The sequence below is a fragment of the Bradyrhizobium sp. genome (assembly GCF_049519115.1).
In the GTDB taxonomy this organism is placed as follows: Bacteria; Pseudomonadota; Alphaproteobacteria; order Rhizobiales; family Xanthobacteraceae; genus Bradyrhizobium.
The window spans coordinates 1-53,531 of sequence record NZ_JBEKRB010000043.1 but is presented as its reverse complement, the minus strand read 5'-3'; the positions used below and the strand labels follow the sequence as shown (position 1 = coordinate 53,531).

Annotated in this window: 41 protein-coding genes, 2 tRNA genes and 1 pseudogene; 23 read left to right on the top strand and 21 right to left on the bottom strand. The window is 60.5% G+C overall.

What is annotated here, in order from left to right; translation table 11 throughout:
* Window positions 1-118 precede the first annotated feature (118 nt).
* The 4 genes from ABSE61_RS26975 to ABSE61_RS26960 form a co-directional block, all read right to left on the bottom strand.
* Entirely contained in the window at window positions 119-1,387 is a 1,269-nt protein-coding gene (locus ABSE61_RS26975; RefSeq protein WP_423874199.1) for an O-antigen ligase family protein, read from the bottom strand.
* Window positions 1,388-1,445: 58 nt separating this feature from the next.
* Window positions 1,446-2,993 (bottom strand): undecaprenyl-phosphate glucose phosphotransferase, encoded by a 1,548-nt coding sequence (locus ABSE61_RS26970; RefSeq protein WP_423874197.1) that lies wholly within the window; start codon window positions 2,991-2,993, stop codon window positions 1,446-1,448.
* Between the two features lie 116 nt (window positions 2,994-3,109).
* On the bottom strand, window positions 3,110-4,246 hold the full coding sequence (locus ABSE61_RS26965; protein WP_423874196.1) for a glycosyltransferase family 4 protein: 1,137 nt from the start codon (window positions 4,244-4,246) through the stop codon (window positions 3,110-3,112).
* A 3-nt stretch (window positions 4,247-4,249) separates the two neighbouring features.
* Window positions 4,250-4,906, bottom strand: a complete 657-nt coding sequence (locus ABSE61_RS26960) for a polysaccharide biosynthesis/export family protein (RefSeq protein WP_423874195.1) — start codon at window positions 4,904-4,906, stop codon at window positions 4,250-4,252.
* Window positions 4,907-5,089: 183 nt separating this feature from the next.
* Here ABSE61_RS26960 and ABSE61_RS26955 point away from each other — a divergent pair, with 183 nt between their 5' ends.
* Window positions 5,090-7,339, top strand: a complete 2,250-nt coding sequence (locus ABSE61_RS26955; protein ID WP_423874194.1) for a GumC family protein — start codon at window positions 5,090-5,092, stop codon at window positions 7,337-7,339.
* A gap of 26 nt (window positions 7,340-7,365) precedes the next feature.
* Here the strand turns inward: ABSE61_RS26955 and ABSE61_RS26950 are convergent, their stop codons facing one another.
* Entirely contained in the window at window positions 7,366-8,556 is a 1,191-nt protein-coding gene (locus tag ABSE61_RS26950) for a GNAT family N-acetyltransferase (protein ID WP_423874193.1), read from the bottom strand.
* 93 nt (window positions 8,557-8,649) lie between these two features.
* Between ABSE61_RS26950 and ABSE61_RS26945 the strand changes: the two genes are divergently transcribed.
* Complete coding sequence (locus tag ABSE61_RS26945) at window positions 8,650-9,714, top strand: polysaccharide deacetylase family protein (RefSeq protein ID WP_423874192.1); 1,065 nt, start codon at window positions 8,650-8,652, stop codon at window positions 9,712-9,714.
* A gap of 18 nt (window positions 9,715-9,732) precedes the next feature.
* Here ABSE61_RS26945 and ABSE61_RS26940 read toward each other — a convergent pair whose 3' ends face one another.
* Window positions 9,733-9,942 (bottom strand): DUF2842 domain-containing protein, encoded by a 210-nt coding sequence (locus tag ABSE61_RS26940; RefSeq protein WP_423874191.1) that lies wholly within the window; start codon window positions 9,940-9,942, stop codon window positions 9,733-9,735.
* A gap of 94 nt (window positions 9,943-10,036) precedes the next feature.
* Here ABSE61_RS26940 and ABSE61_RS26935 point away from each other — a divergent pair, with 94 nt between their 5' ends.
* Window positions 10,037-11,128, top strand: a complete 1,092-nt coding sequence (locus ABSE61_RS26935) for a COX15/CtaA family protein (RefSeq protein ID WP_423874190.1) — start codon at window positions 10,037-10,039, stop codon at window positions 11,126-11,128.
* 120 nt (window positions 11,129-11,248) lie between these two features.
* Here the strand turns inward: ABSE61_RS26935 and ABSE61_RS26930 are convergent, their stop codons facing one another.
* The 4 genes from ABSE61_RS26930 to ABSE61_RS26915 all read right to left on the bottom strand — a co-directional run bounded on the left by ABSE61_RS26930 (window position 11,249) and on the right by ABSE61_RS26915 (window position 14,568).
* Window positions 11,249-11,590, bottom strand: a complete 342-nt coding sequence (locus tag ABSE61_RS26930; RefSeq protein WP_423874189.1) for a hypothetical protein — start codon at window positions 11,588-11,590, stop codon at window positions 11,249-11,251.
* Between the two features lie 73 nt (window positions 11,591-11,663).
* Entirely contained in the window at window positions 11,664-12,947 is a 1,284-nt protein-coding gene (locus tag ABSE61_RS26925; protein WP_423874188.1) for an O-acetylhomoserine aminocarboxypropyltransferase, read from the bottom strand.
* Window positions 12,948-13,162: 215 nt separating this feature from the next.
* The gene (locus ABSE61_RS26920; protein WP_423874187.1) at window positions 13,163-13,747 is read right to left on the bottom strand and encodes a CoA-binding protein; all 585 of its coding nucleotides are present in this window, start codon (window positions 13,745-13,747) and stop codon (window positions 13,163-13,165) included.
* Window positions 13,744-14,568, bottom strand: coding sequence for an enoyl-CoA hydratase (locus ABSE61_RS26915; protein ID WP_423874186.1), 825 nt, complete (start codon window positions 14,566-14,568; stop codon window positions 13,744-13,746). Before ABSE61_RS26915 ends, ABSE61_RS26920 begins: the two co-directional genes overlap by 4 nt.
* Before the next feature lie 80 nt (window positions 14,569-14,648).
* On the opposite strand from ABSE61_RS26915, the gene ABSE61_RS26910 reads away from it, so the two are divergent.
* The 6 genes and pseudogenes from ABSE61_RS26910 to ABSE61_RS26885 all read left to right on the top strand — a co-directional run bounded on the left by ABSE61_RS26910 (window position 14,649) and on the right by ABSE61_RS26885 (window position 18,463).
* A complete protein-coding gene (locus ABSE61_RS26910) occupies window positions 14,649-15,086 on the top strand; it encodes a PaaI family thioesterase (protein WP_423874185.1) in 438 nt (145 codons plus the stop codon).
* Between the two features lie 150 nt (window positions 15,087-15,236).
* A complete protein-coding gene (gene rplM, locus ABSE61_RS26905) occupies window positions 15,237-15,701 on the top strand; it encodes a 50S ribosomal protein L13 (RefSeq protein ID WP_423874184.1) in 465 nt (154 codons plus the stop codon).
* A gap of 1 nt (window position 15,702) precedes the next feature.
* The gene (gene rpsI / locus ABSE61_RS26900) at window positions 15,703-16,179 is read left to right on the top strand and encodes a 30S ribosomal protein S9 (RefSeq protein ID WP_423874183.1); all 477 of its coding nucleotides are present in this window, start codon (window positions 15,703-15,705) and stop codon (window positions 16,177-16,179) included.
* Between the two features lie 232 nt (window positions 16,180-16,411).
* Window positions 16,412-17,629 carry a GGDEF domain-containing protein gene (locus ABSE61_RS26895; protein WP_423874182.1) on the top strand — a complete coding sequence of 406 codons (1,218 nt, stop codon included), beginning with the start codon at window positions 16,412-16,414 and terminating at the stop codon, window positions 17,627-17,629.
* A 55-nt stretch (window positions 17,630-17,684) separates the two neighbouring features.
* Window positions 17,685-17,912: pseudogene (locus ABSE61_RS26890) on the top strand (hypothetical protein); the annotation flags it as partial.
* A 257-nt stretch (window positions 17,913-18,169) separates the two neighbouring features.
* A complete protein-coding gene (locus ABSE61_RS26885) occupies window positions 18,170-18,463 on the top strand; it encodes an antibiotic biosynthesis monooxygenase family protein (RefSeq protein ID WP_423874181.1) in 294 nt (97 codons plus the stop codon).
* Between the two features lie 2 nt (window positions 18,464-18,465).
* Here the strand turns inward: ABSE61_RS26885 and ABSE61_RS26880 are convergent, their stop codons facing one another.
* A complete protein-coding gene (locus ABSE61_RS26880) occupies window positions 18,466-19,593 on the bottom strand; it encodes an AI-2E family transporter (protein ID WP_423874180.1) in 1,128 nt (375 codons plus the stop codon).
* 227 nt (window positions 19,594-19,820) lie between these two features.
* Here ABSE61_RS26880 and ABSE61_RS26875 point away from each other — a divergent pair, with 227 nt between their 5' ends.
* Window positions 19,821-20,594 carry a gamma-glutamyl-gamma-aminobutyrate hydrolase family protein gene (locus tag ABSE61_RS26875; RefSeq protein WP_423874179.1) on the top strand — a complete coding sequence of 258 codons (774 nt, stop codon included), beginning with the start codon at window positions 19,821-19,823 and terminating at the stop codon, window positions 20,592-20,594.
* 252 nt (window positions 20,595-20,846) lie between these two features.
* Here the strand turns inward: ABSE61_RS26875 and ABSE61_RS26870 are convergent, their stop codons facing one another.
* Together ABSE61_RS26870 and ABSE61_RS26865 are read right to left on the bottom strand one after the other, a co-directional pair.
* Window positions 20,847-22,676 (bottom strand): 2-dehydropantoate 2-reductase, encoded by a 1,830-nt coding sequence (locus ABSE61_RS26870; protein ID WP_423874178.1) that lies wholly within the window; start codon window positions 22,674-22,676, stop codon window positions 20,847-20,849.
* 718 nt (window positions 22,677-23,394) lie between these two features.
* Complete coding sequence (locus tag ABSE61_RS26865) at window positions 23,395-24,372, bottom strand: Bug family tripartite tricarboxylate transporter substrate binding protein (RefSeq protein WP_423874177.1); 978 nt, start codon at window positions 24,370-24,372, stop codon at window positions 23,395-23,397.
* A gap of 405 nt (window positions 24,373-24,777) precedes the next feature.
* Here ABSE61_RS26865 and ABSE61_RS26860 point away from each other — a divergent pair, with 405 nt between their 5' ends.
* Complete coding sequence (locus ABSE61_RS26860; protein WP_423874176.1) at window positions 24,778-25,215, top strand: NIPSNAP family protein; 438 nt, start codon at window positions 24,778-24,780, stop codon at window positions 25,213-25,215.
* Between the two features lie 214 nt (window positions 25,216-25,429).
* Window positions 25,430-26,497: an extracellular solute-binding protein gene (locus tag ABSE61_RS26855; RefSeq protein WP_423874175.1), complete on the top strand. Its 1,068-nt coding sequence runs from the start codon at window positions 25,430-25,432 to the stop codon at window positions 26,495-26,497.
* A gap of 41 nt (window positions 26,498-26,538) precedes the next feature.
* Here the strand turns inward: ABSE61_RS26855 and ABSE61_RS26850 are convergent, their stop codons facing one another.
* Genes ABSE61_RS26850 through ABSE61_RS26840 form a run of 3 tightly spaced genes read right to left on the bottom strand, consistent with a single transcriptional unit; the run spans window position 26,539 to window position 27,771 of the window.
* A complete protein-coding gene (locus ABSE61_RS26850) occupies window positions 26,539-26,727 on the bottom strand; it encodes a hypothetical protein (protein WP_423874174.1) in 189 nt (62 codons plus the stop codon).
* The gene (locus ABSE61_RS26845) at window positions 26,724-27,524 is read right to left on the bottom strand and encodes an acyltransferase family protein (RefSeq protein ID WP_423874173.1); all 801 of its coding nucleotides are present in this window, start codon (window positions 27,522-27,524) and stop codon (window positions 26,724-26,726) included. The genes ABSE61_RS26850 and ABSE61_RS26845 overlap by 4 nt, the downstream gene beginning before the upstream one ends.
* A gap of 10 nt (window positions 27,525-27,534) precedes the next feature.
* The gene (locus tag ABSE61_RS26840) at window positions 27,535-27,771 is read right to left on the bottom strand and encodes an acyltransferase family protein (protein WP_423874198.1); all 237 of its coding nucleotides are present in this window, start codon (window positions 27,769-27,771) and stop codon (window positions 27,535-27,537) included.
* 340 nt (window positions 27,772-28,111) lie between these two features.
* Here ABSE61_RS26840 and ABSE61_RS26835 point away from each other — a divergent pair, with 340 nt between their 5' ends.
* The 3 genes from ABSE61_RS26835 to ABSE61_RS26825 all read left to right on the top strand — a co-directional run bounded on the left by ABSE61_RS26835 (window position 28,112) and on the right by ABSE61_RS26825 (window position 35,935).
* Window positions 28,112-30,550 (top strand): hybrid sensor histidine kinase/response regulator, encoded by a 2,439-nt coding sequence (locus tag ABSE61_RS26835; protein ID WP_423874172.1) that lies wholly within the window; start codon window positions 28,112-28,114, stop codon window positions 30,548-30,550.
* Window positions 30,551-30,803: 253 nt separating this feature from the next.
* Window positions 30,804-35,045 carry a response regulator gene (locus ABSE61_RS26830; protein ID WP_423874171.1) on the top strand — a complete coding sequence of 1,414 codons (4,242 nt, stop codon included), beginning with the start codon at window positions 30,804-30,806 and terminating at the stop codon, window positions 35,043-35,045.
* 527 nt (window positions 35,046-35,572) lie between these two features.
* Complete coding sequence (locus ABSE61_RS26825; RefSeq protein WP_423874170.1) at window positions 35,573-35,935, top strand: hypothetical protein; 363 nt, start codon at window positions 35,573-35,575, stop codon at window positions 35,933-35,935.
* A gap of 243 nt (window positions 35,936-36,178) precedes the next feature.
* Here ABSE61_RS26825 and glnA read toward each other — a convergent pair whose 3' ends face one another.
* Complete coding sequence (glnA, locus tag ABSE61_RS26820) at window positions 36,179-37,588, bottom strand: type I glutamate--ammonia ligase (RefSeq protein WP_423874169.1); 1,410 nt, start codon at window positions 37,586-37,588, stop codon at window positions 36,179-36,181.
* 190 nt (window positions 37,589-37,778) lie between these two features.
* Window positions 37,779-38,117 carry a P-II family nitrogen regulator gene (locus tag ABSE61_RS26815; RefSeq protein WP_072824146.1) on the bottom strand — a complete coding sequence of 113 codons (339 nt, stop codon included), beginning with the start codon at window positions 38,115-38,117 and terminating at the stop codon, window positions 37,779-37,781.
* Between the two features lie 350 nt (window positions 38,118-38,467).
* Here ABSE61_RS26815 and ABSE61_RS26810 point away from each other — a divergent pair, with 350 nt between their 5' ends.
* A complete protein-coding gene (locus ABSE61_RS26810; RefSeq protein WP_423874168.1) occupies window positions 38,468-39,967 on the top strand; it encodes an NAD(P)H-hydrate dehydratase in 1,500 nt (499 codons plus the stop codon).
* 11 nt (window positions 39,968-39,978) lie between these two features.
* Here ABSE61_RS26810 and ABSE61_RS26805 read toward each other — a convergent pair whose 3' ends face one another.
* A complete protein-coding gene (locus tag ABSE61_RS26805; RefSeq protein ID WP_423874167.1) occupies window positions 39,979-41,277 on the bottom strand; it encodes a multicopper oxidase family protein in 1,299 nt (432 codons plus the stop codon).
* Between the two features lie 294 nt (window positions 41,278-41,571).
* On the opposite strand from ABSE61_RS26805, the gene ABSE61_RS26800 reads away from it, so the two are divergent.
* From ABSE61_RS26800 to ABSE61_RS26770, 7 genes are all read left to right on the top strand, one after another.
* A tRNA-Leu gene (locus ABSE61_RS26800) sits at window positions 41,572-41,656 on the top strand.
* 255 nt (window positions 41,657-41,911) lie between these two features.
* Window positions 41,912-43,609, top strand: coding sequence for a methyl-accepting chemotaxis protein (locus ABSE61_RS26795; protein WP_423874166.1), 1,698 nt, complete (start codon window positions 41,912-41,914; stop codon window positions 43,607-43,609).
* A gap of 453 nt (window positions 43,610-44,062) precedes the next feature.
* The gene (gene tig, locus ABSE61_RS26790; protein ID WP_423874165.1) at window positions 44,063-45,424 is read left to right on the top strand and encodes a trigger factor; all 1,362 of its coding nucleotides are present in this window, start codon (window positions 44,063-44,065) and stop codon (window positions 45,422-45,424) included.
* A gap of 387 nt (window positions 45,425-45,811) precedes the next feature.
* Entirely contained in the window at window positions 45,812-46,447 is a 636-nt protein-coding gene (locus ABSE61_RS26785; RefSeq protein WP_423874164.1) for an ATP-dependent Clp protease proteolytic subunit, read from the top strand.
* 480 nt (window positions 46,448-46,927) lie between these two features.
* Window positions 46,928-48,202, top strand: a complete 1,275-nt coding sequence (gene clpX / locus ABSE61_RS26780) for an ATP-dependent Clp protease ATP-binding subunit ClpX (RefSeq protein ID WP_079603455.1) — start codon at window positions 46,928-46,930, stop codon at window positions 48,200-48,202.
* A 398-nt stretch (window positions 48,203-48,600) separates the two neighbouring features.
* Window positions 48,601-51,033, top strand: coding sequence for an endopeptidase La (lon, locus tag ABSE61_RS26775; RefSeq protein WP_423874163.1), 2,433 nt, complete (start codon window positions 48,601-48,603; stop codon window positions 51,031-51,033).
* A 253-nt stretch (window positions 51,034-51,286) separates the two neighbouring features.
* Window positions 51,287-51,361, top strand: a tRNA-Val gene (locus tag ABSE61_RS26770).
* A gap of 478 nt (window positions 51,362-51,839) precedes the next feature.
* Here ABSE61_RS26770 and ABSE61_RS26765 read toward each other — a convergent pair.
* Together ABSE61_RS26765 and ABSE61_RS26760 are read right to left on the bottom strand one after the other, a co-directional pair.
* Complete coding sequence (locus ABSE61_RS26765) at window positions 51,840-52,271, bottom strand: site-specific integrase (RefSeq protein WP_423874162.1); 432 nt, start codon at window positions 52,269-52,271, stop codon at window positions 51,840-51,842.
* A complete protein-coding gene (locus ABSE61_RS26760; protein WP_423874161.1) occupies window positions 52,271-52,948 on the bottom strand; it encodes a hypothetical protein in 678 nt (225 codons plus the stop codon). The genes ABSE61_RS26765 and ABSE61_RS26760 overlap by 1 nt, the downstream gene beginning before the upstream one ends.
* Window positions 52,949-53,531 lie beyond the last annotated feature (583 nt).

Below are 53,531 nucleotides of genomic sequence, written 5' to 3'. Positions count from 1 at the left end.
GGCCTCATTCGCCGTCAACCCGGCGTCGCCCGAAGCATCCAACTCCTCGTTGATCCCAAGCACATCCCCATCCTAGATTGGCTCGAAATCGACCAGTCATAATCATTGTGCCGAGGTACTAGGGCGCGTCGACAGGCGCGGCGCTGACGGTGGAATTGGGCTGCGTCTTGTAAGCCTGCGCCGCGGCGAATAAGCCCCACATCGTGCCCAGCATCATCCAGAAGTGACGCCAATGGTCGGTGTCGATGATAAAGGCTTCACCGACGGTTCCGAGAAACGCCGCGAAGACCGCCAGATAGGCGCGTTGCCACGGCACAGGTTTCAGCAGATGCCGAAACCCCAGGACCACCGTCACCGCGATCAAGGTCGGATAGCAAAGGCCGGCCAGCCAGCCGCCCGACATGAAGGCATTCAGATAAGAGTTGTGGGTGTCTTCGGGGAAGTAATTATGGAATTGCAGCGGGCCGATGCCGAACGGCAGGTCCAGCGCCATGTCGGCGCCGAGAATATGCCGGCCGAACCGGCCAAAGCGGCCTTCGTCGTAGCTTTGGTCGAAGCTCGCGCGCTGCCGGAACATGTCGGCGGTGGAATCAAACGAAAGCAGCACGGCAATCAGCAGCACCACCAGGACGATCGCCACGACTGAAGTCATCACGATCCGCGAACGCTGCGCTGGTGTCCGACTGGTCAAGATCATCATCGCCAGCATGAAGGCTGCGGTGATTGCAAGCCCGCCCCAGGCGGCGCGCGAAAAGGCAAGCAGGATCGCGAGCGCCATGATGCCGAACGCAATTCCGTTGCGGCATGCTTTTGCAAAATGATCGGAGACGACGCTTTGCAAGGCAAACAAGGCCGGCAGGATCAGGAAAGCGCCCAGCACGTTCGGATCCTTGAAGGTGCCGCGTGCGCGCCCGTAAAGTGTCAGCAGGTCGTACCCGCCGGGAACCAGATTGAGATAGCCCGCGACGGCCGATGCGGCGGCAACCACCGCGCCCACGACCAGTCCGCTCCGAAGCATGTCGAGGCGCGCGGGCGTGTCCTCCGACATGACCATGGCGAAGAACATCACGGTCACCGCCATGTACCAGGACGTGGCGATCCAGTTGGCGACCTCGGACTTGTCGTAGAACGGGATGGCGCCGATGCTGTAACCGATATTGATCAGGACGAGCAGCAAAAGGAGCGGCATCAGCACGAGCCGCATTCGCAAGCCCGTGGCGCAGAACAGCACGGCTGCGCCGAGCGTCATGATCTCGTAGGGGCTCGGTTCGATGAATACAATGGCGCCGCTTGCCGCGACAAGCCACACCAGCAGGCGCTGGACGGCCAAAAGGCGTGGCGATCCCGTTATTGCCGCAGTCGGCCCGGCGATCCCCGTGTACGCCATCGACATTTCAAATACTCAAACTCACGCGACAAACACCTGACTACGCCGAGGTGCGGTATCAATAGGCGTTTTCGTTTTTCGTCATCAGCGCCAAAGGCGTCCTGAGGAGAATGTAGATGTCGAAAAGCACCGACCAGTTCTCGATGTAATAGAGATCGAACTCGACGCGCTTCTGGATCTTTTCTTCATTGTCGATTTCGCCGCGCCAGCCGTTGATCTGCGCCCAGCCGGTGATGCCGGGCTTGACCCGGTGGCGCGCGAAATAGCCGTCGACGGCCTCGTCGAACAACTGGTTCTGCAACTTGCCCTGCACGGCGTGCGGACGGGGCCCGACCAGCGAAAGATTGCTTTTGAAGACCACATTGAAAAGCTGCGGCAACTCGTCGAGGCTGGTCTTGCGAATGAAGCGGCCGACCCGGGTGACGCGGCAGTCGTTCTTGGTCACGACCTTGGCGGCCAAGGGATCCGCCTGATCGTGATACAGCGAGCGAAACTTGAAGACGTCGATGCGCTCGTTGTTGAACCCGAAGCGCTTCTGGCGAAACAGCACCGGCCCCGGGCTGTCGAGTTTGACGGCGAGTGCAACCAGCGCCATCGCGGGAGCGGCAAGGCACAGCACGATGGCGCCGACGAGGTGGTCGAATATCCACTTCATCACCAGATCCCAGTCGGTGATCGGCGCTTCGAACACGTCAAGCGTCGGCACCTTGCCGAGATAGGAATAGGAGCGGGGACGGAAGCGGAGCTTGTTGGTATGCGCCGACAGACGGATGTCGACCGGCAACACCCATAGCTTCTTCAGCATTTCGAGAATGCGGATTTCGGCCGAAATAGGAAGCGCGAACAGCACGAGGTCGATGCGGGTGCGCCGGGCGAATTCAACGATATCGTCGACCTTGCCGAGCTTGGACTTGCCGGCACAGTTCTCCAGTGCGCGATTGTCGTTGCGGTCGTCGAACACGCCGAGGATGTCGATATCGGAATCGGTCTGCTCGTCCAAAGCCTGGATCAGCTTCTCGCCGCTCTCGTCGGAGCCGACCACGATGGTGCGCCGATCGAGCCGGCCCTGGCGGGCCCAATACCGGACCAGCGTGCGCAGCGCGAGGCGTGAGGCGATCAAGGTGGCAAGACCGATGAAGAAGAACGCGGAAAGCCAGAGCCGGGATATTTCGTTGCCGAGCTTGGCAAAGAACGACACGCCGATGAACAGCAGAAAAACAAATGCCCATGACGAAATCATGCGCGTCATCTGGCGAAGCTGGCCGCGGAAAATCTGAACGTCGTAGATATCGGCGGCCTGGAAGCAGATCACGGCGGCGAGCGTCATCATCAGAATGGCGGCGATATATTCCCAGTGAAAGCCGGCGAGCGGAGCCACATAGCCCAGATAGAGCCCAATCCCGATCACGCTCAACAGGGCAAAATCGGCGAGGCGAACCACGCCGGCGATCACGATCGGCGAGTAGGCCCGGCGGACCTTCTGGCTGGCGACGACAAGGGCAGCTTGCGAAAGCCTGCGGCGGCGTTCGACCGGGGCCCCTACGGCAGCCGTCGATGAGGCCGCGGCGGCGGCATCGAATATCGAGCGTGCATTAACCGGTTCCACCTTCTTCTATCCGTTCTCGCCGCAACACATATGGGCAGGCGCGTGAAGCGCCTAAGTCTTTAAGTCTTCGGCTTAGATGAGAAATCGGAAGAAACGGTTATCGGCGTAAGGGATGGTTAACGTTTGGCAAAGGCCTCGCCGTAGCTGGCGAGAACGCCTTCGACCATGGCCTTTTGCGAAAAGTGCATGAAGATTCTCTCGCGAAGCGTTTTGGCGCGGGCGGCGGCGCCGACTGGATCCTGCAGCGCAGTAGCGATTGCGTCCGCCATGGCGCCGGCGGAGTTGGGCGCAAATAACGCTTCCGTATGGGAACCGAATATTTCGGGGATGCCGCCGACATTGGCCGCGATCATCGGAACGCCGGCTGCGGCGGCTTCGATCACGACGTAAGGCATTGAATCGCCGCGCGAGGGAACGACGAGGAGTTTGCCTTTCGAGAAGCCGAAGCGCGCTTTGACATGGCCGATGAAGCGCACCGCTTCGGTCAATCCGCTTTTTTCGACCTTGGCTTTCAGCGAGCCGAGTTCTTCGCCGTCGCCTCCGAGCGTCAGCGTCACCGGTCTGCCATCGGCACGCAGCCGCGCGACGGCATCGATCAGGATATCCGCGCCCTTGATGTGCCTGAACTCGCCGACGTAAGCGACGTCAGAGGCGTCGGGCGCCAGTTCTACGGGATCGAACTCCGCCGCGGTCACGCCGTTGAAGACGCAGCGCACCAATCCCGTGGTCGGCACACCGATGGTGCGCTGGTAGGTGTCGCGGGCGAATGCGCTCTCGAACAGAAAGAGCTCGGTATTGTTCATCAGCGCGCGTTCCATGCGGCTGTAGAATGCGCCTTGCCACGTGTTGAGCGGATAATGCAACGAACCGCCGTGCGGGGTGTAGACGCGAATGAAGCGCTTGGACCCGCCCCTCATGCGGACGAACGCGCCGGCCTTGGCGCCGTGTCCGTGCACCACGTCGGGCTTCAGATGCGAGATCAGGTACATGAAGCGCGCCCACACCAGGAAGTCGGTGGGGTGGGGCTTGCGGTGGATGGCCAGGCGCCGGACGCCAAGCTTCAGACGCGGCGCAATCTCGGCAAGCGCTGCGCTGGCGCGTTCGCCGCCGGTCAGGCTGTCAGCGATGATGCCGACGTGGTGGCCTGCGTTGATCTGCCCGTTGGCAAGATCGAGGATGTGGCGGATGATTCCGCCGACGGGCGCGCGCACCGCGTGGACAATGCGAAGTGGCCGGTCTGATGTCTCGGACATCGGTCAGAACCAGCGTTCGCCGACGAGGACGGTATCGCCGGGACCGATGGGGGTGCCGAGCGGAACGATGACGCGGTCGGCGTTATGGGTCAGCGTGACGCTGTCGCGTTTGGCGCGGGGTGAGAAGCCGCCGGCAATCGCGACCGCACTTTCGACGCTCATGTTCGGCACGTAGGGATATTGGCCGGGAGCGGCGACCTCGCCCAGGATGAAGAACGGACGATAGGCTTCGACCTCGACCGCCACGGAAGGCTCGCGGATATAGCCGTTGCGGAGTTTGGCGGCGATCTCGGTGGCCAGTCCCGCCGGCGTTCGTCCGCGGGCGGGAACCGCGCCGATCAAGGGCATGGTGATCGCGCCGCCGGCATCGATCGCATAGGTGTTGGTGAGGCCTTCCTGGCCGAAGACCACAACTCTCAGATTGTCGCCGGCATCGAGGCGGTAGGGCGCATCGTGCCGGGCGGCGACGGGAGCGGCATAGGCCACGGGCGTTGCGGCGGCATAGGCGTTGGGCGAGGACGTATAATTAGCCGGCTGGCCATAGGCCATGGCATCGAGGTCGCCGCGCGCTCCGATCGCGACCTGATCGCCCGTCTGCATGCAGCCCGCGAGCGAGAGCGCGGCCAGGAGAGAGGCTATTTGGGCGCGAACGCCTCGCATTGGAGAACCCACGGTCAATTCTTGATTCCGATTAAGGACTTTCATGGTTAACAAAACATGACCGTGGCGGATGGATGGCTCCGCCGATAGGGCCAAAAATGCACGAATTAACCCAGCGGCAACCTTAATGGACTGTAATCATGCTGTATCCGTAGAGTCGTGGCGTGCCACGGGGAGTGAGCGATGCGTTTAGCGTTCTGGCGTTCGGGCAAGGCTGTAAGCGAGCCGACCGACCCTGAAGTAACGCCGGTCGCCGACAAACCGGTGACCGCGCCAATGGGCGATCTGGATTTCGTGGCGATCGGTCAGGCGCTCGCGCGCAAGCGGAACTGGATTATCATTCCGACCGTGCTGGCAGCCGTGCTGTCGATCACGGTCGTGAACATGATCACGCCACGATACAGGTCCGAGGTGCGGATCCTCATCGATGGGCGGGAAAATGTCTTTCTGCGGCCCAATGGCGAGCGCAATGACGACCGCAACGCGCTCGACGCGGAAGCCGTCACCAGCCAGGTGCAGCTTCTGTTGTCACGCGATCTTGCACGCGAGGTCATCAAGAAGAACAGGCTCGCCGAACTGTCCGAGTTCGACCCGGTCCTGAGAGGTTTTTCTCCACTGAAATCGCTGCTGGCACTGATCGGGATCGGCCGCGATCCCATCTCGCTGACGCCGGAAGAGCGCGTCCTGGATGCTTACTACGAGCGTTTCACGGCCTATGCGGTCGACAAATCCCGCGTCGTCGTCATCGAGTTTCAGTCACGCGATCCCGATCTCGCGGCGCGGGTCGCCAACTCCATTGCCGACGGCTATCTGGTGCTTCAGCAGGGCGCGCGGCGCGACCAGGCGAGGTCAGCGGGGCAGTGGCTCGCAGGTGAGATCGAAAACCTGCGCAAGAAAGTCGCGGATGCCGAATCCCGCGTCGAGGATTTTCGATCCGGGTCCAGCCTCTTTGTCGGCACCAACAATACCACGCTCTCCAATCAGCAGATGGGCGAGCTGAACACGCAATTGAATAATGCGCGCGCACTTAAATCCGATGCCGAATCCAAGGCGCGCTTGATCCGCGAAATGCTCCAGACCGGCAAGCCGATCGAAGCCTCCGAGGTGTTGAATTCGGAATTGATCCGCAGGTTGAGCGAGCAGCGGGTGACGTTACGCGCGCAACTCGCGGAGCAGTCTTCGACCTTGCTCGACAATCATCCACGGATCAAGGAACTCAAGGCGCAGCTTGCCGATCTCGATCGGCAGATTCGCGACGAAGCCAGCAAGCTCTCACGCTCGCTGGACAACGATGCGCGAATTGCCAGCGGCAGGGTCGAAGGCCTTAGTGCCAATCTCGATCAGTTGAAAAAACAAGCCAGCTCGGCCAACGGCCAGGATGTTCAGCTCCGCGCCCTCGATCGCGAGGCGAAGGCGCAGCGCGACCTCCTGGAATCCTATCTGGCAAAATATCGCGAGGCTACGACGCGCGAAAACATCGAGGCCGCGCCGGCCGATGGCCGGATCATTTCCCGCGCCAGCGTATCCAACAGCCCGGCCTATCCGAAGAAGCTGCCGATCGTGCTGATTGCGACGCTCGCAACGTTGATGCTGTCGACCGGATTGACCGTCACGGGAGAATTGCTGCGCACGACGATCCCGCGCGCGGCCGCCGCGTTCGTGTCGGTCTCGGCCCCGCTGCGCGAGCCGGTCGCGAAGGTTTTTGCGGCTCCCGTCGAACCCAAGTTTGCGCCCGAATCCAGGCCTGCGGTCGAATCCAGGTCTGTTGTTGAGTCCAGGCGTGCGGTTGAGCCCGTTGCGGCTCCGCTGGCGCCGGAGATTGAATCCGAATTCTCGGAGGTCGAGCAACTTGCCGACAGGCTGCTTGCCGCCGGTGCGGGGGCGCGCAAGGTCACGATCCTCGGCACCGCCGCGAGCGAGAGCATTACCCTGACCGCGCTGACCATTGCGCGCCTGATCGCGCGTAGCGCGAGGGTCGTTGTGGTCGATCTGGCAGCGACGTCGCCGACCATCTCGGTCGCATCCGTCGATCCGAACGCGCCGGGGTTGGCGGAATTGATGCAGGGTGAGGCTTCTTTCACCCAAGTTATCACCAAGGATATGATGTCACGGACCCATCTTGTGAGTTCAGGACGGCCGGGATCGGACCGCACTTTGTTGCAATCGCCGCGGCTTGGCCTTGCGATCGATGCGTTGCTGAAGGTCTATGATCACGTCCTCCTGGATGCCGGAAGTGCCTCGGATCTGTCTGCCGAACTGCTGACGACGCAGGCGCGCGCGGTGGTGGTGCCGGATGCCTCCATGGCTGCCGAGGCGCGCAATCTGATGTGCGATCAGCTCAAGGCGGTCGGCTTCAGCGATGTGATAATGTTGAGCAAGCCGGTCCCGCCGCCGGATGCGGTTGAGCCGGCCCCGCGGGTCGTGGCGGCGTAGCCTTCTTAGTCGAAAATGCTGACGCGTCAGCCGAACGCGCGCCGCAGTTTCTGCGCCAGGAGCAAAAGTGCCGGATTGCGTTTCACAAGACGCTTGCTGCGATTGGCGGCCGACATCGCTATCGCCGCAGCGGAGCCGCGTGGGCCGAGCGGGACGAAGCAGTCAAAAATAGGTTCGTCCGCTTTGCAAAACAGTTTCTTGTAACTGTCCGATCCGATCCCGAGGTCGAGGGTGCGGTAGCCGTGCTCCGCGTAATGATCGATGATGTGGCGGATCAGGATGAGTCCGGGACTGTAGCGCGAAACTGCCGACACCGTGTAGGTGTTGAACATCATCGAGAAACGGTAACCGTCGGCGACGCCGGCGAACAGCGCGATCACCTCGCTGTCATTTTCCAGGGCGTGTATCTCGATTACCCGCCCGCCATCTACCCGCGGCGTTATGCAGGCGTCGCGAATGAAATCCTCGACGCCCGGTTCAGCAAACACGTTTGGCAGTTTCTGCTCCGCCATCCGCAACGGCTTGATCCGGAAGAACGCATCGAGCAGGCGCTTGACGTCGGCGTCGCTGTCGGCGAGCAGATAACGATAACCCGGCGGAGCCTTGAGTTTGCGTTCCTTGGTCTTCAGGCGCTGGCGCATCGAATGGCTGATGCGCGTCGTCTCGGAGGCACCCGGCATCATCGCCATGACAGGACAGTCGTTGGCGGACGTCTGGTGCGGCAGCAACGCAAACGGGTTTGGCAGATCCTGCCATGTGAGCGGTTGCTGTTGGAAAGCCAAAAGGTCGATGCTTTCGCGCTGATGGATCGCCGCGAAGACAACATCCAGGTCGGCGCGGGATGCAACAGCGGCGAAATCCCGATTCCATATCGCCATGTTGAAGGTGGCATGCTTGCCGCCCATGAAATGGGCGCTGCGCACACCCCAGCCCTGCTTGAGCACGAGCGGGAGCAGCAGCAACGGCACGCGGTCGAGGTCATAGGCGACGACGACAAGAGGCGTCAAGCCCTCGCGTGTCCCGACCTTCTGTTGCCAGGGGCGCAGGAAATCAAATCGTTGGTACGGCGTGGAAAGGTGGTGCTGGTTTTCGAGACTTCGCCAGACCGTCTCAGCTTGGTCAATATCGGCAAATATATCGACGGCGGCGATGCGGCTTGATTTCGACCACGCCGACGCGCCAGCGTTACGGCTTTCGATCGCGGCAGCCATGGTCATCGCAATACCCGTCCGCAAATATCCGTTTAAGGGATTACTTAACTTTTTGCTTCAGCCGACCTTTGCAAAGAAGTGTCAACAAAGGGTAATGACATGGACGCGGCGAAGCCGCGGCCTCATCTGAAACACGCGCTGAAAGACGAGACGTTGTCATCTGCTGCCGGATTTCTGACAAGCCTCAAACTGGAACTCGCTTATTTCGGCGGTCATGTGTGGTTGAAACGGCGAGGTGCGGGCGTCATCCTGCGCTTTGAGCGGGTCCGGCCCCGCCATTCCGGCCGATTTCAGCCGCTTCTGTCCAACGAGATCACGCCCGCTTTTCTGGATCGAACGATCCGGGCTTTGAAGCGCTGGAAATATGACATTGTTTCAATCGACGAGGTCTGCCGCAGGGCGGTTACGCTGGCCTCGCGGCGGCGGTTCGTTTGCCTGACGTTTGACGGCACGTACAAAGACGTCGCCGCATCCGTTTATCCGGTGCTGTCGCGACATCGTGTTCCCTTCACCGTCTACGTTCCGACGGCGTTTCCCGACGGCATCGGGGAAGCCTGGTGGCTCGCACTCGAACGGGTGATCGCGCAGGAGCGGCGCATCAGCCTGATGGTGGGCCGCAGCGAAAGGCACTTCAACGTCCCGTCGACGGCGGAAAAATATGAACTCTACGAATTTCTGTCGGGCTGGATGCGTTCGCTTGAACCGGCAGACCTGAGTGCCGCCATCAAGGATCTCTGCACTCGCTATGCTGTCGATCTTGCGGCGCTGTCGCGGGAGGCCTCGCTCGACTGGCGCGACCTCGAGACCCTGGCGGCCGATCCGCTGGTGACGTTCGGCGGGGCGACCGTCAACTTTCCGGTTCTGGCGAATATGAAGGAGACGGCAGCGCTGCGGGAAATGACGATGGGGAAGGCGGTCATCGAGGCCGCGCTGCGACGTGACGTCCGGCACTTTGCCTATCCCTTCGGGGACCGGAAATCCTGGCAGCGCAAGCATATGGCGATGGCGGAAGAAGCGGGCTTCGTCAGTGCCGTTTCGACCTTCCCGGGCGTGATCGAGCCGGCCGGCCACACGCCTCTGCTCGCGCTCCCCAGAATGGCCTGGGACGGAAGGCTGCGCTCGATGCGCGCCATGCGCGTGCTCCTGGCGGGCGCCGCCCTTTAAGGAGCAGGCGCGCTGGAATCAGGTGGGATCGGGCCGCAACATCCAGCTGACGATCGGCATCGCCGGCAGCACCCAGCCCATGCCGGCCACGACATAGAAAATCGCTTGCCGCAGGCCCGAGCTCGCCAGCCACGGCAGCTGCGCCACCGTCATTCCCATCAGCGACCACACCGCCGCGAGCAAAAGCAAAGCGACGGTTCCAAGCAGTTTTCGGGTGCGTATTTTCATCACGTAAATGAGTGGTTTGCCTTTGAATGCGCGCTTTCCGCGCCGGAACGCGCGGACTATAAGGTGCGCACTCGTGGAGTAAAGTGCGACGCCAATGGTAATTGTTTCTGCCGCTCAAACTCGAAATCTCGCCCCCGTCCGCGGGTGGCTGATCGCGGTTGCCGCGTTGATTGCGGTAATGGTACTGGTCGGCGGGGCGACCCGGCTGACGGAGTCCGGACTATCGATCGTGGAGTGGAAGCCGGTCACAGGTAGCTTGCCGCCACTTGGTGAGGCGGCATGGACGCAGGCCTTTGATGCCTACAAGGCGATTCCGCAATACCGTCAAATGAACGCCGGCATGTCGCTTGACGAGTTCAAGACGATTTTCTGGTGGGAGTGGAGCCATCGGCTGCTGGGGCGCGTGATCGGCGCAGCCTATTTGCTGCCATTCCTCTGGTTCCTGTGGCGCGGCGTTCTCAGTGGCGATCTGAAGCGGCGGCTGTGGGGGATCTTCGCTCTCGGCGCGCTGCAAGGCGCCGTCGGATGGTGGATGGTCGCCTCCGGGCTATCCGAGCGGGTCGAAGTTTCCCAATATCGTCTCGCGACCCATCTCGTGCTCGCGCTATTGATCTTTGCAGGCATCGTCTGGACGCAGCGACGGCTCGTCGAGAGCGCGCCTTCGAGCGCGCCGCTGCGGTTGAAAATCAGCGCGATCATTCTGCTGGCGCTGACATTCGTGCAGCTTTATCTCGGTGCGCTGGTGGCGGGGCTTCGCGCCGGCAAGATTTACAACACCTGGCCCGATATCGACGGCGGGCTTATTCCATCGGCCGCGCGGTTGTTCTTCGATGTGCCGTGGTGGCGCAATCTGTTCGAAAACACGCTTACTGTGCAGTTCGAGCATCGGATGGTGGCCTATACGCTGTTTGCGCTTGCGGTGTGGCATGCGATCGACGCTGCGCGCTCCCGCGCGGAGCGAGCCGTGATCGACGGCGCGCTGTGGCTTTTCGGCGTCGTGACGTTACAGGCCACCCTTGGCATCCTCACATTGCTCAATCAGGCGCCGATGGATCTTGCGCTCACTCATCAGGCGGTCGCGATCATCGTGCTGACGCTGGCGGTCTCGCAAGTGGAACGCCTGACGCGGATTCGTCGCGGGCTGTCCCCGCAGGAGATCGGTCAGCCGGTCACGGCTGCCCGCTAAAGCGCGATAAGGTTTTGTTGAATCGTTACCGCGCTTTGGCTCTTTGATTGAGCATGATCTCCGCGCAAACGCCGTCGCGTTTGTCGCGTGGGAAAACCGCTACACTTTTCCGGATTATGCTTAGCAATAGCCGATCACGCCGCAGGCGTAAGGCAACTGGAAGCGATAATTGATATTGGGGCCGCCGTAATACGGGCCCTGATAGTCGTAGGAATGCGTCGAGCCGTAATAGCCGGGGAGCGTCGCCGATCCCAGCAGGATCGGCGTATGCGGTGGCAAATGGACCTCGGGAAAAGCCTCCGATGGCATGAAGAGGAGATCAGACTCCTCTTCGACATGGGCGGTTCGGCCGTGCCGGGGTGCCTTGTTATACACGCGCGCGCCGGAATCCGGCATGTCGGCGGCAAGCACTGGGCTGAAAGCAAATATCGCGGCCGTTAGCAGCAGCATCCCGCGCAACATGGTTCCACTCCGAATCATCGTAGCGATGATTCAAGCACCTTTGAGCGGAGCGAGCGTTAACGAGATCAGAATCTCAGCCCGGCCGCAGCGCCTGATCGAGATCGGCGATCAGGTCCTCCTTGTCCTCGATGCCGATCGACAGCCGCACCACATCGGGGGCCGCGCCCGACTTGATCTTGGCGGCATCGTCCAATTGGCTGTGGGTGGTCGAGGCCGGATGAATGACCAGCGAACGGGTGTCGCCGACATTCGCGAGATGCGAGAACAGCTTTAATTTCGAGACCAGGTTGACGCCGGCGTCATAGCCGCCCTTGAGGCTGAAGGTAAAGACGGCGCCCGCGCCCTTCGGCGCATATTTGCGCGCGAGGTTGTTGTATTTGTTGCCGCTCAATCCGGCATAATTGACGGCAGCCACCTCCGAATGCGGGGCAAGCCATTCCGCGATCGCCTTGGCGTTCTCGCAATGCTTTTGCATCCGCAGCGGCAGCGTCTCGATGCCGGTCAGGATCAGAAATGAGTTGAACGGCGAGATCGCCGGACCGAGGTCGCGCAAGCCCAGCACGCGGCAGGCGATCGCAAATGCGAAGTTGCCGAACGTCTCCTGAAGCTTGATTCCGTGATATTCCGGTCGGGGTTCGCTCAGCATCGGATATTTATTGTCCTTCGACCAGTCGAAGGTGCCGGCATCGACGATGATACCACCAATCGAATTGCCATGGCCGCCGAGAAACTTAGTCAGGGAGTGCACGACGATGTCGGCGCCGTGGTCGATCGGGCGGATCAGGTAGGGTGTCGCCAGGGTATTATCGACGATGAGGGGAACGCCGGCCTTCCGGGCGACGGCAGAGATCGCCTCGATATCGGTGATCGTGCCGCCTGGATTGGCGATCGACTCGATGAAGATCGCCTTGGTGTGCGGCGTTACCGCGCGCTCGAAGCTTTCGATATCGTCGGAATCGGCCCACACCACGTTCCAGCCAAAACTCTTGAAGGCGTGGGTGAACTGGTTGATCGAGCCGCCATAGAGCTTGCGCGCCGCGATGAATTCGTCGCCGGGATTGAGCAGCATCTGGAAAGTCACGACCTGCGCCGCGTGGCCGGAAGCTACCGCCAGCGCCGCGGTGCCGCCCTCGAGGGCTGCGACGCGCTCTTCCAGCACCGCCTGGGTCGGGTTGCCGATCCGGGTGTAGATATTTCCGAAGGCCTGCAAGCCGAACAGCGAAGCGGCGTGGTCGGCGTCGTTGAACACGAATGACGTGGTCTGATAAATCGGCGTCGCCCGGGCGCCGGTGGTGGGATCGGGCTGTGCGCCGGCGTGCACGGCAAGGGTCGAAAACCCGGGGATACGATCGGTCATTCTTGTTTCCTTTGTGTAGGTCTCTCGATGCTAGACGGGCGCAAGCCGCGTCAGATCAGAAGGCGAATATCATCCGAGACGCCGTTGCGCCTCCTCCCTTGGGGGGACAATCGCGTTAGCGGCCTCAGCCGTCAAGACAGCAGGACAAATCAGGCATTATTCGTGATGGCTGCGCTTCGCGGCAGCGTGTCGCAGAAAAAATGTTCGCAATAGTGTCAGGAAAGATCGGTTCTGTTTTTCGACGCCCGGTCGGATGCTTCGGTCGCCCCGCCGCTGACACTGTTGCGGCCCAATGAAAGCCGCATGCCTTGTGTCGGCATCGGCGCACGCTTGGAACTCAGGGTGCGCGAATTCACGCCCATCCACGAAATTTCCGAAGAAAGCCGGCCGTATTCGATTTTGGGACAGCGGTTCATCACCACTTTAAGGCCGGCGGCTTCGGCTTTTTCGGCGGCGTCGTCGTCGCGCGCGCCGAGTTGCATCCAGATCACTTTCGGCACAGGCGTCATTTTCAGCGCCTCGTCCACAACCGGCATGATGTGGCTGGAGTTGCGGAAGATATCGATCATGTCGACCGGCCGATCGATGTCGAGCAGCGAGGCGACGAACGGTCTTCCAAGCAGGCTCTTGCCGACGTGACCGGGATTGACCGGGATCATGTCGTAGCCGCGCTGGGCGAGATATTTGAACGCGAAATAACTCGGTCGCACGTTGACCGGCGAGGCACCGACCATCGCGATCGATTTCACACCGTTGAGAATCGAACGGATGTAGTTGTCGTCATAGTTATCGTGATTCATTTATCCTGCCATTTCGGCTCGCGCTTTTCGATGAAGGCGCCAATCCCTTCCTCGGCGTCGCGCGCCATCATGTTCTCGGTCATCACTTCGGCCGTGTAGCGATAAGCCTCAGCGAGACTCATTTCAGCCTGACGATAAAAGGCGGCCTTGCCGATCTTGATCGTGTAGGCGGATTTGCGCGCGACCTGTTGCGCCAGCGCAATCGCCGCATCCCGTTCGGTGCCGGCTGCCACGACCCGATTGACGAGACCGATGTCGCGTGCGGTCGTGGCCGAAATGGGCTCGCCGGTCAACAGCATTTCCATCGCCTGCTTGCGCGGCACGTTACGCGACAGCGCGACCATCGGCGTCGAGCAGAATAGGCCGATATCGACGCCGGGCGTTGCAAAGCTTGCCGCTTCCGAGGCGACTGCGAGGTCGCAGCTGGCGACCAGCTGGCATCCGGCGGCGGTAGCAACCCCCTGGACCGCGGCGACCACGGGCTTTGGCAGATGGACGATCGCCTGCATCATGGTGCTGCATGCGGTCATGATCTCGGCGAAATAGGCTCGGCCACGATCGGCGTCGCTACGCCGCGCCGTCAGTTCTTTCATGTCGTGGCCGGCCGAGAACGCTTTGCCGGTTGCCGCAATCACGACCGCGCGCACGCCTGCGTCGTCGTGGATTTCCCGCAGGGCAGCGTCGAGCGCCGCGATCAGGCCTTCCGACAGGCTGTTGCGGGCGTCCGGCCGGTTGAGTGTGAGGATGGCGACGTTGCCAACCCGTTCGCGCAACAGGATCGGCGGTTGCGAAACGGGGGCGCGTGCTGTTCGGCTCGTCATCGAAATATTCGCCATCTGACTGGGTGTAATATACGAACCTAATGTAACAAGCCGGGAGAGGCGAGGGCAGGCGGGAGAACATGTCCATAGCAAAAATGACGGTGCCGGAGCTGGAGACGTTCCTCCGGAAGGAGTTTCCGCAAGCCTTCAGTGCCGACGATATCACGATCGAGGCGGCCGATGGCGTCTCTTGCCGGCTCAGGCAGCGGTATGGCGATCAGATGCTGCGCCCGGGCGGAACGATTTCTGGTCCCACGCTGATGGCGCTTGCCGATTTCGCGATGTATGTCGTGCTGCTTTCGGCGATCGGCCCGGTCGGTCTGGCGGTCACGACCAACCTCAGCATCAACTTCCTGCGCAAGGGTATCGCTGGGCAGGATGTGCTCGCGGCGGCGCGCCTGTTGAAGCTTGGCAAGCGATTGGCGGTCGGGGAAGTTAACCTGATGTCGAGTGGATCTCCCGAACCCATCGCCCATGTGACCGCGACCTATTCCATTCCCGTTGCTAAGGAAATTTAAAGGTAATATAAAACCATATTTACAGGCCATTGTTTTTGCTAAAATAATTAGTTCGATTTGGCGTTGACGCCGCCGCAAGACCTCTCTAGAAACCGTCGCAGTTCGGCGCGCGACTAATGCGCGCCTTTCCCTTTTTCACGGATTACTCACATGAAAACGTTTTCGGCAAAGCCGGCCGAGGTAACGAAGAAGTGGGTGTTGATCGACGCCAAGGGTTTGGTGGTCGGACGCCTCGCTTCACTGGTTGCCATGCGCCTTCGCGGCAAACATCTTCCGACCTACACGCCCCATGTCGACTGCGGCGATCACGTCATCATCATCAACGCGGCGCATGCCGTGCTGACCGGACGCAAGCGCGACAACAAGGTCTATTACAATCACACCGGCTTCATCGGCGGCATCAAGGAACGCACCGCAAAGTCGATCCTCGAGGGTCGCTTCCCGGAGCGTGTGGTGGAGAAGGCCATTGAGCGCATGATCCCGCGCGGGCCGCTCGGCCGGGTGCAACTGGGAAATCTGCGCGTGTATCCGGGTGCCGAGCATCCGCACGAAGCCCAGCAGCCGGAACCGCTCGACATTGCCAAGATGAATCGCAAGAACATGAGGGCCGCATAAGATGGCTGAAACTGTGCAGTCGCTCGATCAGTTGTCGCAACTCAAGCCGGCAACTCCCGAAGCGCCGAAATACGTCAAGAAGGTCGATAAGTTCGGCCGTGCCTATGCCACCGGCAAACGCAAGGACGCGGTCGCTCGCGTCTGGATCAAACCCGGCGCCGGCAAGGTGACCGTCAATACCCGCGAGGTCGAAGTTTACTTCGCCCGCCCCGTGCTGCGGATGATGATTCAGCAGCCGCTGATCGCCGCCGCCCGCGCCGGCCAGTATGACGTGATCTGCACCGTTACCGGCGGTGGCCTCTCGGGCCAGGCGGGTGCGGTACGCCACGGCATTTCGAAGGCGCTCACCAATTTCGAACCCGATCTGCGCACCGTGCTGAAGAAGGGTGGTTTCCTCACCCGCGATTCACGCGTGGTCGAGCGCAAGAAGTACGGTCGCGCCAAGGCTCGCCGCTCGTTCCAGTTCTCGAAGCGCTAATTGCTTCGTTAAAATTAGCCGCAAGCGCGGCCTATAACGAACATCCAAAAGCGCCCCCTGCGGGCGCTTTTTCTTTTCGCATTTTAATGATGAGTTGACGCAGTTTTTCCTGAAAACTTGCGCTTCGAGTCAAACGGATTGCCAAGGTGGCGGGTTTAGCTTGGCAAATGCGAAGGTCCCGTTTCGGCCTGCGCGCGTTGCAATTGTGCATCACAAACTTTTCGGTGACACCATGTCGCTCGATACTTCCACGCTTTATGCCGTCGCTGCGATGATCGCGGCGTTGCTGGGAATGATGCTTTTGTTCTTTGGTCTTCAGGAGAAGATTGCCGCGCTGAAGTGGTGGGGATCGGCCTACCTGTTGGGAGCCGTCTCCGTGGCGCTGTGGACGTTCGGCACCGCCAGGTTCGGCAATATGTTCGCGCTGGCGCTGAACGCCGTTGGCTTTTTGACCTGCGGCATGGTCTGGAATGCGTCGCGGCTGTTTCACGGTCGTAAACCGAATTATCCGGGCCTGGTGCTCGGCGCGTTGGTCTGGATTGCTGCGGTCATGACGCTGTCGCCCGGCGCGACAGCGCTGCGGATGACCATCGGAGCAGGGATCGTCGCCGTCTATGCAGCGCTGACGGCTACCGAATTGTGGAGCGAACGCCGCCGGACCCTGCGCAAGCGCTGGCCGTCGGTCGCTGTCCCCGTGCTGCACGGGTTCGTGCTGATGTTGCCGATTCTGCTTGGCGATCTCCTGCACCCGCATGATCGCGCCTTTGACGACAGCATCTGGGTCACGGTGTTCGCCATCGAACTGGTGCTTTACGCGGTCGGCACCGTCTTCCTGATCTTCATGCTGGTTTCCGAGCGCGCCGTGACCGTGCACAAGAATGCCGCCTCGGTCGATCCGCTGACCGGCATGTTCAACCGCCGCGGTTTTGCGGAAGCCTGTTCGCGGGTCATCGAGCGCGAAGCCAATGGCGGGCGTCCGGTAACGGCGATGATCTTCGATATCGACCACTTCAAGTCGATCAACGATCGCTTCGGCCATCCCGCAGGCGACGAGATCCTCAAATTGTTCTCGGCCGTCGTGGTGAACAACCTGCGTATCGCCGATCTGTCGGGACGCGTCGGCGGCGAAGAGTTCGCTGCCCTTCTGACATGCCCGCTCGAAGAAGGCGTGATCGTGGCTGAACGCGTGCGGGAAGCTTTCGAGGCCTCCGGCATCGTTTGCGAGGAAGGCCCGGTCGATACCACCGTGAGCATCGGTGTGGCCGGCGGCCCGGCCGGCACCGAACTCGAGGTACTGCTCGCCGCCGCCGACACCGCGCTGTATCAGGCCAAACGCGGCGGCCGCAACCGTGTCGAGGCCGCCGAAGAATTGCCGCTGTCGCTGGAACACTGGCGTCGCAAGAGCGCCGGCTCCGCGCGGCCGGTCACGGGAGTGCCGCGGCTGGCGTAGACACGGATGCGGATGGTAACCCGCTATTTACCATCTGCTTTGTACCCTTGCGGACATGGAGTCGATCCGCAGGCGTAATCCCGAAGTCCTTCTGAGCTCGCTCGAAGCAGCCGCTGTATCCGCCCGTGGCGGCTTCGCCTGCATGTTCTCGACCGCGGAAGAGTATGAGGCGGCGCTGATTTCCGAGCGTCGCGCCAGTGGTCGTTACAATGCCAGATCGAACAGATGGCCCGCGATCATGTTCATCGGCTGCTCCATGATGATCATCGGTACGGTTTTGCTCTTCAAGCGAATGCAAGGGCGCCTTTCGCGGGCGCCCCTTTTCTTTTTCGCTGGCTCGGTTACAGACTAGAGTTCCGATTCCGAAGTTCGCACGGTGCCGCGGCAGCCTCTGATGCGAACTTCGGAATCAAAGGAACTCTAGCAACTTATTGATTCTAGTGCGGCCTTGAATTTGAAGTTCCTATAATGAACTTGCCGCGATACTAATAGGAAACTTCAAATTCGCCGCACTAGCCTCCCCAATCGAGAGGCACAACAATGGTCACCGAAATCGCCCAGATCGAAGTCAAACCCGGCACCGAAAAGGATTTTGAGGCCGCCGTCGCCAAGGCCAAGCCGCTGTTCGCGCGCGCCAAGGGCGGTAAGGGCATGGAGCTCCACAAATCAGTCGAAAAGCCAACGCGCTACCGGCTGTTCGTCAAATGGGAGACGCTGGAGAACCACACCGTCGATTTCCGCGGCTCGGAAGACTTTCAGGCCTGGCGCGGGCTGGTCGGCCAATATTTCGCGAGCGCGCCCGAGGTCGAGCATACCGAAACGGTGGTGAGTTGATCTCAAGCGGTTGCTGTCTCGGGTAACGGCTCCTCGGTCTTGAAGTGATCGATCAGCACTTTGACGATCGCCATCAGCGGCAGCGCCAGCGAAATGCCCCAGATTCCGAACACGATGCCGAGCAGGATCTGGAACGCAAACAGCGTGGCAGGCGGAATATCCAGCGCCTGCCGCTGCAGGATCGGCGTCAGGATATAGCTCTCCAGCGCATGGACGCCCAGGAACAGCCCGAAGGCGCTGGCGGTCGCGATCCATCCGGATGATAGGCTCGCCAGCAGGACGATCACGCCCGCGACAATCGCGCCGACGGTCGGAATGAACGCCAGCAAGCCCGCCTGAATGCCCAGAATGAACGAGCCGGGGATGCCGATGATGGCCAGCCCGAGCCAGGTTACGGCGAACACGGCCGTCATCACGACGATCTGCGCGATCAGCCACCGCTCCAGCGTGTCGCTGATCTTGTCGATGATGACCGTTGCCCGCGCGCGGTGTTTGGCCGGCGCCAGATACAGCAGGCCGTTCCGGTAGACGCTCGGCTGTGCGGCGAAGGTCAGCCCGAGAAAGATCACGATAAAGAAGTTGCCGACCGCGCTCAGCGTGCCCAAGAGGAGTTTCAGCGTCTGGCTCACAATGGCGCCGCCGCTCGATGCAAGGGCGTCCGCGCCGGGAAGGCTGTGCGTCGGGCTCGGGCTCGTGCTGGGTGTGGCGGGGGTGGACGGACCCGACGACGGTTTTGCCAGATCCAGATAGCTGGTGTCGATCCCGTTGCGGTCGAGGAAGGCTTTGACGTTGACGAGTTGAGATTTGATCGTGTCGCTGAGCGCGGTCGCCTGCTGGGCGATGGTGGTACCGCCTAGGAAAATCGCGCCCGACAACAGCCCGGCCGACACCAGGCACACGATGGCGAGCCGAAGCCAGTGCGGCCATCCGACCAGGCGGCCGAGCAGGTGCGTCATGGCGTTAAGCGTCACGCCGAGCAGCACGCCGGCAAAGATCAGAAACAGCGTCGCCGCAAAGGCCCAGGTGAATAGCAACAGGCTCGCGAAGGCCACGGCGGCGATACCGCCAACGGAAATGGCCCAGGCGAGATCGTTTCGAGGCTCACGGCGATCGTCCGATGACAGCGGCACGTTTTCTTAACTCCAGGAGTTGCAGACCCACTCTTTGGTCAAATACGGCCGGGGATCAAGCCGGGCGAGGGGTTTTGGGGCCGATCCGCGGCCTAGGGAACTTTGGGCCGGTGAGGAATGAATATGTCGCAGGGCAGGGCAGCCGTGGAAAATGATCCTAAATTATTGATCCGGCGCAGATGCAAGTGCATTATCCTCCTGTCGAAAGGTTACGCGATGGAAGGGGCATGAGAAGGAAGCCGGTTGTTGGTGTGATCGGGAATTCGCACCGCCTCGAAGCTCGCTTTGACGTCCAGGCGGTTGGCGAGCGAAACCTTCGCGCCATCGCCGAAGTAGCCGGCGCTTTGCCCCTGATCTTTGCCGGTTGCCCCGACATCACCGACGTTTCCGCGCTGCTCGACGTGGTCGACGGCATTGTGCTGACCGGCGCCCGCGCCAATGTTCATCCGACCCGCTTCAAGTCCACGCCCGACGCCAAGCACGAGCCCTACGATATCAAGCGCGACGAGGTGGCGTTGACCCTGTCGGAGGCCTGCGTTGCCCGGGGTATCCCGCTGTTCGGCATCTGCCGGGGCCTTCAGGAGATGAACGTCGCTTTCGGCGGATCGTTGCATCCGGAGATCCGCGAATTGCCGGGCCGGATGAACCACCGGATGCCGCGGCTAGAGACCGGCGAAATCCATCCCGATCCCAAGGTGATCTTCGCCGACCGCCATGAGGTCCGGCTTCTCGCCGGCGGCGCCTTTGCCGAGTTGTTCGGCTGCGACACCATCCGCGTCAATTCGCTGCACGGTCAGGGCATCCTCGATCCCGGCGAACGGGTCGTGGTGGAGGGGATCGCGGAAGACGGCACGATCGAGGCCATTCGAATTGCGGAGGCGCCGTCCTTTGCGCTCGGTGTGCAGTGGCATGCCGAATATGATCCGCAGCGCAATCCGATCAACCGCGCGCTGTTTCAGGCCTTTGGCAAGGCGCTGCTCGAGACCAAGCGGGTGGCGTAGGTTTTCGTCGCGGGCGCCTTCACCTCACTCTCTCTTCGTCATTCCAGGGCAGCCCCAACGGGTCGCGCGAATGCGCGCCCGATGACAGGCTCCGGGCTGAACCCGGAATCCATTTCTCCCAATATTCATGTGGCGCCATGGATTCTCAGGTGCGCAATTGCGCACCATAGCTCGCTGGTCCAGCGCAAAATTGAAGTCAATTTTGTCGCGGACTCGCGCCCGGAATGACGATTATGGACCGGCTCCGTCTCCTCACGCCGCCTGGCTGATTTTCTCGACCTTCACGCCGCCGCCTTCCAGCACCATCACCTTGTTGAGCAGCTTCACCAGCGCATAGACCGATTGGATCGCGGGCGCGGGCGTATTGGTCAGCTTCGCCATTTCCAGGATCGAGCCGATCAGCGCCTCGGTTTCCAGCGAACGGCCGGCCTCGACGTCCTGCAACATCGAGGTCTTGTGGGCGCCGACGGCTTCCGCGCCTGCAATGCGCTTGTCGATGGTGACACGGAAGCTGACGCCAAGTTTCTGCGCGATGTCCTGCGCTTCCTTCATCATGGTCGCGGCGAGATCGCGCGTCTCGGCGAACTGGCAGATATCGACCAGCGTCGCATGCGTCAGCGCCGAAATCGGATTGAACGACAGATTGCCCCAGGCCTTGAGCCAGATTTCCGAGCGAATATCCGGCAGCACCATCGATTTCAGCCCGGCCTTGATGAAGACGTCGTGCAACTCCTTCACCCGCGGCGTCTCCTTGCCGTCGAGTTCGCCGATCGGGAAACGATCGCCTTCGACATGGTGGATGACGCCCGGCGCGGTTGCCGCGGCCGCAGGATAGACGACGCAGCCGATGATGCGGCTGGCGTCGATGTGCTTGGTCAGCACGCCTGTGGGATCGAGGCTTTGCAGCCGTTGATTATCGTATTGGCCGCCGAGCTTCTGGAAGTACCACCACGGCAGCCCGTTCTGTACCGTGAGCACAATGGTATCGGGGCCGAGCAGGCTGTCGATGTCGCGCACGACCTGCTCGAGGAAATGGGCCTTCACCGCCAGCACGACGATGTCCTGCTTGCCGGCTTCGGTCGCCTTGTTCACGGCCTTCATCTTGGCGGTCTGGACCTTGCCGTCGTGCCATTCGAGTTTGAGGCCGTTCTTCTGGATCGCGGCCAGATGCGCGCCCTGGTCAATGACGGTGACCTCGTCGCCCGCGAGCGCAAATTTCGCGGCCAGCAAACCGCCGATCGCGCCGGCGCCGACCACGCAGATCTTCTTCGGTTTGGGCGGCGCGCCCAACAGATACGGGCTCGGCAGCACCTGGTCGAAGGCGTTGGAGAGGCTGCCGACGCCGTTAATGACGATATCGACGACGTTGTGGGCGTCGCCCATGGTGCCGGCGCCGAGCGAGGTGCCGCAGGCGATGATGTCGCCGGGCATCAGGCTGACGTCCTTCGAGATCGCGGCCACGAGGCGATGCGGCGGGAAGAACATGTCGGCGACGGGATAGTTCTGCCGCTCCTTGCCGTTCAGCACGGTCTTGACCGACAGCTTCATCGGGTCGAGGCCGGTCGAGATCACCGGGCCGAACACGCCGAAGGTATCAAAACTCTTCGAGCGCGCCCATTGCTCGAACGATTTGTCCTTGCGCAGCAGATCGACGGCGGTGACGTCGTTCACACAGGTGTAGCCGAAGATATAGTCGCCAGCCTCGGCTTCGGTGATGTTGAAGCACCTCTTGCCGATGACGATGCCGAGTTCGCCTTCATAGATGATCTTGCCGGTGTAGGTCGCCGGACGCTCGATCGGCTTGTTGGCCGGATGGTAGGCGTTCGGTGCTTTCAGGAACCACAGCGGTTCTTTCGGCTCCTTGAAGTCGTTCTTGGCGGCGAGTTGGTGGAAATTGTTCCAGAGGCAGATCATCTTCGAGGGATCGCAGGGCGTTCGAAGCTGCACGTCCGCAAGTTTCAGCGCCTCGCCGGCCGGCTTTGCGCCACCGAACATGTCGCCGGAATGCACGATGATCGTATCGCCTTCCAGGATGCCGAAGCCACTCTTGCCGGCTTGCTCGAACCTAACCCACTTGGCCATTGATTGCCTCCCGATGATGTCGGTGGCGTCGTTGCTGGGCGCCATCCGTTGGCGGCCATCTTAGTCCCGATCCCGTTCCTCGCAATCATGCACTGCATCAATCGAACGCGAGCCACGCGTCGGCGGCCTCGCGGCCGCTAGGCCCGAGTTCTTATGGAAATTTGCCCCCTTTTCAGCAGAGGAGCGGGGAAAGCCGGATGCCAAGCCGCACCCGCAGCCTCGTGCGCAAAAGTAAAAAGCACACGAGTAAGTCACCACAGGTTTGGCCAGCAACGCCGGCTTTCCCCGCGCGAATGGTTTTAACGGTTTCCTTTGCGCTCCCCGGTGACCGGGCTTTGTTGTCACCATCCCCGGCGTGAAGCGTCAGCTTCATCGCCGAGTTAGCCTCAGCATCGAGAGGCCAGGACCACACGACTTCGCCGTCCGCGAAAGGTGCCGTTCGTCGTTCGGCACCTCCGCGTCCATCGCATCCCGCACCCAACGTTCGTGACGACCGCGAAGCGCCCCTCCTGGAAGAGCGCGGGACGGCCAAAGGAAGTGGAGGTGATTTGCCCGACGGCACAAGCTATTTTTTTGGAAGCAGCACTACGCCGATGCGGCGAATTGGCACGACGGGCAAATCAGTTCATGTCGTCGCGAATGAGAGTCAAGAGAAGAAAGGCGCCGCCGCTCTCACAAGCTCGACGCCACTTTTCCGGCAAGATGAAACCGTTGGAAATCACTCCGGCTTGATGTTGGCTGCCCGGACTACTTTTCCCCACTTCCCGGTTTCATTTGCAATCAGCTTGCCGAATTCCGCAGGCGAGCCGGGTAACACACTGCCTCCGAGGTCGGCGAGCCGTGCCTTGAATTGGGGATCGGAAAGGGCGGCATTGATCTCCCGGTTGAGCTTGTCGATGATCTCGACGGGGGTTTTCGCGGGAGCCCCGACGCCGAGCCAGGCGCTCGCTTCGTAACCCGGCACGAACTCACCCACCGTCGGCAGGTCGGGCAACACTTCCGAGCGCGCGGCCGTGGTAACGGCCAAGGCGCGCAGCTTGCCCGTCTTGATGTATTCGATCGTCGCGGGCGTGACACAAAACATCACCTGGACCTGACCTCCCATCAGATCGGCCAGCGCGGGTGCCTCCCCGCGATAAGGAACGTGAACCATGTTGATGCCGGTCATCGCCTTGAACAACTCGCCGGCCAGGTGAGTGGCGCCGCCGGTGCCGCCCGACGCCATGGCGACCTTGCCCGGGTTGGCCCGGGCATAAGCGATGAACTCCGGGACGGTCTTGATCGGCAAAGAGAGATTGATTTCCATGACATCTGGCATGCTCAAGATGGCTGCAACGGGCGCGATGTCGCGGCTGAAATTGAAGGGCAGCTTGTCGTAGAGCGTCGCATTGATCGCATTCGGTGTACCGGCCATCAGTAGCGTATAGCCATCCGGTGGCGCGCGCACGACCACCTCGGTGCCGATATTACTGCCAGCGCCCGTCCTGTTCTCGATAACCAGCCGCTGGCCGAGCCGCTCCGATAACGCCTGACCAAGCAGACGCGCGACGATGTCGTTGGTGCCGCCGGCCGCAAAAGCCACGATCAAATGCACCGGCCGCGTTGGATAGGTCTCTGCCCTTGCAATACGCAAGACGGCTGGCAGGACGACGGCACCCGCGGTCAGATGCAGAAAAATTCTACGGGAAGATTTCATGATGATGCCCTTAAAGCTTTTGCGATGACAGCTTGGTTAAGGAAGCTGACCGCGCGAGCGCCATAGGAACGAAACGTCAATTTGCTTTGGGACGGCTCGCCCGCCGGAGGCACAATCGCTGCCTTTGACTTCACGGAACGTCGGCAAGTCCCGAATGGCAGCTCTCAGATTAGATTACAACGGCCGACGGCAAGTGCGGAAGGGGCACGATAATCGTCTGTGGCACGAAGCGGGCATGCGCGGTCTAGCCGATGATGTCTGCGATCGGGGCCGAAGCCGACATCTCTGTTCGGCGAAGGGCCATCTCTGGTTAGGAAGCGCGACGACACCCTAAAAAAGGACGCGCGCGTAACCACTTCGTGTTATTCCGAGGGGCAATTTAGTAACTTAAGTGGGGAAACAATCATGACGACAAAGTTGATCGTACGGGCGCTTTTCGCTCTCCTGATAACTGGGGCCGGTGTTTTTTCGGCCGAGGTTTCGATGGCCCAGTCGATGGATATAGGCAATCGAATATATGAACTCAGAACCTACACCACGTTGCCAGGGCGGCTTCCGGCGCTGAACAAGCGATTTGCCGATCACACCATACGGCTATTCGCGAGACACGGAATCAAGAGTGAGACGTACTGGATTCCGACTGACGACGCGCGAAAGGACAACACGCTGATTTATGTTCTGTCGCATGATAGCCAGGAGGCTGCTGACAAGAACTGGAAGGAATTCCAGGCCGATCCAGAATGGATCAAAGCCCGCGAGGCAAGTGAGGCCGATGGTAAGATTCTCGCCAAGCCACCCGAGCGGGTCTTTATGAAGATGACCGATTACTCCCCCGGCAAGTAGCAAGCAGGATCTTGGCGAGGACAACGCTAGCGCCCGGCCGGCACTTCGATTTTTGAGCACGCCGCCGTTTTCCCAGCTCCAGGCTGCATCCCGGCATGACGACGGTTAGGTGCGGCGAATTGGCAACTTACTGATCCATTGTAATGGTGTTGCCGCGCGCAAGGTCGGCTAACGTGGCCGCACCAATAAAAACAAGATCGGTTGGGAGAGGCTCATGGGTAAACGAAACTGGTCGCGCCGGGAGATGCTCGGAGTATCCGCCGGCTCTGTGGCCGCGACGCTTTTCGCCGAGCCGTTGAGAGCAGCCGCGCCGCCGGCGACCGCCGTTACGCCCGAATTGATCGAAGCCGCGCGCAAGGAAGGCAAGGTCAACTACTACGCGGCGATCGAACTCAACGTGGCCGAACGCCTGGGAAAGATGTTCGAGGCCAAATATCCCGGCATGTCCGTGCGGGTCGAGCGGTCCGGCGCCGAGCGTATTTTTCAGCGCATCGCACAGGAGAACGACAGCGGCATCCATGCGGTGGATATCGCCAACTCCACTGACGTCTCGCATTATCTCGAATGGAAGAAGAACGGCTGGCTCGCGGCTTTTCTCCCCGAAGACGTCATCAAGTATTTCCCCGCCGATCAGTTCGATTCCGAAGGGCTGTACGCGACCTCATGCGCCTGGCTGGAAGCGATCGGCTACAACACCAACCTGGTAAAGGCGGAGGACGCGCCGAAAAGCTATGCCGACCTGCTCGATGCGAAATGGTTGGGCAAGATGGTCAAGGGCCATCCCAGTTACAGCGGCGCCATTCTAACGACGACGTTTGTGCTGTCGCGCGATCTCGGCTGGCCATATCTGGAGAAGCTGGCACAGCAAAAGGTGATGCAGGTGCAGTCGGCGGGCGACCCGCCAAGGAAGATCGCGCTCGGCGAACGCGCCGTGATGGCCGATGGCAACGACTACAACGTGATCCTGTTCAAGGATCAGGGCAAGCCGGTGGAGGTGGTGTATCCGGCCGAGGGCTCGCCGCTGATCATCGTGCCGAGCGGGGTGTTCAAGGACGCGCCGAACCCGAACGCGGCTCGGCTATTCCAGAGCTTCTTTTTCAGCCGCGAGGCCCAACAGATGATGGTCGACGAATTTGCCCATCGCTCGTTCCATGCCGAGGTCAAGCCGCGGGCCGGACAAAGGCCGATGTCGGAAGTGAAAATGCTAAAATCCGATCCAGTCGCGGTGCAGGCAGCCAGCGAAGAACTCAAGGCGCATTACGCGAAGGTGTTCAGGGTTTGAAAGGTGCCCCGAAACTCTACGGCTTCGGATTATATCGGAGCCTATGACGTAGCCGGAATGTTGAGCTCCGCGCGGGCGACCACGCTGTTTTGCTGTGGCGATTGTTCAGATCGCGCCCGGAAAAGCTTGCGCAGGTAAGAACGTCCGGCGACCTCGACTTCCCGATAGGTGAAGATAGCGATCAATAACGTGGCGCCAAGCATGGCAAGCAGAAGCCAGGCGGAATTCATCGACGACAGGTTGTCAGCTTTTTCGACCCATTGCTGGCGAGCAGCTTGGTCATAAGAAACTGCACGAACCCATGCGCCAGATAAAGTGAATACGAAATGTTTCCGAGCCACACTAATGGTGCGGCGTTCAGAATCGGCGCTGCGCGTCCGGTGTTCATGACCGCCGCCAGGATGACGGCCGGAAATCCTACCACGATCATCAAATCCGAAATGCCGAAATGGAGGAGCACAAGCACGCCAAAAAAAATTGTGACGATCGCGGTGTCGCTTTTCAACCAATCAGGCCAAAGCTTCTCTCGGAAACCGGCGTAGAGCAACGCGCCGAAAACAAACTCGGGCAGACAACGCAGCAGGGTAATCGGACCATCCCATTGGTTGAAATCGCCGCCGCCCAACCAGGCGAACAGACACAAGGCCAACAGGGCAGCCCCCGCCAACAGCATTTTTCTCGATCTATTGGCCTGCGCAATAAAGGGAAGCGCGAGAGGGAAAAGAAAGTACGCGAAGAATTCCACGCTGATTGACCAGGCCGGAAAATTCCAGGCCAGTTCGCGCGCCTTTAACCCCTGAAGCATGCCCACGTTTGCAAGAAGAGCAGTCAAAGACCGGGCGCCGTAGACCGGTATCGAGTCGAATTTTCCGACGGTGCTATATTCGTAAAAGCTGAAAGCCAGCGTCGCGACCACGAACTGGCCGAGGTTAAAGAGATGCAGCGGATATAGCCGCGCTACCCTTGCACCGATGAAGCTCCAATAGTCTTTGCCTGGGCGACAGCTTCCGAGGTAAACGTGCGCCAATAGACGTGGCTCAAAACCAATAGACGTGGCTCAAAACAAAGCCGCTCAACATGAAAAAGATGTCGACGGCGAGATATCCTTTATTGAACACCCAGCTGAATTGCTCCGGCCGAAAGGCGAAGTAGACAACGGCATAGTGGAAGCAGATGACCCAGATTGCTGCTATTCCACGCAACGGCGTCAGCGATTGAATCTCCTGAGTTTCCATTTGTTTTGCTCGCCATTCCCGTCGCCTGCTTTTGATCACGGTCAACGTTCCCGGCCCCATGACGTTTCGGCGGCAATGGCAGGCCCAGGGATTTACGCATGCAGCTTGGAATGGAACGAATTGGCCGTCCGCCTCGCCTGAAAAGTGCGCCCTATGGGTGTTTCGGGTTACCGATTTTAACATCGTGAAAATAGCAGGCGCACCCAGGTCGGCGTCTCTTGCTTATTCTGCGTGCCGTGATGGAACTCGCCGCCAGGCTGACCGTTAATGGTTTGGCCTCGTGCGATTTTCCGCACAAATCAGCGACGTTGCATCCATCTCTGTTTTTGACAATCATTTGCGGCTTACACCCGCAGACGGGCATGACGAGTTCAGAAACTTGAACGACGGTTTGGGCGGGGCGGCGGCAGCCGAAAATCTACGCCAGCATGTGCTGGAAATCGCGCGCGAGCGCGACAACGCCTATCAGGCGTTGCAGGAGCGCGAAGCCGAGCTTGCGCGCATCCAGCGGATCGGCCGCGTGGGTGGGGTCGAGGTCGATCTCCGCAGCGGATTTCGCAATCGCCGCTCTCCGGAATATCTGCTGATCCATGGGCTGCCGCCTGAGGCGGCCGGCGAGAGTCACCAGGACTGGGTCAACCGCATTCATCCCGACGATCGGGAAGCAACCGAGCAACAATTCCTTACCGCTATCGCGGGCAGGGATGAGGACTACACGGCCGAATATCGCATCATACGGCCCAGCGACGGCGAGTTGCGCTGGATCGGCGTGGTGGCCAGGATTGAGCGTGACCCAAGCGGACGGGCCATCCGGCTGCTCGGGGCTCACATCGACATCACCGACCGAATGCTGGCGCAGCAGAGCTTACGTGAAAGCGAGCAGCGCTTTCGTCTGATCGCGAATAGCGCGCCGGTGCCGATCTGGGTGACCAAGCTTGACCGGACGCGCTCCTTCGCCAACAAGGCTTATGTCGATTTTGTCGGGCTTCCCTACGAGGAAGCGGTCGTTTTCGACTGGCGCAAGGCGCTCCATCCGGACGATCTGGCGCGGATTCTCAAAGAGCAGATCGAAGGCGAATCCTCCCTGAAGCCGTTTGTGCTGGAAGCGCGGTACAAGCGCGCCGACGGCGAGTGGCGTTGGCTGCGCTCGGAATCGCAGCCCCGGTGGGCTTCGACCGGAAAACATATCGGATTCATCGGCGTTGCCCACGACATCACCGCGGCCAAGAACGCGGAGATGGGACTACGGCGGCTCAATGAAACCCTCGAGCAGCGCATCCTCGAGCGAACCGCCCAGCTGGAGGCCAGCGAAGCGAGAATGAGAGCCATTCTCGAAAGCAGCCACCAATATCAGGTCCTGCTGAGTCCCGAGGGAAGTGTGGTCTATGCCAACAGGACAGCGCTGGCAGGCATCGGGGCCGAAGCAGCCGACGTAATTGGAAAGCTCTATTGGGACACGCCATGGTTTGCCGGAACCGAGGGGGTGCCCCAAGCCATACGTGAAGGCTTCGTTCGGGTGATGCGGGGTGAAAACGTCCTGATGGATGATCTCATGCTCGATCTACCCATCGGCAGCCGTTTCTTTGATTTCACGATGCGGCCAGTCTTTGATCGATACGGCAAGGTTACCGGAGCGGTGCCGGAGGCGATCGACATCACGGAGCGGCGGCAAAGCGAGGAGGCGTTGCGTCAGTCGCAGAAAATGGAGGCGATCGGACAACTCACCGGCGGCGTTGCCCACGACTTCAACAATCTGCTGACCATCATCCGTTCCGCGACCGATTTTCTGCGCCGCCGCGATTTGCCCGAGGAGCGTCGTCGTCGCTACATCGACGCGATCTCCGATACCGTGGAGCGCGCCGCCAAATTGACGACGCAACTGCTCGCCTTCGCTCGCCGGCAACCGTTGAAGCCGGAGATCTTTGATGTGAGCGGCCAGGTTGAAAGCTTTGTGCAGCTCATTCGTCCGCTGGTCGGCAGCCGTATCCGGGTTGAAACCGATATCGCCGATACGGAATGCTTTGCGATTGCCGACGTTGCACAATTTGAAACCGCATTGATCAATCTTGCAGTTAACGGGCGAGACGCCATGGAGGGAGAAGGCCGGCTGACCATCGCGGTGAGGAAAGTCGATTCAATTCCAGCGTCGCGTGGCGAGAGTGAAAGGAGTGGAGCTTACGTCGCCATTTCGGTCGAGGATACCGGAACAGGAATCGCGCCGGAAAATCTCGCAGCGATCTTCGAGCCATTCTTTACGACCAAGGAGGTCGGCAAGGGTACCGGGCTCGGCCTTAGCCAGGCCTTTGGCTTCGCCAGGCAGTCCGACGGCGACGTCGCTGTGGTGAGCGAGTTCGGCAAGGGCGCCACATTCACCATCTACCTGCCGCGAGCTGCACCACCTGCACCGGCGGCACAGATGGACGCCATCATCAGTGAGACTTCATCTTCCGGCCGGGGGCATTCCGTGCTGGTCGTCGATGACAATGAAGAGGTTGGGCGGTTTTCCGCCGAGCTGCTGGAGGACCTGGGATATATCGTCAGACGCGTTACAAACGCCAAGGAAGCCCTGGCGCTCTTGGCCGAAAACGAGTTTGCCGTCGATCTGGTTTTTTCCGACGTCATCATGCCCGGGATGAACGGCGTCGAGTTCGCGATCCTGCTTCGTGAGCGCTATCCCGGTCTTCCAGTGGTGCTGACGAGCGGATACAGCAACGTGCTTGCGGAAAATGCCCATAGCGGCTTTGAGCTGATTCAGAAGCCTTACTCCGTTGAATTACTGTCGCGCATCCTGCGAAAGGCGGTGTCCGAAAAAGGGTAGGATGTCGAGGTCGCATACTTCGTTGCACGAAGAAAAACCCGAACCAACGCCAGAACGGGCTTTCAGGTTCCATGCAGACTGATTTTACTGTGAGGTCTTTGCCGCTGCAGCGCGCCTCGCGAGCTTGCTCGTCGAAAGCGTTCTGATAAATAATTAGCTCCGTTTCGATCGTTTTCTGAACGATTACTCTCTGTTTTGATTATGAATCTCGCTGCTGCTCGGAGTTCCAGCGGCGCTCTCACCGGGTGGCTGTATGGACACACTTATTAGCCGGAGCTTTGGCGTCACCGAGGGGGCGGGGCCGGTACGCGCTCTGATGCGCGCTTGCGATTGGTCAGAGACCCCGCTCGGGCCTCCAGATACCTGGCCGGCCAGCCTGTCTGCGGTCGTGCGGGTGATGCTGACGTCTCGATTTGCCATGTGGATGGCATGGGGGCCCGAACTCACGTTCCTCTGCAATGACGCCTATTTGCCGACAGTCGGGATCAAGCGCGATTGGGTGATCGGAAGCCGATCGGACCGCGTGTGGGCCGAGATCTGGCCCGACATCGGTCCGCGCATCGATCAGGTCCTGAAGACCGGTGAAGCCACCTGGGATGAGGCGCTGCTGCTTTATCTGGGAAGGAGCGGATTTCCCGAAGAGACCTATCACACCTTTTCCTATTCGCCGCTTGCGGACGACGGCGGCGCCATCAACGGGATGTTGTGTGTAGTTGCCGAGGTTACCGAGCGCGTGATCGGCGAGCGGCAATTGGCGACGCTGCGCGATCTCGGTTCGAGACTGGCCGCCGGCGCCGTCAGGTCAGACGTAATGTCCGCTCTTTTGCAGAGTCTCGAAAAGCATCCGCAAGACATTCCGTTCGCAGCCCTCTATTTCGTCGGCTCCGGTGACGAGCCGGCGCTGGCGGCTGTTCACGGCCTCGAACTTCCCGCGACATGTCCGTGGTCGTTTTCCGGATTGAGCGAAGCCACGATCGTGTCGGTTGCCCCGCAACTCGTGAACAATCTGCAGCCCGCGCATTGGCAAAAGCCGCCGTCGCAAGCCCTGATATCGCCCCTGATTACGACGGAGGGAAATGCTCCGATCGGTTTTCTGGTCGCGGGACTTAATCCGCATCGTTTGCTGGACGACGAATATCGCGGCTTTATCGGATTGTTGGTATCGCAAATCACGGCGGCGGTTGCGCGTGCCGACGAATACGAGCGCGAGAGAAAGCGGGCCGAGTCTTTGGCCGAGCTTGACCGCGCGAAAACCGCCTTCTTCTCAAACGTCAGCCACGAGTTTCGCACCCCTCTGACGCTGATGCTCGGGCCGCTGGAAGACGCTTTGGCTGCCGAATCCGATCAAGGCCCGCAGAAGCAGCGCCTGGATACGGTGCTGCGCAACGCATTGCGCCTGCTTCGGCTCGTCAATTCACTGCTCGATTTTTCCCGCATCGAGGCCGGCCGCATCGATGTGAGATTTCAGCCCACCGATCTTGCCGGCCTGACCGCGGAACTGGCCTCATCCTTCAGGGCGGCGATCGAACGTGCCGGCATGACGCTGAAAGTCGATACCAGGCCGCTCTCCCAGCCGGCTTACATCGATCGCGACATGTGGGAGAAAATCGTCCTCAACCTGCTTTCGAATGCCTTCAAGTTCACCTTGGAAGGCGGGATTTCCGTCGAACTTCATCAGGCGGCTTCCTCCGTCGTCCTGACTTTGTCCGACACGGGCGTGGGCATACCCGCAGCCGAGCTTCCCAAATTGTTCGATCGTTTCCATCGCGTCGAGGGAGTCAAAGGCCGAAGCTTCGAAGGATCCGGCATTGGACTGGCTCTCGTCCAGGAGCTGGTGAAGATCCACGGTGGTCGCATCGAGGTCGAAAGCGGGGTCGGGAAGGGAACGACGTTTACGGTCACGATGCCGTTAGGCTCCGCGCATCTCCCAGTCGATCGGATCAAGGCCGCGGACGAGGAGGTCGTTTCTCCGGTGCGAACCCAATCGTTTGTCGAAGAGGCATTGCGTTGGCTGCCCGGCGGTAATGCAGGCGTCGATATCGTCGACGAGGTCCCGGCCGCAGCACCATTGATTGCATCTGAATACAAGGGCCGGATTGTCGTGGCTGACGACAATGCTGATCTCAGAGGCTACATCGCCCGTCTGTTGGTCGAGAGCGGCTACACGGTTGAGCTTGCTCCTGACGGAAATGCGGCCCTTGAGATTTTGCGACGAAGCCGGCCCGATCTGCTTGTGACCGACGTGATGATGCCGGGCCTGGACGGCTTCGGTCTTCTTCGAGAGGTGCGAGCGGACCCGAAGTTGGTTGATCTGCCGGTGATCATGCTGTCCGCTCGCGCAGGCGAGGAGGCCAAGGTCGAAGGACTGGACGAAGGCGCCGATGACTATCTGATCAAGCCTTTCTCCGCCCGCGAATTGCTGGCGCGAGTCTCAGCCAATATCGGCATGGCCCGCATTCGCGCGCAGGCGGCTGCCGCGATCACGGCCAGCGAAGCGCGCGAACGCGAGCAGGCCGAACGCGTCCAACTTGCGCTCGATGCCGGCGCGATCGTCGGCACCTGGGTCTGGGATGTCGAGGCCGATCAGCTTACCGCCGATGAGCGCTTCGCACGGACCTTTGGTCTCGACGCTGAAAAATGCCGAAACGGCATCCGCCTGTCCGACGCCGTTGCCTCGGTTCATCCGGACGACCTCCAAAGAGTGGAGCAGGCGGTCGAGGAAGCGTTGGCCCGCGGCGGTTCCTACCGCTGCGAATATCGCGTGAGGCAGCGCGAGGGCCACTATCGCTGGATCGAAGCCAACGGCCGCGTGGACAAGGATGCGAACGGAGCTGCCCGGCGCTTTCCGGGCGTCTTGATCGACATCGAGCATCGACGCCAGATCGAGAGTGCGCTGCGGGAGTTGAATGAGCAGCTGGAGTCGAAGGTCGCTGCGGCTATCGCCGAGCGCGAGAAAATGGAAGAGGCGTTGCGTCAATCGCAAAAGATGGAGGCTGTCGGTCAACTGACCGGTGGTATCGCGCACGATTTCAATAATCTTCTGACGATCATTACGGGCAACGTCGAAATGGCGAGACGGGCTCTTTCAACCGGAGAAAGCGTTCGCGCCACCCGCGCGATGGATAATGCGTTTAAAGGCGCCGAGCGTGCCGCTTCGCTGACGCAGCGGCTGCTAGCCTTTTCGCGGCGCTCGCCGCTGGCGCCCAAACCCATCAACGTCGATCGGCTGGTCTCCGGCATGGCTGATCTGCTGCATCGATCGCTCGGAGAAACCATAAAACTTGAAACCGTCTCCAGCCCCGGTCTTTGGCAAGTCGAAGCCGATCCCAATCAATTGGAAAGCGCACTTTTGAATCTCGCCGTGAATGCGAAAGACGCTATGGAGCGGGGCGGGACGCTAACGATCGAAACGGCGAATGCCCGCCTCGACGAAGAATATTCTGCCGCCCACGCCGAGGTTTCCCCCGGTAATTATGTCGTCATTGCCGTCACCGATACCGGGCACGGCATGAACCGCGATACGCTCGCTCGCGTGTTTGATCCGTTTTTCACCACCAAGGAAGTTGGAAAAGGCACGGGTCTCGGACTTTCAATGGTTTACGGCTTTGTCAAGCAAAGCGGTGGGCATGTGAAAATCTATTCGGAGCCAAATTCGGGCACGACGGTCAAAATATACCTGCCACGTCTTCTTAACGCGGCGGAAGATGAAGAGAAGATCGAAAGGGCAGTCGATCGCGGCGGACAGGACCATGCGATATTGGTTGTCGAAGACGATCACGACGTTCGAGCCTACACGGTCGAGATCTTGCGCGAGCTCGGCTATCGCGTGTTGGAGGCTCACGATGGACCGACCGCGCTCAGGCTGATCGAAATGCTGGACCAGCGGCTCGATTTGCTGTTCACGGATGTCGTAATGCCCGCGATGTCCGGCCGTGAGCTCGCCGACGAAGCCCGGCGCATCCGGCCATCGCTCAAGGTGCTGTTTACGTCAGGCTATACAAAAAATTCCATCGTGCACAATGGACGGCTCGACCCGGGCGTCGAAATCATCAGCAAGCCGTTCACTTACCAGGCGCTCGCGGAAAAGATTGCGGACGTGCTCGACATCGGTCGAACCGGACGGGTTCTGCTCGTAGAGGACGATCCAACGGTCCGGATGTTTGTGTCGGAAGCGCTGGCGGCTGTCGGCTTGCTCGCCGATCAGGCTGGCGCCGCTGCGGAGGCCGTCGGGAGGGTAAGAGCTGCCCAGGGTCGGTATGATGCGGTTCTGATCGATGAGATGTTGCGCGATAAAAAAGGCGAGGCTCTGGCCAGAGAGCTTCGCGCCATGCATGCCGATTTGCCGCTGCTCATCGCCAGCACAGGACAGGATCAGGGACTGAGCGCGCGGTTTCTCGATGACCGTCGTGTCGCGATCATCGAGAAGCCGTACAACGCGGCCAGACTCCGCGCCGCGTTGGAGCAGCTCGGTGTCCGATGTCGGTCTCCCCGCTAGTTCCAGATTTAACGCTTTCAGCCGGCATTCAGCTTAACGAAGGGGTTTTGTTGCGGGGGACTTTGCCCGCGATAAAATCAATTCAGTCGCGTGCCGCGGCCATATGCAGCGGCCTCGCTCCATTTAGTGAATAGATTAACGAGCGTGGTCTCGTGCTGAACGATTTAGAAGATCAATTTAATTCCGGATTCCGTCCCGCCTGGGCTCGCGTCTGGCATATTTGGCACCTGATGATTCCGCGGCGTGCCATCGATGGCGCGATCGTGTGGGGCCGCGTGTGGCGCCGACACGATGGCCGGCGATGGATTTACAAGCCCATCGTGGATTTCGAAGAGCTATAAATATCGGCGCGGCCGGAATATCGTGGTGCGCCGCATGGTTTAGGTGTGCCGGTTTCGAAAATGCCGTAAAACTGGACCAGGCAACGCGCATCGCGAGCGGAGCGTTGGCCTTTGCCGTTAACCCTTGACCTGGCACTCGCCTCACGTGAACAATGGCGGAGTGCCGATTGCCGCTCGGGGGCTGGCATGAAACGTTTCGACATGATCGTCATGTTTGCGAGCCTTTGGCTGCTCGCCTCGATGGTGCTTGACGTCCTGACCCCACAAGAACTAACGGTTTGCGCGATCGGAGCCGCGCTCGCGCCTGCGACCGCGATATCGGCGCTGCTGTACTGGCTGGAAGTGCCGAGGATCGATTTTGCGGTGTGTTTTTCGGTGCTTTGGATGGTCACCGGGATGGTGCTCGAACTGATCTCGCCAGTACCGCTGTCGCCGTTGATGATCGTTGTGACGATCGTGCCGATGGTGGTCGTGGGGGCTGTCATCAATTTTCAATGCTGGCGGCGTTCGTTCGCGCCAGCCGCGACGAATGTCGAACAGGCTAACTGAAGTTCGTTGCCACATTGCGTCTAGTGGTCCGATTCTAACATTCGCATCCCTTCTCAGCGGGCACCTTTGCGAATGTTAGAATCCAAGGACCACTAGCAAATATGGGTTTCTAGTGAAGTTTTGGATTTGACATTCGCATTGCGAATCCTCGGCTGAGGTGTAGCGAATGTCAAATCCACTCCACTAGCATGAAAAAGGGCGCCATGAGGCGCCCCTTTTGTTTTTGTAAATTCGCCCGCCGACTTACAGCGAGTAGTACATCTCGAACTCGACCGGGTGCGGCGTCATTTCGAAACGTTCCACTTCGGTCATCTTCAGTTCGATATAGGCGTCGATGAAGTCGTCGTCGAACACGCCGCCGTTCTTCAAGAACGCGCGGTCCTTGTCGAGATTTTCGAGCGCCTCGCGAAGCGAGCCGCACACCGTCGGGATCGCCTTGAGTTCTTCCTTCGGCAGATCGTAGAGGTCCTTGTCCATCGCCGGACCCGGATCGATCTTGTTCTTGATGCCGTCGAGGCCCGCCATCAGCATCGCGGCGAAGCCGAGATAGGGATTGGCCATCGGATCGGGGAAACGCACTTCGACGCGCTTGGCCTTCGGGTTCGACGTATAGGGGATGCGGCAGGAGGCCGAGCGGTTGCGCGCGGAGTAGGCGAGCAGCACTGGGGCTTCATAACCCGGCACCAGACGCTTGTAGGAGTTGGTAGAGGGGTTGGTGAAGGCGTTGATTGCTTTGGCGTGCTTGATGATGCCGCCGATGTAATTCAGGCACATCTCGGAGAGGTCGGCATACTTGTTGCCGGCGAACACCGGTTTGCCGTCCTTCCAGATCGACTGGTGGCAGTGCATGCCCGAACCGTTGTCGCCATAGACCGGCTTCGGCATGAAGGTGGCCGTCTTGCCGTAGATATGCGCGACCTGATGGATGCAATATTTGTAGATCTGCATCTGGTCGGCCATCAGCGTCAGCGTGTCGAACTTCATGCCGAGTTCGTGCTGGGCGGAGGCCACTTCGTGGTGATGCTTCTCGACTTTGACGCCCATCTTGGCCATGGCGCCCAACATTTCGGAGCGCATGTCCTGCACCGAGTCCTGCGGAGGCACCGGGAAATAACCGGCCTTGGTGCGGATGCGGTGGCCGAGATTGCCGCCCTCATATTCGGTGTCGGAGTTGATCGGCAGTTCGGAGGAGTCGAGCTTGAAGCCGGTGTTGTAAGGCGTGGTCTGGAAGCGAACGTCGTCGAACACGAAGAATTCGGCTTCGGGGCCGAAGAACACGGTGTCGCCCACGCCCATCGACTTGACCATGGCCTCGGCCTTCTTGGCCATGCCGCGGGGGTCGCGGTTGTAGGGCTCGCCCGTGGTCGGCTCCAGCACGTCGCAGGTTATGACCATGGTGGTCTCGGCGAAGAACGGATCGATCGTGGCGGTGACCGGATCGGGCATCAGGCACATGTCGGATTCATTGATCGCCTTCCAGCCCGCGATCGAGGAGCCGTCGAACATGGTGCCCTCGGCGAAAATATCGTCGTCGATCATGGTGATGTCGAAGGTGACGTGCTGCCACTTGCCGCGCGGATCGGTAAAGCGCAGATCGACGTATTTGACGTCGTTGTCCTTGATCGACTTGAGGACGTCCTTGGCGGTCTTCATGAATCCCCCTTTTGGTGACTGTCTTGGTTTGGGGCCGCAGGACGGCACCCGGCACAAGGTCAATACAATCGGGGGATGCTCAACACAATATCGGAAAAGGCATGAAAATAGGCAGAGCAGCGCTGCCGGAAGGAAATCCGTCCCGCAACAACGGAATATCGTAGGAGATATCTATCGCAGTGGATTTCGCCTAGATCGCGTCGAGCCCGGATTCACCGGTCCGGATGCGGATGGCCTCTTCGATATTGGATACGAAAATCTTGCCGTCGCCGATGCGGCCCGTCTGCGCCGCGCGGCGGATGGCGTCGATCGCGCGCTCCACCAGTTCATCGGAAATAACGATTTCGATCTTCACCTTGGGCAGGAAGTCCACGATGTATTCGGCGCCGCGGTAAAGCTCGGCATGGCCCTTTTGGCGCCCGAAACCCTTGGCTTCGGTGACGGTAATGCCCTGAAGTCCGACTTCCTGCAGCGCTTCTTTAACCTCGTCCAGCTTGAACGGCTTGATGATGGCTTCGATTTTCTTCACAGGTTGCCTCCCGGCACTTTCTAGGGTCTCAAGACGTTCAGGTTTGTTGTCGCGATGGCGCGAATGGTTGGGTCCGCGGGTTGGCTAGACTGAGGTTGGCTCTCTCAAGCTCGCCGATCCGGAACTCGCTTCCTCGAAAGCAGGGTCTATGCCAAATTGTTAAGACGCCCGATTTTGGAATACTATCAATCTTTTAACGGGCACTGGAAGACCATCGGTGAGAATCGACCAATCATAGTGCAGCACTGCAATTAGGCAAATAGGTCAAATGGTGTGCGCCCATCCGGGCTCGGCCGTTTGACAATGCGAAAAGTGCCTTCGAAAAGGGCGTTTTTGTCAGGGGATTGGGCATGGAAGTTCTGACGACCGCCGAGATGGAGCGGGCCGACCGGCTTGCGATCGCGGCCGGCACGCCGGGCTTTTCCCTGATGCTGAGCGCGGGCCAGGCGGTCGCCACCGCAGCGATGGAGCTTGTCGCGGAGGGGCCGATCCTGGTGATCGCCGGTCCCGGCAATAACGGCGGCGATGGCTTTGTCGCCGCGGCTGAACTCGCCGCGCGCGGCCGGGACGTTTCCGTCATCCTATTGTGCGAGCGCGACAGCTTGCAGGGCGATGCGGCCTCCGCCGCGCGTGGCTGGAAATATCCGGTGCTGCCGTTCAACCCCCAGGCGATCGGGAGACCGGCGCTGATCATCGACGCGCTGTTTGGGGCTGGCCTCGACCGGCCGGTCAAGGGCGAGCCGCTGGATATGATCGAGGCGATCAACGCCGACGGTGCGCCGGTTCTCGCCGTCGATCTGCCGAGCGGCATCAATGGCACCACCGGCGCCGTCATGGGCACGGCAGTGCGCGCCATTGAGACCATCACCTTCTTTCGCCGCAAGCCGGCGCATCTGTTGCTGCCGGGACGGCTGAATTGCGGCCGCGTGCGTGTCGCCGATATCGGCATCGATGCGCGCGTGCTGATCGAGATCGCGCCCAAAACCTTCGAGAACATTCCATCGTCCTGGAGCGGCGCGTTTCCGGTCCCGACGATGGAGGGTCACAAGTATAACCGCGGCCATGTCGTCGTGGTGTCCGGCGGGATCGCCGCAGCCGGCGCGGCGCGGCTGTCGGCGCGAGGTGCGTTACGTGCGGGCGCAGGACTGGCGACGCTGGCCACGCCGCGCGAGGCACTGGCGGTCAATGCCTCGGCTTTGACGGCGGTCATGGTTCGACCCATCGACACCGTGGTCGAATTCGCCGAACTGCTGAACGAAAAACGCCTCAACGCCTACGTGATCGGGCCGGGCGCTGGCGTCGGCGAACGCACCGAGAATTTCGTGCTGACGGCGCTCTCAGTGAAGCGGGCGGTGGTGCTGGATGCGGATGCGCTGACGAGTTTTGCCGGCAACCCCGAGCGGTTGTTCGAGGCGATCAAGCGCATCCCGGACGCCCAGGTGGTTTTGACCCCGCATGACGGCGAGTTTCCGCGGCTGTTCAGCGACATCAGCAACAAACATCCATTGCGCTCCAAACTCGAACGGGTGAGGGCGGCGGCCGAGCGCTCCGGCGCGGTGGTGTTGCTGAAAGGGCCGGACACGACGGTGGCTTCGCCGGACGGCCGCGCGACAATCGCCGCCAACGCGCCGCCCTGGCTTGCGACCGCCGGCGCAGGCGACGTGCTGTCGGGTATGATTGCAGGGTTGTTGGCGCAAGGCGTGCCGGCGTTCGAGGCCGCTTCCATCGCGGTCTGGATGCATGGCGAGGCGGCGCAAGAAGCGGGGCCCGGGCTGATCGCGGAGGATTTGCCCGAGACGCTGCCTGCGGTGACGCGCCGTCTCTACGACGAACTGGGCGTCGAATACTGAGCGAGCAGAATTTATTCGACGCTGTACCAGCGCAGGCGCCGCGGCGCTTTCCAATCTGCTTCGACGGCCTCCAACAAAAAGCGTCCGGCAACTTCCGCGGCGAAAGCGATGCGTTGTGTCTGTCCGGCATCGATCGCGATCGTATCGAGCCAGAACGGCTTCCAGCCATCGTCGAGCCGGTCGAGATGCCTGAAATGATGACCGTGTAAATGAAAGACGGATGTCGTTGGTGCGCGGTTGATCAACGATAGCACGACCGCGCGGCCGGCCTTGGTGCGGAAGGCCGGCGGCGTGGTCGCCTTGAACGTATCCGGCGTCAGCCAGTCTTTTGGATCGCCACCGATCGGAAGATCGGTCCGCAGCGCGCTCTTCAGATCAAGCCGCGCGGGCAGGCCGTTCGACGGCAGCGCGGCCGGCGGGGGAAGCGTCTCACGGCGGATCGGCGCTTCGTCCGACGTGACCAGCCCGGCGACAGGCCGTGCCGCTTCGCCGTCATGCATCAGGATCGGCGTGCTGCCCGCCTCCGGCGCCATATCGACAAAAACATCCGCCCGTCCGCCCGGCGCCAGCGCAAACGTGCCGCCGCGTGCCAGAAACGGTTCTGCCGGCTGACTGTCGAGCGCCATGACGGTGACATCATGGTGTTCGATTTTCAACGCGATCACCTGGCGTTGAAGGCCGTTGATGAAGCGCAGCCTGAGACGCTCGCGCCCGCGCGCTTTGATTTCCCGCGTGAGCTTTCCATTCACGGTGTAGACCGAAACTGTCCCCTCGGGATCGAGGCCGGGAGTAATGGCGCTGCCGTCTGGCTTCAGCCGCCAGCCCTCGATCAGGAAAGTCTCGTCGCGATCGACCTGGACCGGTTCGCTCTCGGTGACGATTAGCGGCAGAGCGCGCGTGGCTCGCGCGGCGCCGTCGCCGAGCAAAGCAAGATCGCTGAGATACGTTCCGGCGTGCCGCAACGTGAGTTGGAATGTGTCGCTGGCTGAGGGCGCGAGCGCGGGACGGGCGAGCATTGGTTCGGCTGCTGCTGCGCCATCGAGGCCGCGCCAGTTGAGAAGTGCCGGCACCGGGAGATCGTTGGTCAACGTGATTTCGGGGCGATCGCCGCGCTTGAAACGAAGAGGTTGATCGCCAAGCGACCAGACGGGCGTGGCCGGCTGGCCCTCGCGCAAGTCGAGGACGTCTTCCTTGCAACGCAGCCGGGAGGCCTGTTCGGCATGGGCAGCCTGGTCCGGCCACTGGCAAGCGGCGGCGGCCAGTCCCGCCATCACCGCGCGGCGGTTCGGTCGAAGAATGTGATCTGCCATGTACCTAGTGGTCCGATTCTGACATTTGCATCCCGGTGTGGCTGGCACTTTTGCAAATGTTAGAATCAAAGGACCACTAGCAAATCTAGGTTTCTAGTGGAGTTTGGATTTGACATTCGCTTTACGAAGTTCCGGCCCGGGGATAGCGAATGTCAAATCCACTCCACTAGCGTTGATGCGGACCATTTTCCGCATGATATGGCAAGCGGCAGACGCGAATAGGAAATTGCTGCGAAGCGAAGGCTCATGGTATACGCCGCCCGCGACATGGCGGCCAACCTTGATGCTTCTCTTGCGGGCGTGGCGGAATTGGTAGACGCGCTGGATTTAGGTTCCAGTGACGAAAGTTGTGGGGGTTCGAGTCCCTCCGCCCGCACCACTGTTCATCGCTTTCAACATCCTGCCCGCGCAGCGCCCGTTAAACTTGGGCACGCGCCATGCGAATTTCTCCTCGTGAAATATTCGGGCTACCGAAGGCTGACCTTTCAAAACCATACAACTTGCAGCTGGCGGCGTTCCCGCCAAGCATCGGGTTCTACTTGAGAAACCGGGTTTGCTTAAGGAATGTGAAAGCATGCCGGGACATACTGCCTCAATTTTTAACGACCCCGATTCTGAATGATGGATTTTGAGAATGCCCCCGACGACAGGCTTTTCGCTCGGAATTCGCGGCCGTATCCTTACCCTATTCGGTCTTTGCATCGCCGTTCTGCTCGCGGCCTCGGCCTACGGTTTCTGGCAATATGCGGCGAGCGTTCAGCTCTTTGACCGGGATGTCCGGGCGAGCCAGGCCAACGCCATCGACGTTTTGACGGTCGAGACCAATTTCAAGAAACAAGTGCAGGAGTGGAAGGACACGCTGCTCCGCGGCAAGAAGCCGGAAGCCCTCGACAAACACTGGAGCGCGTTCCAGCAACGTGAGAGCGATGTCCGCGGCGCGACCGAGCGAATGCGCGCGGGCGTCACCGATACGGAAGCCTCGCAACTGATCGGCCAGTTCGTCACGGCTCATCAGCAGATGGGCGAGGCCTACCGGCGCGGACTTCAGGCTTTCAAGGATCGTGGCTTTGACTCCGCCGTCGGCGATGCGGCGGTGGCCGGTATCGATCGCGCGCCGACTGAGCTTCTGGGCAAAGCCAAAGCACGCTTCATTGCGGTTGCCGATCAGGACGCAAGGCTCGCTTCCGAAGGCGCACAGCGGACCGGCTGGATGGTCACCTGGCTACTCGCGTTCTCGGCGGTCGCAGGCGCCGTGATTTTCATGGTGGCGGTGAGCCGGACCATCTCGCGGCCCTTGATGGGCGTTGTCGGCAGTATCGGCGAACTGGCGGAAGGCAACACCGCCACGAACGTCCCCGGACAGGAACGAAGCGACGAAATCGGGAAGGTGGCTTCCGCCATCCAGATCCTGAAAGAGAAGATGGTCCAGGCCGAGCGCATGAAGACCGATCAGGCGAAGTCCGAGCTGCGCGCGGCCGAGCAACGCAAGTCGGATATGCTGAAGCTCGCCGACGATTTCGAAAATGCGGTCGGCCAGATCGTCGAAGCCGTCTCAACAGCCTCCAAGGAACTCGAGTGCTCGGCAGGTTCGCTGGCAAGCACTGCCGAACGCGCCCAGGAACTCAGTACGACGGTGGCCGCGTCCTCGGAAGAGGCCTCAAGCAACGTTCAGTCGGTCTCTGCCGCAACGGAAGAGCTGTCGTCCTCCGTCGGTGAGATCGGCCGGCAGATCAACGAGACCGCGCGGATTGCGAGTGAAGCCGTCGCGGAGGCGCAGGCCACGACCGAGCATGTCAGCGGGCTTTCCAAGGCCGCAAGCCGCATCGGCGACGTCGTCGAACTGATCAACACCATTGCCGGCCAGACCAATCTCCTGGCGCTCAACGCCACCATCGAGGCGGCCCGCGCTGGTGAGGCGGGCCGGGGGTTTGCGGTCGTCGCCTCCGAGGTCAAGGCTCTGGCTGAACAGACCTCGAAAGCGACCGGCGAAATCGGCCAGCAGATTGCCGACATTCAAGCCGCAACCCGGCAGTCGGCCGGCGCGATCGGCCAGATCAGCGCCACCATTGAACGGCTGTCGGGGATTTCGGCGACGATCGCAGCCTCGGTCGAGCAGCAGGGGGCGGCCACGCGGGAAATCTCGCGCAATGTGCAGCAGGCGGCATCGGGCACCCAGCGGGTGTCGGCAAGCATCGTCGACGTCCAGCGTGGCGCCAACGAAACCGGGTCGGCTTCCTCGCAGGTGCTGTCGTCGGCACGCGCACTCACCAGCGAAAGCCACCGGCTGAAGTCGGAAATGGGCCGGTTCCTCGGAACCGTGCGGTCCGCCTAGTGCCCTCTTTCCGAAGTTCGTGAAACGTCGCAGCACTCTCTTGCGCGAACTTCGGAAAGCAAAGGGCACTAGCAAATTTGTGATTCTAGTACCGCTTTCGATCTGAAGTCCCTGGAAGAACTCGCCGCTTGCAGTGCAGGGACTTCAGATCGGCGGTACTAGCGATCATCGTCGTTCATCGCCACATCCCGACCCAGGCCCATTTTGAGCCCCGGCCCCTTCGGGAACTGTTGATCTCGCACCGCCATTGGGTTACGAGCGTCAACCCATCGCCTTGAGCCGCCGGTTGCTTGGGAGCCTTACGACCTCGAGCGCCGGGCCGCCAAGATAAGGCAAGAATTTCAAAGGGTTCTGGAAGTCATCGAAATCGCCGGCGCAAGGCATGACGCCATGCGCTACCAAATACAAGCCGTCCGGCGTTTGGCCGGACCTCGTTAGAAGAAGATTGAAGCCATGCAGGTAACGGAAACGGTCGCCGAGGGATTAAAGCACGAGTTTCAGATCAGCGTTCCCGCGGCTGATCTCGATGCCAAGGCCGATGCGCGTCTGGTGGAATTGAAGGACAAGGTCCGCCTGAACGGTTTCCGTCCGGGTAAAGTCCCGGTCAGCCACCTCAAGAAGGTCTACGGCCGCTCGGTGATGGCGGAGACCATCGACCAGACCATTCGCGATACCAATTCGCAGCTCTTCACCGATCGCGGCTTCCGCCTCGCTACCGAGCCCAAGATTACGATGCCGACCGAGGGGAAAGAGGTCGAGGAATTGCTGTCGGGCAAATCCGATCTCACCTACACGGTTGCGATCGAGGTGGTGCCGGCGATTGCCCTGGCTGACTTCAAGAGCTTCAAGGTCGAGAAGCCGGTCGCCGAAGTCACCGACGTCGAGGTCGAGGATGCCGTCAAGCGCATCGCCGATCAGAACAAGACCTTTGCCGCCAAGGGTGACGGCGCCAAGGCCGAAAACGGCGACCGCGTTACCGTCTCGTTCAAGGGGACGATCGAGGGCGTGGCGTTCGAGGGCGGCACCGCCGAGAACATCCCCGTGACCATCGGCTCCAACACCTTCATTCCCGGCTTCGAAGAACAACTAGTCGGCATCGCGCCCGGCGAAACCCGTGTCCTGAAGGTCACGTTCCCCGCGAGCTACGGCAATACGGAACTCGCCGGCAAGCCGGCCGAGTTCGAAACCACGGCGTCCCTGATCGAGGCGCCGCAGGAGCCCGTCATCGACGACGAGTTTGCCAAGACGCTTGGTCTGGATTCGCTCGACAAGCTCAAGGACGCGGCGCGCGAGCGGATCACGGCTGAATTTGCCGGCGCCACGCGTCAGCGCGTCAAGCGCATCCTGCTCGATCGCCTCGACGAAACCCACCGCTTCGAGGCGCCGCCGTCTCTGGTCGACCAGGAATTCGAGTTGATGTGGAACTCGATCAAGTCGGAGATGGAGTCCAGCGGCAAGACCTTTGCCGACGAAGACACGACGGAAGAGGCGGCGAAAGAGGAATACCGCAAGATCGCCGATCGCCGCGTTCGGCTTGGCCTGGTGCTCTCCGAAATCGGTGAGAAAAACAAGATCACGGTCACCGACGATGAAGTCGGCCGCGCGGTGATCGAGCGGGCCCGTCAGATGCCGGGCCGTGAAAAGGAAGTCTGGGACTTCTATCGCAACAACGCCAATGCGTTGGCCCAGCTTCGTGCGCCAATCTATGAAGACAAGGTGGTCGACTTCATTCTTGAGCTCGCCAACGTCACCGAAAAGAAGGTTTCGCGTGAAGAGCTTTACAAGGATGACGAGGCCGAGAAGAGCGCCGCTTAGTCTTTTGTTTTGACGCGTTTTCTACCGCAGATTAAGTCTACGCAATCTGCGTAAACTTGATTGCTATGCGAACCGGTTTCCACTTCGCTCGAAAACGCTATAGGCCCTTGTAAGTCCAGCGTTAAGGTTGAGACGCGAAAGCGCCTCCGCCACGCGGCGGGCAGCTTTGCGTGCCTGCCAGAATCAGCTTCAAGTGCGCCAGCTGAACTAGGGGCTCTGCCCGGTCTTGTGGCCGGGTGGGCTGGTCTTGTGGCCGGAAAACCCTAGCCTATCTTGTCAATTATCTTTACCACGTCCTGCATCACGGAACGCTCCTCCGCTCTTGCGATTTCGGTTCGTATCGCCCCGCCGACGGATGTTCGTTTCCTGCCAACCTTTGGGTGACTAATGCGCGATCCCGTTGAAACCTACATGAACCTCGTGCCGATGGTGGTCGAACAGACCAACCGCGGCGAACGGGCGTACGACATTTTCTCGCGCCTCCTCAAAGAACGGATCATCTTCGTCACCGGCCCGGTTGAGGACGGCATGGCCACGCTGACCGTGGCGCAGCTTCTGTTTCTCGAAGCCGAGAATCCGAAGAAGGAAATCTCGATGTACATCAACTCGCCCGGCGGCGTGGTGACTTCGGGACTGGCGATTTACGACACCATGCAATTCATTCGCCCGCCGGTATCGACGCTCTGTACGGGGCAGGCGGCCTCGATGGGCTCGCTCTTGCTCGCCGCCGGCGAGAAGGACATGCGTTTTTCGCTGCCGAATTCGCGCATCATGGTGCATCAGCCCTCCGGCGGCTTCCAGGGCCAGGCCACCGACATCATGCTGCACGCCCAGGAGATCCTGAACCTGAAGAAGCGGCTCAACGAGATCTACGTCAAGCACACCGGCCAGACCTTCAAGGCGATCGAGGACGCGCTGGAGCGCGACAAGTTCCTGACCGCGGATGACGCCAAGGCGTTCGGCCTGGTCGACAAGGTAATCGACAAACGTGCCGAAGAACCCGCTCCCGCCAAGACAAGCTGACGAGAGACAAGGTGACGAGACAACCTGACAGGCAACTTGTTCAGGCCGGCGAATTGGTTGATCTGGCGTTAACGATTGCTTGATTGCGGAAAGGTCCCGAAGCGGTCCTTTTTGGCGCCGTTCGGGATGAAAGTTCCGCTTTCGTCCGGGCTTTTCGGCGTGGCAATCGCGCAACGTTTTGTCGATTTCGGCTGATAATTCACCGATGAAAGCGCAAATCACGGTATTGTCACGGATATTCAGTGACCCGCGAATTAGCGAATTCTTGATAGTCGGGTGCGAGCATGGTTGGCTAGGTCTCACTGGGTATGCTTGCATGGGATTCGAGTGATCGCGATTCTCGCGGACAATCTGGGAATAGGGTCTTTTTTGGTACGAATTTTGCTCTATTTACAAACTCTTGGACTTTTCAGAAGTCGGGGCCGGTAACCACCGGGAATAGGGCGGGCGTGCTGGAACGAACTGCGGACGGAGATAAGAATGAGTAAGGTTGGCGCCAGCGACTCCAAGAACACGCTGTATTGCTCGTTCTGCGGCAAGAGCCAGCACGAAGTTCGCAAGCTGATCGCGGGTCCGACCGTCTTCATCTGCGACGAATGCGTCGAGCTCTGCATGGACATCATTCGTGAGGAAAACAAATCCTCGCTGGTGAAGTCGCGCGACGGCATTCCGACCCCGAAGGAAATCTGCAAGGTTCTGGACGACTACGTGATCGGCCAGAGCCATGCCAAGAAGGTGCTCTCGGTCGCCGTCCACAACCACTACAAGCGGCTCAACCATCAGACCAAGCACAACGATGTCGAGCTCGCGAAGTCGAACATCCTGCTGATCGGACCGACGGGTTCGGGCAAGACGCTGCTGGCGCAGACGCTGGCGCGTATCCTCGATGTGCCCTTTACGATGGCGGACGCCACCACGCTGACCGAAGCCGGTTACGTCGGTGAGGACGTCGAGAACATCATTCTGAAGCTGTTGCAGTCGGCCGACTACAATGTCGAGCGCGCCCAGCGCGGCATCGTCTACATCGACGAAATCGACAAGATCAGCCGCAAGTCCGACAATCCCTCGATCACCCGCGACGTCTCGGGCGAGGGTGTGCAACAGGCGTTGCTGAAGATCATGGAAGGCACGGTGGCTTCGGTTCCTCCGCAAGGTGGCCGCAAGCATCCGCAGCAGGAGTTCCTGCAGGTCGACACCACCAACATCCTGTTCATCTGCGGCGGCGCGTTCTCCGGGCTTGAGAAGATCATCTCGGCGCGCGGCCGTTCGACCTCGATCGGCTTTGCCGCGCAGGTGCTGGCGCCGGAAGACCGCCGTACCGGCGAAATCTTCCGCCATGTCGAGCCGGAAGATCTGCTGAAGTATGGCCTGATCCCGGAATTCGTCGGCCGTTTGCCGGTTGTGGCGACGCTGGAAGATCTCGACGAGGCTTCGCTGAAGAAGATCCTTACCGATCCGAAGAACGCGCTGGTGAAGCAGTATCAGCGCCTGTTCGAGATGGAGAATATCGAACTGACCTTCGCCGACGAGGCGCTTGGAGCGGTCGCCCGCAAGGCGATCGAACGCAAAACCGGCGCGCGGGGCCTTCGCTCGATCCTCGAAAGCATCCTGCTTGAGACCATGTTCGATCTTCCCGGTCTGGAAGGTGTCGAAGAGGTCGTGATCTCGCGCGAAGTTGTGGAAGGAACGGCGCGTCCGCTCTACATCTATGCCGACCGTTCCGACCGGGCGGTGGAGAGCAGCGCCAGCGCCTAAAGACTCTTCCAAGCGCGATGGCTTATCACCATCGCGCTTTAGTTCGTTGTTTGCGCATGGTCTTTTTGGAAAGACGCGACAGGCTTTTCCGGATCATGTGCCTGGCGTCTGAAAATGGCGTATCGCTGTGGCTGCCGAGCCTTTCGGCGGCTGTTTTGTATCATCGTGAAAGCCGTGTTTAGCCCTGTGTAATAGGGGTTTTCGGCGACTTGACACCCCCCCAGTCGATAGCCACCTAATGTCACTGGCGGCGTGACATCACCTTCAAGATTCGCGTCCTCAATAGACCGGAAGAGGCGGCCTCATCGGGCCTCACGGTTCCGGCATATCTGGCACCTTGTGGCCGTTGCGCTTGTTTGCGGATGGCGTGCAAGGGGGCACAACAAAAGGAAAAGGCCATGACCACCCCGAAACCCCGGCCATCAATCACTCACGGCGAAAGCCACGCGTATCCGGTGCTTCCGCTGCGCGACATCGTCGTCTTCCCGCACATGATCGTGCCGCTGTTCGTCGGCCGCGAGAAGTCGATCCGCGCCCTTGAAGAGGTGATGAAGAACGATGCGCTGATCATGCTGGCGACGCAGAAGAACGCGTCGGACGATGATCCGGCGCCGGATTCCATTTACGAAACCGGTACGCTTGCCAGCGTCCTGCAGCTTCTGAAATTGCCCGACGGCACCGTCAAGGTGCTGGTGGAAGGGCTAGAGCGCGCGCGCGTCGAGAAATACACCGAGCGGAGCGAGTATTACGAAGCGACCGCGGTTGCGCTCGCCGATACAGACGCGACTTCCGTCGAAGCCGAGGCGCTCGCGCGCTCGGTCGTGTCGGATTTCGAGAGCTATGTGAAGCTCAACAAGAAGATTTCCGCCGAGGTCGTCGGCGTCGTGCAGGCGATCACGGATTTCGCCAAGCTCGGCGATACCGTCGCTTCGCATCTGGCTGTCAAGATTGCCGATCGTCAGGCGATCCTGGAAACGCTGTCGGTCACCGCGCGCCTTGAGAAGGTGCTCGGCCTGATGGAGAGCGAGATCTCCGTGCTCCAGGTCGAGAAGCGCATCCGCTCGCGCGTCAAGCGCCAGATGGAGAAGACCCAGCGCGAGTATTATCTCAACGAGCAGATGAAGGCGATTCAGAAGGAACTGGGCGACGACGAGGGCCGGGACGAACTCGCCGATCTCGAGGAGAAGATCAACAAGACCAAGCTCTCCAAGGAAGCGCGAGAGAAGGCGCAGCACGAACTGAAGAAGCTGCGTCAGATGTCGCCGATGTCGGCGGAAGCCACCGTCGTGCGCAACTATCTCGACTGGCTGCTCTCGATTCCGTGGAACAAGAAGTCCAAGGTCAAGAAGGATCTGGTGGCCGCCCAGGAAGTGCTGGACAGCGATCACTACGGTCTTGAGAAGGTCAAGGACCGCATCGTCGAGTATCTCGCCGTGCAGTCGCGCGCCAACAAGCTGACCGGCCCGATCCTGTGTCTGGTCGGCCCTCCTGGCGTCGGCAAGACTTCGCTCGGCAAGTCGATCGCCAAGGCCACGGGACGTGAATTCGTCCGCGTGTCGCTCGGCGGCGTGCGCGACGAGGCCGAAATCCGCGGCCACCGGAGGACCTATATCGGCTCAATGCCGGGCAAGGTCATTCAGTCGATGCGCAAGGCCAAGACCTCGAACCCGCTGTTCCTGCTGGACGAGATCGACAAGATGGGCGCCGATTTCCGCGGCGATCCGTCGTCGGCTTTGCTTGAGGTTCTCGACCCCGAGCAGAACTCGACCTTCAACGACCACTACCTGGAGGTCGATTACGACCTGTCCAACGTGATGTTCATCACGACCGCGAATACGCTCAATATTCCCGGCCCGCTGATGGACCGCATGGAGATCATCCGGATCGCCGGCTACACCGAGAACGAGAAGGTCGAGATCGCGCGCAAGCACCTGATCCCGAACGCGATCTCCAAGCACGGTCTGGACGCCAAGGAATGGTCGATCGACGACGACGCGCTTCTCCTGATGATCCGCCGCTACACCCGCGAAGCGGGCGTTCGGAATCTGGAGCGCGAGCTTTCGACACTCGCCCGCAAGGCGGTGAAGGAGCTGATGATCTCGAAGAAGAAGTCGGTCAAGGTCACCGAGAAGACGCTCGAGGATTTCCTCGGCGTGCCGAAATATCGTTACGGCGAGATCGAGACCGACGACCAGGTCGGCATCGTCACGGGCCTTGCCTGGACCGATGTCGGTGGCGAGCTGCTCACGATCGAAGGCGTGATGATGCCCGGCAAGGGCAAGATGACGGTCACGGGCAACCTGCGCGACGTGATGAAGGAATCGATCTCGGCGGCGGCGTCCTACGTCCGCTCGCGGGCGATCACCTATGGCATCGAGCCACCGCTGTTCGACCGGCGCGACATCCACGTCCATGTTCCGGAAGGGGCGACCCCGAAGGATGGACCGTCGGCCGGCGTGGCGATGGCAACGGCCATCATTTCGGTGATGACCGGCATCCCGGTTCGGCATGAGGTCGCCATGACCGGCGAAATCACGCTGCGCGGACGGGTGCTTCCGATCGGCGGCTTGAAGGAGAAGCTGCTCGCGGCCGCGCGCGGCGGCATCAAGACGGTGTTGATCCCGGAAGACAACGCCAAGGATCTCACGGAGATTTCCGATGCGATCAAGGGCGGGATGAACATCATTCCGGTGGCCCGGCTCGACGAGGTTGTCTCCAGGGCGCTGGTACGGACCCCCGTGCCGATCGTCTGGGAAGAGGACTCCGCCAAGGTGCCGGTGACCAACCCGGACGCCGGCGACGAGGCCCCGGGCGGTCTGACCGCTCACTGACGCGAAAAAGTCATTGGATCAATAAACGGCGCCTTCGGGCGCCGTTTTTTTGCCCGCTATCCAACGCGATGCGGCTGTGTCGGACCTTGCACGGATGGGCCTGGCGAGGCTAAACACAGGGCCATGGGCGGCTAGCTCAGCTGGTTAGAGCATCTCGTTTACACCGCGATGCCTTTGAGACAGTTTGCGGCAGGTTTTCGATGGTTGCCGGTGTACGCCCATGATACCGCCCATGAAACCCATGGGCACGGCCGCGCGGTTAGCTCAGCGGTAGAGCAGGTGCTTTACACGCATCTGGTCGGGAGTTCGATCCTCTCACCGCGCACCATCTTCCTCGGTTGAGCCGGGGCGAACTGGCTAAGTGATCACGGCGATTCCCTGCGAATCCTTGCCGCCCTCGACGTAGGCATACGATCTGCCACAGCCCGGAGGAGGGCAATGAAGGCCGTGCGGATTTAGATGCCCACTTACCAAAAAGACCCGGCCACAGCATGGGCATGTGAATGCGGCGTTGTTGCCATACCAAAAGGAATCCTTTTCGCCGTTGTCCGATTTCAAATGACGTTTAGGCATCGCGGCACCAATCGTCGGCCATCTTCATTTTGAATCAGGAACGAAAACGAGAGACGTAGTGAACTTCGGGCCAAGCAGGCCACGAAGATACATAGTCGTGTCTTTGTAGATGTATCCGCCCGCGACCCTCATTCGATGAACAATCGAAGCGTACCCGTCGATCGGGCCGTCTTTGCTGATCTCTTCCCAGCGATGCTCGCTTGGCATAGTCGCCCTCCCAAGGCTGCCGCTGTTCAAGCCGTCTCCCGACTCCGCATTCCAGCGAACACGCGGCGGAATCCGTCGCGGATGAAATGCTTGTAGTGCTTCTTGATGATGGCCTCGCTCACGCCGCAATACTCGCTGACGTCGGAGGCTGGGATTCCTTTCCAGAGCATCCATGAGATCGCGGCGTGACGCAGGGTATGTTGCAGGACATCGTCGCCAAGTCCGGCGTTGGTGCGCAGCGTCTCCCAGCCGCGCTTGATGCGCTTGATGGGCTTGCCGTTGTACTCAATGACCGAGTGATTGCTGATGCCAATGCGCTTCCAGCGTCGGATATGGGCGAGGAGGCCGGGATAAAGCTCGACGGTTGGTTGCCGCTTGTTGTTCTCTTTCCGGCCCATCGGCTTGCGATGGAAGAGCCCGGTATCGACGTCGACATAACCGCGACCGATGGTCGGCATCAGAGCCGCGCCGCAAACGGCTCCGGCGCGGCTGCCGGTGTAAAGCTGGCCAGAATGAACCGAGCAATGTGTTTTTGGGTATATCGGCCTTCGCCGCCGCCGCGATTGGTTTGCCGGGCGCGCCATGCCGTCCAAACAAGCTTGGCGACGTCGTCCCGCGTGAGGTTTCTCTCGCGTGCCAATGGCGCATCCGGCAACACCGGCCGGAAGAGCATGTTCACGCCGCCGACTTTGTCCTGATTGTAGAAGTTGATGGCGGCGGCCAAGTCTTCCAGATCGCGCCGCGCGGCCGAGGAGAAGCCGCGCTTGTCGACATATCGGCGCTGGAGATCGCCGGTCAACTGGCCGATGGTGTACGCGCCGAAAAAGTCGTTGAGATTGTCGAGCCGCTTCTTGATGGCTTTCGGTCGGGGCAAGTTATCGCGCAAGACGCGGTCGGTATAGTAGACAACAAGCGCGTCGGCCACCATTACCTGATTGGGATTACCTCCGCGCGCGGCTTTCGGGTCGTGCTTTTGCGCGACGTAGTCGGCGAGGGCTCTTTCGGCTCCTTCAGGATCGCCCTGGCCGCAGCCTGTGCTGACTTCCCGGCCTCCGTCGAGGATGACCCAGATGGCGGCTCTATCGGCGCGGCCTGGTCGGAGCCAGAGGCGAGTGGTTTTGCGTGGACGCGGCATCGGTGTCTCATCTCCCTAATGTCCGCTAGCGTCGTAAACACTTTGCCCGCTATCTTCTCGATTGTGAGCAACTTTGCACGAGCATACCGACCCAGCGTGTCGCCGGATACCGACCCATCCGGAAAAGCAATGCGAGCCGCCGTGGAAAGTCTGAGCGGCGTCGTGTCCGCGATCACCTCGCGCGGTGGTGGTTCGAAGCACTCTGGGTAACTACGCTTAGTCATACGGAAACCCGGGAATCCGTCAAGTCAGCTTACGCTGCGGCCAAACATGGAGGGCGCGCTCTGTTGCTACAAGCGACCGCCGCGCTCCGCCTGCGTCTTGCGGATGTTGATGCGGTGATGGCGGTAACATCTTCGGCAACAACGGCTCCATCACCGGCGCCATGAATGCCTGGCCACGGAATCGAGCGAGCGAGATCAACCCGGGTGCAGCGGACAGGGGTGCGACTCATCTTGCCCTCGGCCCCCACCATCTTTTGCCCTGCCAGTCGACCTTAAGCCGGTGCCAGCCGAGCGTTTCGAGGACGGCCGCGATGCGTCGCTGGTCGGCGGTGCCGATCCGCGGCGTTTCGATGAAGAGC

Excerpts from the sequence above, each read along its gene's own strand:
- ABSE61_RS26975 (WP_423874199.1), bottom strand. The coding sequence starts at position 1,387 with ATGGCGTACACGGGGATCGCCGGGCCGACTGCGGCAATAACGGGATCG.
- ABSE61_RS26965 (WP_423874196.1), bottom strand. The coding sequence starts at position 4,246 with ATGTCCGAGACATCAGACCGGCCACTTCGCATTGTCCACGCGGTGCGC.
- ABSE61_RS26960 (WP_423874195.1), bottom strand. The coding sequence starts at position 4,906 with ATGCGAGGCGTTCGCGCCCAAATAGCCTCTCTCCTGGCCGCGCTCTCG.
- ABSE61_RS26955 (WP_423874194.1), top strand. The coding sequence starts at position 5,090 with ATGCGTTTAGCGTTCTGGCGTTCGGGCAAGGCTGTAAGCGAGCCGACC.
- ABSE61_RS26950 (WP_423874193.1), bottom strand. The coding sequence starts at position 8,556 with ATGACCATGGCTGCCGCGATCGAAAGCCGTAACGCTGGCGCGTCGGCG.
- ABSE61_RS26945 (WP_423874192.1), top strand. The coding sequence starts at position 8,650 with ATGGACGCGGCGAAGCCGCGGCCTCATCTGAAACACGCGCTGAAAGAC.
- ABSE61_RS26940 (WP_423874191.1), bottom strand. The coding sequence starts at position 9,942 with ATGAAAATACGCACCCGAAAACTGCTTGGAACCGTCGCTTTGCTTTTG.
- ABSE61_RS26935 (WP_423874190.1), top strand. The coding sequence starts at position 10,037 with ATGGTAATTGTTTCTGCCGCTCAAACTCGAAATCTCGCCCCCGTCCGC.
- ABSE61_RS26930 (WP_423874189.1), bottom strand. The coding sequence starts at position 11,590 with ATGTTGCGCGGGATGCTGCTGCTAACGGCCGCGATATTTGCTTTCAGC.
- ABSE61_RS26925 (WP_423874188.1), bottom strand. The coding sequence starts at position 12,947 with ATGACCGATCGTATCCCCGGGTTTTCGACCCTTGCCGTGCACGCCGGC.
- ABSE61_RS26920 (WP_423874187.1), bottom strand. The coding sequence starts at position 13,747 with ATGAATCACGATAACTATGACGACAACTACATCCGTTCGATTCTCAAC.
- ABSE61_RS26915 (WP_423874186.1), bottom strand. The coding sequence starts at position 14,568 with ATGACGAGCCGAACAGCACGCGCCCCCGTTTCGCAACCGCCGATCCTG.
- ABSE61_RS26910 (WP_423874185.1), top strand. The coding sequence starts at position 14,649 with ATGTCCATAGCAAAAATGACGGTGCCGGAGCTGGAGACGTTCCTCCGG.
- rplM (WP_423874184.1), top strand. The coding sequence starts at position 15,237 with ATGAAAACGTTTTCGGCAAAGCCGGCCGAGGTAACGAAGAAGTGGGTG.
- rpsI (WP_423874183.1), top strand. The coding sequence starts at position 15,703 with ATGGCTGAAACTGTGCAGTCGCTCGATCAGTTGTCGCAACTCAAGCCG.
- ABSE61_RS26895 (WP_423874182.1), top strand. The coding sequence starts at position 16,412 with ATGTCGCTCGATACTTCCACGCTTTATGCCGTCGCTGCGATGATCGCG.
- ABSE61_RS26885 (WP_423874181.1), top strand. The coding sequence starts at position 18,170 with ATGGTCACCGAAATCGCCCAGATCGAAGTCAAACCCGGCACCGAAAAG.
- ABSE61_RS26875 (WP_423874179.1), top strand. The coding sequence starts at position 19,821 with ATGAGAAGGAAGCCGGTTGTTGGTGTGATCGGGAATTCGCACCGCCTC.
- ABSE61_RS26870 (WP_423874178.1), bottom strand. The coding sequence starts at position 22,676 with ATGGCCAAGTGGGTTAGGTTCGAGCAAGCCGGCAAGAGTGGCTTCGGC.
- ABSE61_RS26865 (WP_423874177.1), bottom strand. The coding sequence starts at position 24,372 with ATGAAATCTTCCCGTAGAATTTTTCTGCATCTGACCGCGGGTGCCGTC.
- ABSE61_RS26860 (WP_423874176.1), top strand. The coding sequence starts at position 24,778 with ATGACGACAAAGTTGATCGTACGGGCGCTTTTCGCTCTCCTGATAACT.
- ABSE61_RS26855 (WP_423874175.1), top strand. The coding sequence starts at position 25,430 with ATGGGTAAACGAAACTGGTCGCGCCGGGAGATGCTCGGAGTATCCGCC.
- ABSE61_RS26850 (WP_423874174.1), bottom strand. The coding sequence starts at position 26,727 with ATGAATTCCGCCTGGCTTCTGCTTGCCATGCTTGGCGCCACGTTATTG.
- ABSE61_RS26830 (WP_423874171.1), top strand. The coding sequence starts at position 30,804 with ATGGACACACTTATTAGCCGGAGCTTTGGCGTCACCGAGGGGGCGGGG.
- ABSE61_RS26825 (WP_423874170.1), top strand. The coding sequence starts at position 35,573 with ATGAAACGTTTCGACATGATCGTCATGTTTGCGAGCCTTTGGCTGCTC.
- glnA (WP_423874169.1), bottom strand. The coding sequence starts at position 37,588 with ATGAAGACCGCCAAGGACGTCCTCAAGTCGATCAAGGACAACGACGTC.
- ABSE61_RS26810 (WP_423874168.1), top strand. The coding sequence starts at position 38,468 with ATGGAAGTTCTGACGACCGCCGAGATGGAGCGGGCCGACCGGCTTGCG.
- ABSE61_RS26805 (WP_423874167.1), bottom strand. The coding sequence starts at position 41,277 with ATGGCAGATCACATTCTTCGACCGAACCGCCGCGCGGTGATGGCGGGA.
- ABSE61_RS26795 (WP_423874166.1), top strand. The coding sequence starts at position 41,912 with ATGCCCCCGACGACAGGCTTTTCGCTCGGAATTCGCGGCCGTATCCTT.
- tig (WP_423874165.1), top strand. The coding sequence starts at position 44,063 with ATGCAGGTAACGGAAACGGTCGCCGAGGGATTAAAGCACGAGTTTCAG.
- ABSE61_RS26785 (WP_423874164.1), top strand. The coding sequence starts at position 45,812 with ATGCGCGATCCCGTTGAAACCTACATGAACCTCGTGCCGATGGTGGTC.
- clpX (WP_079603455.1), top strand. The coding sequence starts at position 46,928 with ATGAGTAAGGTTGGCGCCAGCGACTCCAAGAACACGCTGTATTGCTCG.
- lon (WP_423874163.1), top strand. The coding sequence starts at position 48,601 with ATGACCACCCCGAAACCCCGGCCATCAATCACTCACGGCGAAAGCCAC.
- ABSE61_RS26765 (WP_423874162.1), bottom strand. The coding sequence starts at position 52,271 with ATGCCGACCATCGGTCGCGGTTATGTCGACGTCGATACCGGGCTCTTC.
- ABSE61_RS26760 (WP_423874161.1), bottom strand. The coding sequence starts at position 52,948 with ATGCCGCGTCCACGCAAAACCACTCGCCTCTGGCTCCGACCAGGCCGC.